Annotated in this window: 40 protein-coding genes, 1 tRNA gene and 2 pseudogenes (1 of these 43 running past the window's edge); 26 read left to right on the forward strand and 17 right to left on the reverse strand. The window is 37.9% G+C overall.

The window, feature by feature from the left end; all coding sequences use genetic code 11:
• Positions 1–15: 15 nt before the first annotated feature.
• Complete coding sequence (locus tag A9996_RS02585) at positions 16–1218, reverse strand: porin (RefSeq protein ID WP_066430559.1); 1203 nt, start codon at positions 1216–1218, stop codon at positions 16–18.
• A 65-nt stretch (positions 1219–1283) separates the two neighbouring features.
• Between A9996_RS02585 and prmA the strand changes: the two genes are divergently transcribed.
• Together prmA and A9996_RS02595 are read left to right on the forward strand one after the other, a co-directional pair.
• Positions 1284–2117: a 50S ribosomal protein L11 methyltransferase gene (gene prmA, locus A9996_RS02590; RefSeq protein WP_066430566.1), complete on the forward strand. Its 834-nt coding sequence runs from the start codon at positions 1284–1286 to the stop codon at positions 2115–2117.
• A 127-nt stretch (positions 2118–2244) separates the two neighbouring features.
• Positions 2245–2520: an ATP-dependent Clp protease adaptor ClpS gene (locus A9996_RS02595; RefSeq protein WP_066430567.1), complete on the forward strand. Its 276-nt coding sequence runs from the start codon at positions 2245–2247 to the stop codon at positions 2518–2520.
• Between the two features lie 91 nt (positions 2521–2611).
• Here the strand turns inward: A9996_RS02595 and A9996_RS02600 are convergent, their stop codons facing one another.
• From A9996_RS02600 to A9996_RS02620, 5 genes are all read right to left on the reverse strand, one after another.
• A complete protein-coding gene (locus A9996_RS02600; RefSeq protein ID WP_066430568.1) occupies positions 2612–4018 on the reverse strand; it encodes an MBL fold metallo-hydrolase in 1407 nt (468 codons plus the stop codon).
• A 103-nt stretch (positions 4019–4121) separates the two neighbouring features.
• Positions 4122–4922, reverse strand: a complete 801-nt coding sequence (locus A9996_RS02605) for a sulfite exporter TauE/SafE family protein (RefSeq protein WP_066430573.1) — start codon at positions 4920–4922, stop codon at positions 4122–4124.
• Positions 4923–5336 (reverse strand): DUF6691 family protein, encoded by a 414-nt coding sequence (locus tag A9996_RS02610; protein WP_066430574.1) that lies wholly within the window; start codon positions 5334–5336, stop codon positions 4923–4925.
• An 89-nt stretch (positions 5337–5425) separates the two neighbouring features.
• Entirely contained in the window at positions 5426–5986 is a 561-nt protein-coding gene (locus A9996_RS02615; RefSeq protein WP_066430578.1) for a YeeE/YedE family protein, read from the reverse strand.
• Between the two features lie 60 nt (positions 5987–6046).
• A complete protein-coding gene (locus A9996_RS02620; RefSeq protein ID WP_066430581.1) occupies positions 6047–6682 on the reverse strand; it encodes a Crp/Fnr family transcriptional regulator in 636 nt (211 codons plus the stop codon).
• An 85-nt stretch (positions 6683–6767) separates the two neighbouring features.
• Here A9996_RS02620 and A9996_RS02625 point away from each other — a divergent pair.
• The 5 genes from A9996_RS02625 to A9996_RS02640 all read left to right on the forward strand — a co-directional run bounded on the left by A9996_RS02625 (position 6768) and on the right by A9996_RS02640 (position 9523).
• Positions 6768–6841: transfer RNA gene (locus tag A9996_RS02625), tRNA-Arg, on the forward strand.
• A 280-nt stretch (positions 6842–7121) separates the two neighbouring features.
• A complete protein-coding gene (locus A9996_RS20380) occupies positions 7122–7277 on the forward strand; it encodes an Arm DNA-binding domain-containing protein (RefSeq protein WP_248912307.1) in 156 nt (51 codons plus the stop codon).
• A gap of 196 nt (positions 7278–7473) precedes the next feature.
• Positions 7474–8439, forward strand: coding sequence for a site-specific integrase (locus A9996_RS02630; protein ID WP_248912311.1), 966 nt, complete (start codon positions 7474–7476; stop codon positions 8437–8439).
• A gap of 146 nt (positions 8440–8585) precedes the next feature.
• On the forward strand, positions 8586–8798 hold the full coding sequence (locus A9996_RS02635) for a helix-turn-helix domain-containing protein (RefSeq protein ID WP_066430584.1): 213 nt from the start codon (positions 8586–8588) through the stop codon (positions 8796–8798).
• Between the two features lie 239 nt (positions 8799–9037).
• Positions 9038–9523, forward strand: coding sequence for a hypothetical protein (locus tag A9996_RS02640; RefSeq protein WP_066430585.1), 486 nt, complete (start codon positions 9038–9040; stop codon positions 9521–9523).
• Between the two features lies 1 nt (position 9524).
• Here the strand turns inward: A9996_RS02640 and A9996_RS02645 are convergent, their stop codons facing one another.
• From A9996_RS02645 to A9996_RS02665, 6 genes are all read right to left on the reverse strand, one after another.
• Entirely contained in the window at positions 9525–10427 is a 903-nt protein-coding gene (locus A9996_RS02645; RefSeq protein WP_066430526.1) for an IS1595-like element ISGal1 family transposase, read from the reverse strand.
• 189 nt (positions 10428–10616) lie between these two features.
• The gene (locus tag A9996_RS02650) at positions 10617–11831 is read right to left on the reverse strand and encodes a site-specific integrase (protein WP_066430586.1); all 1215 of its coding nucleotides are present in this window, start codon (positions 11829–11831) and stop codon (positions 10617–10619) included.
• 337 nt (positions 11832–12168) lie between these two features.
• On the reverse strand, positions 12169–12318 hold the full coding sequence (locus A9996_RS20195; RefSeq protein WP_157487177.1) for a hypothetical protein: 150 nt from the start codon (positions 12316–12318) through the stop codon (positions 12169–12171).
• 170 nt (positions 12319–12488) lie between these two features.
• Positions 12489–13511, reverse strand: coding sequence for a LacI family DNA-binding transcriptional regulator (locus tag A9996_RS02655; RefSeq protein ID WP_066430588.1), 1023 nt, complete (start codon positions 13509–13511; stop codon positions 12489–12491).
• Positions 13512–13581: 70 nt separating this feature from the next.
• Positions 13582–15615 carry a kojibiose hydrolase gene (locus A9996_RS02660; protein ID WP_066430590.1) on the reverse strand — a complete coding sequence of 678 codons (2034 nt, stop codon included), beginning with the start codon at positions 15613–15615 and terminating at the stop codon, positions 13582–13584.
• A gap of 163 nt (positions 15616–15778) precedes the next feature.
• Positions 15779–16819 carry a LacI family DNA-binding transcriptional regulator gene (locus A9996_RS02665; protein WP_066430592.1) on the reverse strand — a complete coding sequence of 347 codons (1041 nt, stop codon included), beginning with the start codon at positions 16817–16819 and terminating at the stop codon, positions 15779–15781.
• A 360-nt stretch (positions 16820–17179) separates the two neighbouring features.
• Here A9996_RS02665 and A9996_RS02670 point away from each other — a divergent pair, with 360 nt between their 5' ends.
• The 15 genes and pseudogenes from A9996_RS02670 (at position 17180) to A9996_RS02730 (ending at position 43563) form a co-directional block, all read left to right on the forward strand.
• The gene (locus tag A9996_RS02670; RefSeq protein ID WP_066430594.1) at positions 17180–20269 is read left to right on the forward strand and encodes a SusC/RagA family TonB-linked outer membrane protein; all 3090 of its coding nucleotides are present in this window, start codon (positions 17180–17182) and stop codon (positions 20267–20269) included.
• 12 nt (positions 20270–20281) lie between these two features.
• Positions 20282–21805, forward strand: coding sequence for a RagB/SusD family nutrient uptake outer membrane protein (locus A9996_RS02675; protein WP_066430597.1), 1524 nt, complete (start codon positions 20282–20284; stop codon positions 21803–21805).
• A gap of 77 nt (positions 21806–21882) precedes the next feature.
• Positions 21883–23244 carry an FG-GAP repeat domain-containing protein gene (locus A9996_RS20385; protein ID WP_248912308.1) on the forward strand — a complete coding sequence of 454 codons (1362 nt, stop codon included), beginning with the start codon at positions 21883–21885 and terminating at the stop codon, positions 23242–23244.
• Positions 23211–23288, forward strand: a pseudogene (locus tag A9996_RS20390) (hypothetical protein); the annotation flags it as partial. The gene A9996_RS20385 and the pseudogene A9996_RS20390, both read left to right, overlap by 34 nt.
• A gap of 27 nt (positions 23289–23315) precedes the next feature.
• Complete coding sequence (locus tag A9996_RS20395) at positions 23316–25172, forward strand: FG-GAP-like repeat-containing protein (RefSeq protein ID WP_248912309.1); 1857 nt, start codon at positions 23316–23318, stop codon at positions 25170–25172.
• On the forward strand, positions 25138–28509 hold the full coding sequence (locus tag A9996_RS02685; protein ID WP_066430600.1) for a VCBS repeat-containing protein: 3372 nt from the start codon (positions 25138–25140) through the stop codon (positions 28507–28509). The genes A9996_RS20395 and A9996_RS02685 overlap by 35 nt, the downstream gene beginning before the upstream one ends.
• Complete coding sequence (locus A9996_RS02690; RefSeq protein ID WP_066430602.1) at positions 28475–31741, forward strand: VCBS repeat-containing protein; 3267 nt, start codon at positions 28475–28477, stop codon at positions 31739–31741. The genes A9996_RS02685 and A9996_RS02690 overlap by 35 nt, the downstream gene beginning before the upstream one ends.
• 6 nt (positions 31742–31747) lie before the next feature.
• Positions 31748–33071: pseudogene (locus A9996_RS02695) on the forward strand (vanadium-dependent haloperoxidase).
• Positions 33064–33978: a GyrI-like domain-containing protein gene (locus A9996_RS02700; RefSeq protein WP_066430604.1), complete on the forward strand. Its 915-nt coding sequence runs from the start codon at positions 33064–33066 to the stop codon at positions 33976–33978. The pseudogene A9996_RS02695 and the gene A9996_RS02700 overlap by 8 nt, the downstream one beginning before the upstream one ends.
• A gap of 156 nt (positions 33979–34134) precedes the next feature.
• The gene (locus A9996_RS02705; RefSeq protein WP_066430606.1) at positions 34135–36267 is read left to right on the forward strand and encodes a glycoside hydrolase family 97 protein; all 2133 of its coding nucleotides are present in this window, start codon (positions 34135–34137) and stop codon (positions 36265–36267) included.
• Positions 36268–36303: 36 nt separating this feature from the next.
• On the forward strand, positions 36304–37647 hold the full coding sequence (locus A9996_RS02710) for an MFS transporter (RefSeq protein ID WP_066430608.1): 1344 nt from the start codon (positions 36304–36306) through the stop codon (positions 37645–37647).
• 10 nt (positions 37648–37657) lie between these two features.
• Entirely contained in the window at positions 37658–38887 is a 1230-nt protein-coding gene (locus A9996_RS02715) for an MFS transporter (RefSeq protein WP_066430613.1), read from the forward strand.
• Positions 38884–40749: an alpha,alpha-trehalase gene (locus tag A9996_RS02720; RefSeq protein WP_066430614.1), complete on the forward strand. Its 1866-nt coding sequence runs from the start codon at positions 38884–38886 to the stop codon at positions 40747–40749. Before A9996_RS02715 ends, A9996_RS02720 begins: the two co-directional genes overlap by 4 nt.
• Before the next feature lie 72 nt (positions 40750–40821).
• A complete protein-coding gene (locus tag A9996_RS02725; protein ID WP_066430616.1) occupies positions 40822–41784 on the forward strand; it encodes a carbohydrate kinase family protein in 963 nt (320 codons plus the stop codon).
• A gap of 9 nt (positions 41785–41793) precedes the next feature.
• Positions 41794–43563 carry an alpha-amylase family protein gene (locus A9996_RS02730; protein ID WP_066430619.1) on the forward strand — a complete coding sequence of 590 codons (1770 nt, stop codon included), beginning with the start codon at positions 41794–41796 and terminating at the stop codon, positions 43561–43563.
• A 315-nt stretch (positions 43564–43878) separates the two neighbouring features.
• Here the strand turns inward: A9996_RS02730 and A9996_RS02735 are convergent, their stop codons facing one another.
• The 4 genes from A9996_RS02735 to A9996_RS02750 all read right to left on the reverse strand — a co-directional run bounded on the left by A9996_RS02735 (position 43879) and on the right by A9996_RS02750 (position 48123).
• Positions 43879–44727, reverse strand: a complete 849-nt coding sequence (locus A9996_RS02735) for an Fpg/Nei family DNA glycosylase (RefSeq protein WP_248912310.1) — start codon at positions 44725–44727, stop codon at positions 43879–43881.
• A 213-nt stretch (positions 44728–44940) separates the two neighbouring features.
• Positions 44941–45837 carry a 3-hydroxyacyl-CoA dehydrogenase gene (locus A9996_RS02740; protein WP_066430621.1) on the reverse strand — a complete coding sequence of 299 codons (897 nt, stop codon included), beginning with the start codon at positions 45835–45837 and terminating at the stop codon, positions 44941–44943.
• A gap of 139 nt (positions 45838–45976) precedes the next feature.
• Positions 45977–46960 (reverse strand): NADP-dependent oxidoreductase, encoded by a 984-nt coding sequence (locus A9996_RS02745; protein WP_066430626.1) that lies wholly within the window; start codon positions 46958–46960, stop codon positions 45977–45979.
• Positions 46961–47136: 176 nt separating this feature from the next.
• Positions 47137–48123 carry an alpha/beta hydrolase gene (locus A9996_RS02750; protein WP_066430627.1) on the reverse strand — a complete coding sequence of 329 codons (987 nt, stop codon included), beginning with the start codon at positions 48121–48123 and terminating at the stop codon, positions 47137–47139.
• 675 nt (positions 48124–48798) lie between these two features.
• Here A9996_RS02750 and nhaA point away from each other — a divergent pair.
• The 4 genes from nhaA to A9996_RS02770 all read left to right on the forward strand — a co-directional run bounded on the left by nhaA (position 48799) and on the right by A9996_RS02770 (position 55647).
• Complete coding sequence (gene nhaA, locus A9996_RS02755; protein WP_066430628.1) at positions 48799–50133, forward strand: Na+/H+ antiporter NhaA; 1335 nt, start codon at positions 48799–48801, stop codon at positions 50131–50133.
• Positions 50134–50610: 477 nt separating this feature from the next.
• Positions 50611–53391, forward strand: a complete 2781-nt coding sequence (gene acnA, locus A9996_RS02760) for an aconitate hydratase AcnA (RefSeq protein ID WP_066430629.1) — start codon at positions 50611–50613, stop codon at positions 53389–53391.
• 72 nt (positions 53392–53463) lie between these two features.
• Complete coding sequence (locus A9996_RS02765) at positions 53464–53808, forward strand: cupin domain-containing protein (protein ID WP_066430630.1); 345 nt, start codon at positions 53464–53466, stop codon at positions 53806–53808.
• Positions 53809–54591: 783 nt separating this feature from the next.
• On the forward strand, positions 54592–55647 hold the full coding sequence (locus tag A9996_RS02770) for a peptidoglycan bridge formation glycyltransferase FemA/FemB family protein (protein ID WP_066430635.1): 1056 nt from the start codon (positions 54592–54594) through the stop codon (positions 55645–55647).
• Positions 55648–55825: 178 nt separating this feature from the next.
• Here the strand turns inward: A9996_RS02770 and A9996_RS02775 are convergent, their stop codons facing one another.
• Positions 55826–57671: the 3' portion of an alpha-amylase family glycosyl hydrolase gene (locus A9996_RS02775; protein WP_066430637.1), read on the reverse strand. It continues 1064 nt past the right edge of the window; 1846 of the gene's 2910 nt are visible here — the last part of the coding sequence; the start codon falls outside the window, past its right edge — the gene reads right to left on this strand; it ends in the stop codon at positions 55826–55828.

Genomic DNA, 57671 nt, shown 5'->3' on the forward strand with positions numbered 1-57671 from the left:
GTCTTTTTTGTTTTATTAGATGCCTATTTCAACCTGAAACCGTAAATACCAATTCTCTTTGTTGGTGTTATCAAAATATTTTAAATCAGTTTTAGTCACTTCAGCCTGAAGTTTTAACGAATGTTCCCAAATGTATTTAGTGACGCCAAGCGTGTATTGGTTGGTTTGAGGTATTAAGTTTTCAATATTCTGATGGGGTGTTTGATGAGAAAACCTGCCAATAAGTTCATAATCGTTTTCAAATAAATAACTTAACTGCGTATCAAATCCGTCGCCTACAAATACAAACTGGGTCTCGGTAATGTCATCAGGATTGACCGTAAGAGGATCATCAGCCATCCGTTTCATATATGCTGTTTGAAAAGCCCATCCATCGTATTTAACAATAGCATCCAATAGGAGCGATTTCATATCGCGTCTTTCAAAAAGCTCATCTCCGAGCGTACCTTGCGTTCTTCGTGCATTTTCGTTGTAATGATAAACACCGGAAACCATGAGCTTAGGTGTATCCTCACGTTTTATATCACCTTCAAATAGGGTGCCATTGCTTTTAAATGATCCAAAAGGGAAAAGTTCCAATCTGCCAGTAAATGCTAAACCGTTGTCAGGATCTTGCGTCCAATTTCGACCTTCACCAGTGCTTATTGCGGTTTTGACGTTATATGAGAATTTATGGTCCAGTTCATTTAAATAATAGACTTGCAATCCAAAATCGCGATCAATATTAAAACGTGCATTGTTGATAGACCGATCTGTTAATTGCAAAGCACCAGAGGAATTGATACGTTGTCTGTTGCCAGGAAGTTTAGTTTGTCCAAAACCAATATTCCAGTGCTCGCTGGGTCTGTAAAAAACTATTGCGTCCCTAATAATATTGATATTATCACCATTTTCTATAATTCCAACATCGTTAGGAGAAAATGACAATTGAATGACATAAATTATTTTAGGGTCTCCAACATAACCATCAAAACGTAAACGCAATCGCCTTATCAAGGCTTCATAAGCAGGATCAGCATCTTCCTTGTTAATGTAAGTTAGTCTGTTTTGCATTCTAAAACGAATGTTCAACTTAAAAATGCTGTCTGGCGATGTTATTCCCAAACCTTTGCCATAACTGTAATAGGGTAGGGCAGACAATTTAATGTCATTGTTATCTTGCCCCAGAAAGGTGCTGCAGTATCCTAGAAACAGAAAAATACATAAGAGGTTTTTCATTATATTTATTTTGGCCCTAAATGTACTAACTAAATTATTGATTTGTAAATTTGCAAAAAAAATAGATGGCAGAGATTTATATTGGTTTCGAATTTAAAGTGCAACCACTTCAACCAGGAACAGAAATTCTTATTGCAGAATTGGGCTATGCAGGTTTTGAAAGTTTTGTAGAAACTGAAACAGGTGTTACTGCTTATATCCAAAAGGAAGAATGGAATGACGCTATTTTAGATGATATCTATATTTTGGGTTCAGATGAATTTGAGATTTCTTATACGTTTGAAGACATTGAACAGACCAATTGGAATGAAGAATGGGAAAAGAATTTCAATCCTATTATTGTTGATGACGTCTGTTCCGTGAGAGCGCCATTTCATCCAAAACCAGAAACAGCATACGATATCATCATAGAACCTAAAATGAGCTTTGGCACTGGGCATCATGAAACCACACATATGATGATTCAACATATTCTGAAAAATGATTTTAAAGAGAAATCAGTATTAGATATGGGATGCGGAACTGGTGTTTTGGCCATTCTTGCAGAAATGAAAGGCGCCAAACCTATTGATGCCATTGATTATGACAATTGGTGTTACTTGAACAGTTTAGAGAATGTTGAACGCAATAATTGCGAACATATCACTGTTTTGGAAGGCGATGCGAGTTTGTTGAACACTCAAAAATACGATACTATTATTGCAAATATCAACCGAAATATTCTATTGAATGATATGGGAGCTTACGCAAAATGTCTGAACGCTAATGGGACGCTTTTCTTAAGCGGATTTTATGTTGATGATATTCCCGCCATTCAAGAAGAATGCAATAAACACGGGTTGACCTACGTTGAAAGATTAGAAAAAAACAAATGGGTTGCTCTAAAATTCGTAAATTAGCTGGAAGCTGGAAGGTAGAGGCTAGAAGCTAGAAGCTAGAAGATAGAAGCTAGAGGCTGGAAGGTGGATGCCCCAATTACTATAATTTTCAACTGCAGATTGATACCTGCACAGACTAAAAAAAAAGATGAGTACGAAAGAGAAAATTCAAGAAGACCTTCTCGTTGATACCCAAGAACAAAACCTGAACGAGATTGTATTGTATAATGATGATGTCAATACGTTTGACTATGTCATCGATACGTTGATCTATGCCTGTGACCATACGCCTGAGCAAGCGGAACAATGTTCAATATTAGTGCATTATAAAGGAAAATGCACTGTGAAAACAGGGTCTTATGATGAGCTTGAACCACGTTGTTCAAAACTTTTACAAGCTGGATTGAGTGCGGAGATTGTTTAAAAATGCATTCACTTAAATAAAAGACCTCACAAATTTTAATTGTGAGGTCTTTTATATTTAATAATTTGCGATTCAGTTTTTGAATAATGCGTTACAATGTTGACGGACAGACAAATTCCGTAGTCAACATATCCGTTTCCTTAATGGCTGCAAATCCGCCAGCTACATCCACCAACTTATCAAAGCCTCTAGCTTTTAAAATGGATGCCGCAATTACAGAGCGATACCCACCAGCACAATGAATATGATAAGTTTTGGTGCTGTCAATATGAGTCATATGTTCATTGATAAAATCTAAAGCAAAATGTTGTGCGTCTTCTAAGTGAGAAGCTATATATTCGCCATCTTTTCTTACATCAAGAATGTTAATGGACTCTGATTTTACTTTCTCTGCAAAAGTTTCCGCAGAAATGGATTCTAAGGTCGCAACGTCCTTACCCGAGGCCTTCCAAGCGTCAATACCACCTTCTAAATAGCCCAAAGTATTATCATAGCCTACACGAGACAAACGTGTCAAGGCCTCTTCACTTTTACCTTCGGGAACCACAAGTATTAAAGGCTGCTTCAAATCAGTGATCAAAGCGCCAACCCAAGGGGCAAATTGACCATTCAGACCAATAAAAATAGAATTAGGAATATGGCCTTCAATAAAATCGCTGTGCGTTCTGACATCCAAAACCAAAGCCTCCTCATAGTTCGCCATTCCTTCAAAATCTTGCGGATTCAACGGCACATTTCCTGTTTCTAAAACCTGATCAAAAGCATCATATCCTGTTTTGTTCAGCATCGCATTTTTAGCAAAATACTGCGGTGGCGGTGGCATGCTGTCTAAAACCTCTTTGACGAATTCGGCCTTAGTCATATCAGCGCGAAGGGCATAATTGGTTTTCTTTTGATCTCCAATGGTACCAACAGTTTCTTTACTCAAATTTTTTCCGCAGGCGGAACCAGCACCATGTGCTGGATACACAATTACTTCATCGGCCAAAGTCATAATTTTGGTACGGAGTGAATCGTATAGCATTCCGGCTAAATCTTCCTTGGTCAAATCTGATTTAATGGCCAAATCAGGTCGGCCCACATCACCTAAAAATAAGGTGTCTCCTGAGAAAATCGCATGATTGTTGCCATGCTCATCGATCAATAAAAAAGTCGTCGATTCTAAGGTATGTCCGGGCGTATGTAGCGCTTTGATAGTGATTTTTCCAATATTGAACTCCTCACCATCTATAGCAGTATGGCTGTAATATGAGGTTTCAGCTCCGGGACCATAAACAATAGTGGCGCCAGTTTTGTTGGCCAAATCAACATGTCCCGAAACAAAATCGGCATGAAAATGGGTTTCAAACACATATTTTATTTTTGCTCCTGCTGCGTTAGCTTTATCGATGTAAGGTTGGATTTCGCGTAAAGGATCAATAATGGCAACTTCGCCTTCAGATTCAATATAGTAAGCACCCTGCGCCAAACAACCTGTATAAATTTGATTTATTATCATGACAATTTATTTTTTTATTCCCTTGAAGACGGGCGACTTATTTTTAAATATTAGTACTTCAAAGATATAACTCTTCAAAGTTAGTTTTATGACACTTGTCACCCTAAACGAACATCTCTCTATAGATAATATAAAGAGCGACCACTAGTGTAAACCATCCAAATCCACGTTTTAATTTGGTGCCACTTATAAATTTTGATGCATACACGCCAATGATAATTCCGACAATGGAGATAGCTGTAAAAATCAGTAAAAAGGACCATTCGATAGCTCTATGTTGTAGGTCGCCAGTAAAACCTACCAAGGAGTTGATTGAAATAATAAATAACGAAGTACCAATGGCATTTTTCATTGGTAATTTGGCCAACAATACCAAAGCGGGAATGATTAAAAATCCGCCTCCTGCACCAACAATTCCAGTAAGCAAACCCACAACGATCCCGATAAGAACCAAGTAGGGAATATTGATCGTGGCCTTGAAGCTTAAGTTTGCACTGTCGTTTTCTGAACGGATCATTGACAAGGAGGCCACAAACATGATAATCGAAAAGAAAATCATAATAAACACATCTTTGGTAATAGGTGATTCGTCAACGAAAAAAACCGGATCAGGAATAGCAGGTACAAGATATCGACGGGTGATATAAACCACCGTAAAGGCAGGAATAGCAAAAATGATTGCCGTTTTTACATCCACCAATTTTTTTCTGAAATTTTGAATGGTGCCGATTACTGAGGTGCTTCCTACCACAAATAATGAATACGCTGTAGCAGTTACAGGATTTATGCCAATAAGATACACCATTATGGGTACTGTAATTATAGAGCCACCACCTCCTGAGAGTCCTAATACCAGACCAACTACGAAAGCGCCAACATAGCCTAAAATTTCAATTAACTCCATTTAATGTGGCAATTTTTCTTTTAGTACCCCATAAACATAGGTACCCAAGACAGCTGCTAAAATAACTATAAGCATCGCGAAAGCACCAGTGCCAACCAAGATATACATGGGGCCAGGACAAGCACCAGACAATGCCCAGCCTAATCCGAAAAGCGTACCTCCTAAAATATAACGTACCAAACCTTTTTCTTTGTCGGGCACGCTCATAAAACCACCTTCAATGTTTTTGAACTTGAATTTTTTTGTACTTAAGAGTAAAAGTATTCCCGTAATAACAGCAGTTCCTATAATGCCATACATATGAAACGATTCAAAACGGAACATTTCATAAATACGATACCATGAAACGGCTTCTGATTTTACGAGAACAATACCAAAGATGACACCGACGACTAAAAATTTTATAAATTTCATCTGTAAATATTAATTATTATTTAAATGTTGGATGCAATGTCCAAGTTTACTGTTTTGTTAATTTACGATTTGCGAATGGACATTTCATGTTATCCAAAAATTAAAGGGAACATTAAATGAACCATGATCAATCCGCCCATAAAAAAACCGATGACGGCAATTAATGATGGCAGTTGCAAACTACTTAATCCTGTAATGGCGTGACCAGAAGTACAGCCTCCGGCATAACGTGTTCCAAAGCCTACAAGAAATCCGCCACTACTTAAAATGGCCAATCCTTTCAAACTAAAAACAGCATTCCAACTAAACAATTCAGCCGGTAATAAGGATTTGCCGGCGTTTTCAAAGCCCAATTGTGAGAGCTGTGCAATTGTGTCAGGATTTAGATCAATATCTATTGGATTGGATAGTAAAAAATGAGCAATAAAACCGCCAATTACCGCGCCTAAAACCACTGTAAGATTCCATTTCTGGGATTTCCAATCGAAGTCAAAGAATTTGGTTTTTTTTCCAGCACCTGCAATGGTGCAAAACGTTTTTAAGTTTGAAGACATTCCAAAGGTTTTCCCAAAATAAATAAGAGCAAACATGATAAATGCTAGCAATGGACCTGAAACGTACCAAGGCCAAGGTTGTAAAATGTATTCCATTATATTCAATTTTTTACAAATGTAAGCGTAGTAAACAAGTTGGTTAGTAATAGTTGTTACTTAAAAATCAAGAACCTCAATTTTATTGCGGCTCAATAAGATTTTGTGTTCATTTTCCAATTGCTTCAGCAATCTAGAAATAACCACTCTCGATGTATTCAAATCTTCAGCAATGTCCTGATGTGTTTTCGAAATCGTGGTGGAAGCATTCAATTTAACCTGATCTGTTAAATATTTAAGGAGGCGTTTGTCCATTTTCATGAACGCCAAAGTGTCAATAGTTTCGAGCATTTCATTAAAACGGATTTGATAGCTGTTTAAAATAAAATTTCGCCAGCTCTCACTGTTATGGAACCATTCCGTCATTTTGTGGTTGGGAATCATGATAACACTAGAATCTTTGTCAGCGACCGCCCTAATCTTGCTTTTGGATTTTGCCATGCAACAGGTTAGTGACATAGAACAAGTGTCGCCAATTTCCAGAACATATAATAATAGTTCGCTACCGTTTTTGTCTTCACGTAGCACTTTGATGTTGCCCTCTAACAGCAATGGCACATGCGTAAGTTCTTGTCCAATATCCGAGATAATATCATCTTTTTTGAAATGTTTGATACTACCATAATGAGCTATGTTCTTGATAAGAGATATATCAAATTGATATTTGAATTGCTCTAGTAAATGTTCTTTAATCATACTTCAAAAATAAACATTTACAAATTTGAAATAAATTGTTTGGTGGTTTTTTAATAAAAGTGTTATATTTGCAGCCACTTTAAAAGGCCTCGTGGCGCAACTGAATAGCGCACTTGATTACGGCTCAAGAGGTTACTGGTTTGAATCCAGTCGAGGTCACTCAAGGCTTTATGAAAAAGCAACAAAACCGCGCAAATCCTAGGATTTGCGCGGTTTCTTGTTTTTTGGGAATTCATATAATTTGATGTTTTATGGTAGCTTATGGTAGCTATTCGGTCAGTTCCGATTATAAATGGTAGCTTTAGCTACCACGAAGGGATTCAACATAAGGTTGAATATTGGTTATTATTTTAAGTTTGATTTGACTTTCGCGATGATTCAAGTTTAATTTAAAACCAAAGTTATGCGTACTTAAAAAACATTTTCCATTCAATTTTGGATGGATACAAAGAAATCCAAGAATGGAGAGGGTCTCATTTATGCCAGAATTAATGTAGATCAAAAAAGATTGAGCATTAGTCTCAAAAGAAAGTTGGCCATGGAGCAATGGGATTTCAAAACCCAAAAAACATCAAGGCACTTCACGGACCGCTAAAGAGTTTAATCGCTATTTAGATTTATCCAAATCCAAGCTCTTTAGGTGTTATCAAGAGCTGCGTGACAACGGAGAGGAAGTAACCAGCAAAGCCATCAAGAATCTCTTTTTAAATGAAAGCTCAAATGGCCATACACTTCAAGAGCTTATAGATTATCATTCAAACAAAATTGAAAACACCCATGCGATTGGGTCTATTAGAAACTTCAAAGTAACTGAAGGTTATATTGATCGTTTTTTAAAGAAGAAACGACTTATGGATATTTCTTTATCAGGTTTGAATTTTGAGTTTCTGTGTGATTTTGAAAACTTTCTCAATGCCTACTACCCAAAAGGCCATCCAAAGGCAATGAGTCATAATACGGTGACCAAACACGTTCAAAGATTCCGAAAAATAGTAACACTTGCATACAATCTTGAATGGATGAAAGATGATCCCTTCCGTAGATGGAAATCATCGTTTGACAAAGTAGATAGAGAGTTTTTGTCTGACAACGAACTTTCTAAATTGGCAAGCCATCATTTTAATATTGACAGCTTGGACCGTGTACGGGATCTTTTTGTTTTCGGCTGCTACACGGGTATTTCGTTTGTTGACATTAAGAATTTGACAAATAAAAATGTTTGGATAGGCGATGATGAAGGCAATAAATGGATAACCACTGTCAGACAAAAAACAAATACTAAAATCAAGATTCCATTATTATTTCGTGCTGAACAGATCCTGAATAAATATGAAAGACATCCAGTTACTCAAGTATCAGGTACACTTTTGCCTTCCATAACCAATGAGAAGGCAAATCTTTATCTTAAAGAAATTGCTACTGAGGTTGGAATTGAAAAAAATCTGACTTTTCACATGGCACGTCACACCTTTGCAACGACGGTCGCACTAAGTAACGGAATGCCCATTGAAACTGTTTCTAAAATATTGGGACATTCAAAAATTACCACCACTCAAATTTATGCTCGTGTAATGGATCATAAAATAAAGTCCGATATGGATGCCGTTCAAAAAAGGCTTAATGAAAAAGCGAGGCAACTTGAAGAGGAAAAAGAACTTATTCATTTACGGGAAAAAATTATAGCGGCAGAAAAGATAAATTATTCCCTTATGACAAAGGAAGAGCTTCTTAAGAGGTTGAATGTGCTTAATGAATAGTCCTAATTGTGATTAATAATTATGCCTCCAAAGAATTCAATCTTTTACTATGTGTAATTGCAGATATAAATAGTAATGGCCTTGTGATTATACGTAATAACATATAATTTGAAGTATCTGTATACCGTTATATTTAATTGCATATAATGAAAGAGTTGTCAGAGTTTGAGAAAGGGCGGAGAAAAGAGGTCGGTCTGACCCAAGAAGAGTTTGCAGATAGAGTAGGAGTGGCATTAACGGTAATCAGAAAAATAGAGCAGAATAACACTAATTTGAACCTTGATAAGGTAAATCAAGTTTTAAAGATGTTTGGACATAAATTGGTGCCTGTCAGTTTAAAAGATAAGAAAGAAGGTTAGACAAGCTAAAATCTTATATGACACTATCTTTTGTGTAATGTAAACGGAACGGACAGTTACAAAGTGTTTTTGGGTAGGCAATTAAGGATCATTAAATTTGGCTTTTTAATATTGATAACAGGTTTTAGACATTAGGTTGTAGAATGTTAATATCTTGTTGCTTAATTTTTAAATAATATTAATAGTATCTCCTCAAAACAGTTAAATTTGTTTTAAAAATAAACTTACAGGTTGATTTAATGAAAATAATTAATACATTTGCAATAGTAAAAGAGAGTTTATATTCAGTTCAATATGATACTGAAGTGTTAAACGAATTTGCAAAATGTTTTGAATTATGGAATGATCCCATCTATTTAAGAGAGTTTTTCGAACAGCATAAGGAGGATTTAGACAATGAGTTTTGGAATGGCTTATCAATTGAAGAAGCTATTAAAAAAACAAAAGAAGACGCTAGACTTTTCGAAGAAGAATTGTTATACATAGCAGAATCAGGAAAAACTGAAAGACTTGAAACATTATCTACGTTATTTGAACCCTTATCAAAAGGAGTTATCAATGAGAATCTGGAAAAAGACAAAGCCAAAGGAATGAAAAGGCATAGTTGGCTTCGGGTTTATGCAATAAGAATTGAAGCCAATCTATTTGTTGTTAGCGGTGGGGCAATTAAACTTACACCCACAATGAATGAAAGAAACCATTTAATTTTAGAATTAAGCAATTGAGTTACACACTTACGTGCTGTTTTATTACTTGTTGATATATCGGTTTTTTGGCGACCATTCTTTCAATGGTTTTGTGAAAAATGGTTTCTTTGAACTGTGACCTGTTTATCCTAAAACAGAACTCATCGAAATATCTCTGTACATGCCATTTGCTTACATGTGTTGGAATTGCCCTCAACCAAGATTTCAGCTGCATTATAACAATATGCATTTCCTTGAAGTTCTTGCCGCCTGCACTGTATTTCTGTTCAATATTATAGTCTTTCATCAACGGTGCATACCCTCGCCATTTATCTGTTACCACTTTGGCGGTCGTACTGATATGCTCTTCGAAGATTGGCGTCAGGGATCTCGCTGAATAATCCTCGATCGATCTTACGTAGACCCTTTTGATTTTGTGCTTTTTGTCTAGCTCCACCGCTATCACTGCCTTTTTCTTCTTGGAGTCATAGCTCCGGCCCTGTTTGCCCTCTTCTTTTCCACCAACCGTGAATTCATCCACATGGACAATTTCCGACAATGGATATTGCTGGCTGCTCTGCATGGCTATCCTCACCTTCTGCATAAAATACCAGGCAGTTCCCTGTCGGACATCGAAGCGCTTCCCCATCTGGACACTTGACACGCTCTTCGTGCTGGTGGCCATCTCGAACACGATGCAGAATGCCTTATGGAGCCCGAACTTAACTTTGTGGAACAATGTATTTGCCGTGGAGCTCTCCACATGCTGACAGTTATAACATTGATAGGTGTATCCCGCTTTTGCACATCCTTTGGTGTGTCCACATTTCATACATTTAAAACCATCCTGCCATTTTATTTTAGCCAAATAAGCCTTGCAGGAATCATCATCCGGCAATTCTTTTACAAAGTTCAGTATATTTTGACCCTTAAACACATCCATAATCATTATATTTATTGGGCGCAAGATACAGAACTTAAATGATTAACTCAATTATTTTAATTAAATGTAATACTGGACGAGAACAAGCTGAATATTTTTTTTTAACGGTTGTTCCATTTTTTTTTTTACCGTAAAGATCTCATTTTTAGAATCTAAATTGCCTCCCCATAAGACTTATGAAATAATTACTTAAAAATTCACCACACTATCCAAAGCATCATCTGCTTCTCTATATATAAAATTTGCTTGATAATTTAGCGTTGTCTTTAAGTCACTGTGCCTGTAAAGCTTTTGCAACATTAGCGGGTGAACTGTGTCCCCGGCGATATTTCCAAATGAATGTCTGGCAATATGCATAGTGAGTTTTTTAGTTATGCTAGCTTTTCTTGCAATGGATTTTAAATTCACATTAAACTTTCTGTTTGCTGTTTTAAGCTTATTGTAAACGTCCTTCGCATCCCTAAGGTTTGCTTTTTTTAGTTCAGGAAACAGGAAATCATTAGTATCCTTTCTATCGTTTCTATATAGGTTTATGATATCTAATGCCTTTACAGGAATTTTCATAGAAATTAACTTGGAGTTTTTATGCATTCTATATTGGAGTCGATTATCATTAATATCAGACCATCGTATCTTAAGAACATCGGAAACTCTCATCCCTGCAAAATTGAAACTAAATAGCCAAACATTACGTGTATGCAGTTCAACAATTGTTAGATTTTTAAGGCCTTCAATATTTTGTATTTCTTGTATATTCAATCCAATTTTATTTGATTCTGGAAACTTGATCCTTATTTTATCACCTCCAAATGGATATAGTTCTCTTACTACTATTTTTAGTTTAATGGCCCTATTATATAGTAATCGCATCAGCACCATAATGTTCATGACAGATGTTTCAGATAATTTATGAGATGATTTTAGATATATAATTAACTTCTTTAAAAATCGTTCATCAATTTCTTGGAAAGTGAGATGTTTGGATTTATAAAATTTTAGAACATATCCTATCCATGCCTTATCACAGGACAGCCTATTCAGTTTTTCTGAGCATTCTAAATCTTCGAGATGCTCCTCTGCCAATTCAAAGAATGTTAAGTTCTTATCAGAATGATAAATATCTTTTTTAATCTGATTTGCAGAGGCATCTTTATGTTCAGATTGAAGAGATATCAATGCTTTATTGACTCCTGAGAGTTGAGTAGATAATAAACTATTGAGATGTTCTGAATTAGGATGGGATTTTTTAACAATGAGGTTTCTCTTGTCCCACTCTTCCAATTCTATATAGTGACCCATATATTGAAAGGTTGAACGACGGTTTTTCGTAATTCGAATGGCAAGTGGATATAAGCCTTCTTTATTAGGCTTTTTGCGCAGAACTATTTTTGCATTTGAAGACATAATTGACCTGTTTTGAGTACGAAAGTCAACTCAGGTACAACATAGGTACAACATTCTATTCTGAATGTATTTTCTGCCTATGAATTACCTCAAAGATACGAATTTATTGGTCTTTACAGGTACAACATAGGTACAACAAATGCTGAAATCAATTGATATTAGATGATATCAAGGAAAATTAAAAATCATGTAAATCATTGAAAATGAGTAACTTTAATACTTTTTAGGCAAATGTACGCTAGACTTAGGATCTAGTGCCGCGAGGTGTGGGAGTTCGAGTCTCCCCACCTGTACAGAAATCAAAGCTTCTCTTTTTAGGGAAGCTTTTTTATTTTATTTAAACATTGTAAAATACATCCCTCTTTGGCATCAAGACAGATTTGTTTATCAAAGTACCACTTCTGCCAAACGTTTCTAAATCCTCTTCTTTTTGAACAAAGATGTTATTTTCCATTTGTCCCTGATTCAATCTAAGATTAAGTTTCATAAACAAACAGTTGTAACTAGAAAGAATGGTAGCGCCAATAGTGCCAATTTAAAGCAATGAAATAGAAATTAATACCATATTTAACTGAGGTCAAAATATAAAATCTGAAATTGAGAAGGTCATTCTAGACTCCATCTTACCTAAAAAAGAATGCTAGTTGATTAGAATTATCAACAAGAATTTCTGATAATTAAATTGGTTTCAATAATAATTTGTTGAGGTTCAATAGGTATGCCTTTGTTTTTGCAATCTATTTCATGAAGTACTATTTGAGCTGATTTACTACCCATCTCAAAACCGTGTTGTTCTATGGAAGACAGTGAAGGGGTAAGTACCGAAGATACAAACCAATTACTAAAACCTATTAGAGCGATTCTTTCGGGAATCTTAATGCCGTTTGCATTAAAATAATCTATGGCGCCTATTGCTAACAAATCATTAACTGTAAATATGGCATCAACATTGTCGCCGTGATCTTGAATCATCTTCTCGGCGTTGTTAAAGCCATCGGTAAAATCTGAGTTGCTATCACACATATAAACCAAAGATGAATCAAATTCAATGTCGTGATCAATTAAGGCCTTTTTATAACCTAAAAAACGATCAACCGAATTCTGCGGAATTAAGCCTCCTCTAAAATGTGCAATCCTTCTATATCCATGGTCAATGAGATAACTTACAGCTTCATAAGCTGCCTTTCTATCATCAACCTTAACTTTTGAGCAATTGATGTTTTTTGCAATTTTATCGAAAAGAACTAACGGAATACCCTGCACTCTTATTTTTTCGAGGTGGTCTAAGCATACTGTGGTGTTTGACAACGAAATCAGAATCCCATCAACCCCCTTGTTTAAAAGTAACTCGACCTGTTTTTTCTCAATTTCATAATCTTCATTTGACTGCATTAAAATGACATTGTATTTCTTTTTATCAGCTTCTTCTAGAATACCTTTTATCACGTAAGAAAAAAAGTGATGAACTGTTTCAGGGATAATAACTCCAATGGTATTTGTTCTTTGAGATCTTAAGCTCACGGCACTACTATTGGGAACATAATTAAGTTCTGTTACTAAATTCCGAACCTTTTCTTTTGTTTTTGCGCTGACATCTGGATAGTCTTTTAATGCTTTGGAAACAGTTGAGATAGATAGCCCTAATTGCTCTGCAATTTTTTTCAATGTAATGGTTTCCATTATTTTTATTCTATTGAAGTTAAACTGATTGCAAGTAGGGACATTAACAAACCCGTTTGAATTTTAAATGTTATCTTTTGATAACGTATTCTTCATTGTCAATGCCAACACCCTTAATTGTTAACGATGTCCATTGTTTGGGTAAAATTGCTCCTTTTTGAATGATGCCATCCTCAGTTAAATGCAAACCTCCAAAACCGAATAAAACAGTTTGCAACATGCCCCCGGCACCGGTCGCAAAATAAGGATCATGCCCTGTCGCGGTTTCTGATAATGCCCCAAAAGGAGGTCTTTTGTTGGGTTCGTAACTTTCTTTGAACAATCTGAAAGCGTTGTCTGCATCCCCTAATCTGGCATAGATGACGGCAAAAACCGATTTACCCATAGCTGGACCTTCTTCTGCAAGTTTCGGCTCGTAATATTTTAAATCCTTCAAAATGGTTGCTTCATCAGAAATAATATCCAAAGGGAACGTCAACAAATTGACATCTGCCTGTTTGATGCGTTCGCCTTTATATTTACTGTGCTCCATGGTTGTGCCGTCAGGAAACCTATAGATTTTTATCTTGCTGGCTACGTCAGCCCACATAGGATTTGCTGCCAATCCCAGTTCTTTTGCTGATTTTTCTGCGTAGTTAAGGGCAGTAATAGCGGCTCCGTTTGTAAAGGCGTTGTCATCTACATTGGGCGCAAATTCATTGGCCCCTACCACATTTTTAATAGAATAGGATCCATCCGCATTTAGTGTTGCTCTACTTACCCAGTAATCGGCAACCTCCTTTAGCATTGGATGGCCGCGCTCTTTAAGCCATGATTTGTCTTTGGTCACCAAGTAATAGTTCCAGAACGCTATGGCAACATCTGAGGTGATGTGGTGCTCAAACGTGCCTGTTAAGGCCCATGCTGGCGTTGCTTCTTCTCCTGTGTCGTCGCTTTCCCAAGGAAACATAGCGCCTTTATATCCAAAGTTAATGGCTTTTTGTTTGGCCTTGTCCAATCTGTCCGAACGGTAATTGACCAGAGATCGTGCAATGTCCTGATTCAATACCAATAACGGAGGAAACATCCATAACTCAGTATCCCAAAAAATATGGCCATTGTAATTTTGTGATGACAAGCCCATCGGTGCAATGCTTAAATTGGAATCGCCTCGGGCAAACGCATACAAATGGTAAAGTGCCAAACGCACATCCAATTGCGATTGTAGGTCGCCCTCTATGATAATATCACCTTCCCATAGCTGTTTCCATAACTCTGTATGTTGATTGATCAGATCGTTTTTTGGAGTGAGTAAATTGAAAATAACAAAACGTTCTGATTCCGATTGTGGGTCGTTGAAATCTTGTGTGGTACATTGTGCCGCTGTCCATGCAAAATCCAAGCTTGTCCCTTTTTTGACCGACTTGACAAAAGATAACTGGTTATTGTATTCAGAAATTTTTTCATGTACCAGGGGTGGTCTTTGGTGCTCATCGCCACTATTTAGTTGGTGCCAAACAAATGTAGCCGAGGTGCCGACCACATGTCTGCCCAATCTGCTTTTAGCAACTGTTTGAAGAATGGGCATGGTCACTTCATTGTCTTTTAAAACGCGATAGGTACTCAATGGTTCAAGGTATTCTTCGGGGGTTTCTATGATGCCGGTCACTTTAACTAAAATGTCTTTTTTTGCGGTAATTGTAAAATCGAAGTAACCTGAGTAAGGCACATTCCTTAAGGCATAAATTTTATAAGATATATCGGCCTTGTCCATGTATGTGAACGAGGTTTCAAAATAGGCCTCTTTCATATGAAGGGTTTGAGACCAATTTTTGATATTTTCAGCGGTGAGTTTTTCATTGTCAATCTCCATCTCCAAATTCCCGAAATTCATCCCTTTAAGAATCCGACTCACCCCTAAAGGGGACTCTTTGTCATACACATTGTTCAGAATAATCTGTTCCGTTTCAAAAAGTCTATCGGAGGGCAAAATACCGATACGACCATTGGCCATGGCGACACCTGTATAATTCGAATTTGTTGTGGTCTTAATGTTCCATCCCTCATTTTGTGCATGGGTGGAAATGGAGATTAAACATATTAAAAGGGATAGCGCTGTTTTCATTTTTCTGATATTTATTAGATAATTACACTAATATCATTTTTTTCTTTTCAATTAAGGGAGTAAACGGGAATTTTAGCCCGAAATACCAACGAAAACGATTTAGTAGCCTGTAGATTCTAATTTTTATAGTGTTAACATTTTTTACATAAAGTTACTGTCGCGGTCAAATTACAGGAGCCATTATTGCCCTGGTCGATTGTCTAATAATAACACTTGTTGGTATTTCAACTGTTTCTGAAGTGAACGGCTTTCCCTCTCTTTTGTGATTTAAATTTTTTAGTAAAAGTTGGAATGCGTTTCTGCCAATTTGATAACCAGGCTGATCTATAGTTGTCAAGGCGGGGGAGGTGGTTCTTGACATAAACCAGTTACTAAAGCCGATGATGGAAACTTGCTTGGGTACTTTTATTTTATCTTCCTTTAAGCGTTTTAATACACCTATTGCAACAGGATCAATAAATGCAAAAATCCCGTCAATATCGGGATGTTCGGCCATTATTTGGCCTGCAAGATTATAGCCGTCTTCAAAGGAAAGATTTTCACTGGTATAAATCAATGTTTTATTGAACGGCATATTATAGGTTTCGAGGGCGATTTTATAACCCATAAAACGGTCAATGGTAGTTTTGGGTTTTAGAGGCCCTGTGATATGGGCTATTTTTTTACAACCGGTTTTTATGAGATGCTCTGTGGCACTAAAAGCGGCTTTCCTATCATCTATAATCACCTTTGGGCAATCAATCAAATGGGTTATTTTATCAAATAGAACTACAGGCATCCCTTCATTAATGATGGTCCTAATATGATCATATTTTACAGTCTTATCCGAAAGAGAGAGCATGATGCCATCAATATTTTTATCAACAAGTAATTTTAATTGCTTAATCTCATCTTCGTAGGATTCATGAGATTGAAGTACAATAACAAGATAACCATGTTTTTCAGCTTCATTAATGGCGCCATCAATAATGCTTGAAAAAAAATGATGTACCAATTCTGGCACCAAAATTCCAATTATTTTTGTTTCACGGCTTCTCAAACTTTGGGCAAAGGCGTTGGGTGTATAATTGTGTTTTTTAGCTAATTCTTGCACCCTTATTTTAGTGTCGACATTGATGTCGGAATAATTTTTTAAAGCTTTTGAAACCGTAGAGGTTGAAATTCCTAAAATTTTCGAAATCTCTTTTAAAGTGATTTTGGACATGACGATGTGTTGAAGTTTAGTTGGGTAAAATGGCTACTACTCAAATGAAATATCTGGTACAGCTAACTGCCATTATTAACTGAGTGACGCTACGTTTGGAAACCGTTTGTGCCACCAATACAATTAACAATTGGATTTCTGATTTAGTAAACTTTAACGTGAATATATGGGATATTCTTAAATTATTAGGTTAAAACATACAAAATCACATTTACCGAAAACGTTTTCGGTAAGTTTTTAAGTTTTTTTTAACTTGTTTGTTTGCAGAGTCATAAAATATTACTGAAATTGGTTGAACTATAACGAGATAAGATCCATTATTTTACGATATCATGATTTTACAACTAAACCAATTATAAGATGAAACAAGATTTACTAAAAAAAGTCACCTGTGGCTTTTTCTTTCTTTTAGCGGGAATACTTCATTCTCAAACAATCAGTGGTATTGTATCAGATAATATGGGACCATTACCAGGGGTAAACGTACTTGTTAAAGGAACGACCAATGGGGCACAAACTAACTTTGACGGAGAATATGAATTAAACAATGTGTCTTCAGACGCCGTGTTGGTGTTTAGCTTTGTTGGTTTTAAAACGCAAGAAGTTAATGTTGAAGGACGAAGTACTATCGACGTTACTTTAGCGGAAGATGCCGCTGTGCTTGATGAGATTGTATTGATTGGTTATGGTACGACCACAATTAAGGATGCCACTGGCGCGGTGAATACTGTGACTGCTGAAGATTTCAATGGAGGGGTTATCTCTTCTCCTGAACAATTGATACAAGGTAAATCGGCTGGAGTACAAATTACTCAATCCAGTGGTGAGCCAGGTGCAGGAATTGCAGTCCGTATTCGTGGTACGTCATCTGTTAGATCTAACAATAACCCATTATTTGTTGTGGATGGAATTCCACTTTCCGATGGTGGAACTCCCGGAGGTGGCGATTTAGGAGGTGGTGGAGGATCTGCCAGAAATCCATTGAGCTTTCTCAATCCCAATGATATTGAAAGTATGACCATTTTAAAGGACGCCTCTGCTACCGCAATTTATGGTTCCAGAGGTGCAAATGGGGTCGTTATTATTACTACAAAATCTGGTAAAAAGGGAGCTGGTGGTGTTTTTGAATTTACATCAAGTCAAAGCCATTCGTCAGTGGCTAACACCTATGACTTATTGGATCGTGACCAGTATTTAGGGGCCATTGATCAATTTGGAGGTGATGCAGCGGCTGTGGATTTTGGCTCCAATACTAATTGGCAAAATGTTATTTTTAGGGAGGTGCTCAGTACTGACAACTCTTTGTCTTATGCCAATAATTATGGTCCGGGGTATGTTAGGGCTTCATTTGGTTATGTAAATCAACAAGGGGTTTTAGAAAACTCATCCCAAGAGAGAATTACCGGAAGGGTGAACGCGTCGCATAAATTTTTCGATGAAAAATTAAAAATAGATGCGAACTTATCCTATTCAAGAGTCAATGACGAATCGCCATTTGTTACAAGTACTTCTGGGTCACAAGGGGATTTGCTGGGCGCAACCTATTTTGCGAATCCTACATGGCCTAACAGTATTGGCTTTACAAGTGGTGATGGAAAACTGAATCCAGCCCAACTATTGGAATATTATCAGGATTTAGCAAAGACAAATAGAGCTTTATTGAACGTATCTGCTGAATATTCTATCTTGGATAACCTACAAGCTAAAGTTAATCTAGGCTATGACGAATCTAAGAGCGATCGAACTCAAATTTTAACTGCTGATGTGGATGGTTTCAATAATGGTACACCGGGCAATGGTAGGGGCATATTACAAGCGGTCAATGTGGAAAATAAATTAATGGATCTTACCTTAAATTATACCAAGGACTTTGAGAATTCAAATCTTGAAGTATTAGTCGGGTACTCCTTCCAAAGTTTTCAAAACTATGGATCGACGATTAATGGATTTGGATTAAACTCTCGGGATTTTAATCGAGCTGTATCGAATCTACAAAATTCGGCTAAAATTATCGGAAATTCCATCGATGTGCCATACCAACAATTTGGATTCAGCTCCAATGGACTTTTCATCAACCAGATCGTTCCAGAGATCAATAGCAATGTGTCTCTCTCAGCACCCGGTGGAATAACTGTTAACTCGATAACTGGAGATTTATACGACAATACTGATGAGTTGCAATCTTTGTTTACAAGATTAAATTATAAAATTGCAGACAAATATTTGTTCACGTTTACCTTGCGTGCTGATGGCTCTACCCGTTTTGGGCCTAACAATCAATATGGTTTCTTCCCCTCTGGTGCGTTCGCTTGGAAATTGCAGGAAGAAGATTTTATTCCGGAGGCATTTTCAACACTTAAATTACGTTTGGGTTATGGAATCGTGGGTAATCAAGATGGTCTTGGATATGGAAATTTTGTAAGAAGACAACGTTTTGGTGGCGCTGGTATCGGCAATGGCGGTGAGGTCAATCCAAGCGGTTTTTCTTTGGTAGCTTTTGCCAATCCAGATTTGAAATGGGAATCAACAGCACAAGCGGGCATAGGTTTTGATTTTGGTTTTTTCAATGAACGATTGAATGGGTCCATTGATGTCTACCACAAAACTACTACCGATCTTTTATTGCAACAGGAAGCGGCCCAACCAACTCCTCAACCTTTTGTGTTTGGAAATCTTGACGCTAAAGTGATCAACAAAGGAATTGAATTTGCCATAAATTATGATGTGATTCAACAGGAGGATATGACTTGGAATGTTGGCTTTAATATCGCTTACAATAAAAATGAAGTTCAGGATTTTGACGGCTTGATTCAGACTGGTGCAATCAATGGAAATGGATTGACTGGCGCCTATGCGCAATTATTGGCAGAAGGTCAACCCTTATTTTCCTATTACTTAAGAGAATTTGGAGGCTATGATGCCAATGGAATTTCCATTTATCCAAATGGTGATAGACAGCAGTTTGTAGGTAAAAGTGCACTACCTGATTATACATTGGGCATCTCTACAAGCTTTACATATAAAAGATTTAACTTCAACGCCTTTTTGACAGGACAGTATGGGCAATATATTTATAATAATACCGCCAACGCGTTTTTTACGGCGGGTATTATCAATTCTGGACAGAATGTGACTACCGATGTGTTGACAAATGGAGAATCTCCTTTAAATGCACCTGATGTGTCTACACGGTTTTTAGAAAAAGGTGATTTTTTAAGATTACAGAATGCATCTTTAGGTTATAATGTGCCAATTACGGGAACTGGTTTCTTTAAAACCTTTCGTTTGTCGTTAACCGGCCAGAATCTTTTTGTGATTACTCCTTATTCAGGATTGGATCCAGAGGTAGATACACCAAAATCACTTAATAACATTCCGTCTTCAGGAATTGATTATACAAGTTATCCAAGAGCGAAAACCTATACTTTCGGAATTAATGCAACTTTTTAAAAATATATGAAAATGAAAAACACAATTAAATGGCTATTCGTATCGGTGCTCTTTGCTGGGTTAAGCTGTACAAATTTAGAAATCGAACCCACGGATTCATTTTTTGATCCGTCTTTATCTAGCGAATTTTCAGGGGTAAACCCAGCAGCGTCATTGGATGGGTTATATAGTGCCATGAGAGGGCAAATTGAAGATCAGGCAAATTTTTACGCCTTGGCAGAAGTTTCATCTGATGAATTGTTGGTCCCTACAAGAGGAATCGATTGGGGAGACAATGGGGTGTGGCGTAACCTACATGACCATAACTGGGATGCGGTACATTCTTACGTTAAAAATACCTGGAACAATTTAAACCAAAATATATTCAATGCAACGTTGATTATTGATTCTAGAAGTGGTGGTTCTCCACAGCAGGTTGCTGAAGCGAAATTTTTGAGAGCTTTCAATACCTACTGGCTTACGGATTTTTACGGTCAGGCGCCATTTAGAACTCCTGATGAAGGACCAGATGTCAATCCTTCTGTGAAAACTAGGGCGGAAGCTTTTGAGTTTGCGGTGCAGGATTTAATGGAAGCACTTCCTGATTTGCCCGCTTCTGGTCCAGGTGCCTCACTCAATCGAGCATCCAAAGCATCTGCGCATTATTTATTGGCAAAATTATACCTTAACAAATTTATATTTTTAGGGACTTCTCCTGATGCCGCAGATATGAATAAGGTGATTGAATATGTTGATGCTATCTCCGCACAAGGATTTGCTTTAGAAGGTGGTTATTTTGACTTGTTTACAGAAGCAGTAGATTCAGAAACTATATTTTTTACAACCTCAAGTGTTGGAAATAGAATATGGAATACTTTGCATTACAAACAAAATGCCCCAGGGAATGATGGTGGCGGCTGGAATGGATTTACGACGTTATCAGAATTTTACGATTTATTTGAAGGAGACCCTAATTCTAACGAACTAGGATCTGGACAAGAGGAGCGTCGAGGTTTTGTTCCAACAGACGGGTCGCATTTCGGAATCGGATATGGTTTTTTAGTTGGTCAACAATACGACGAAACAGGTACTGCCATGACAGATAGAACTGGTAATCCGTTGGTGTTTACAAAGGAGTTACCGGGTCTTTTAGGGAATAATGAACGTACGGGAATCAGGGTCATTAAATACCACCCAGAAAATGGTTCTTTTGCAAACCATGAAGTTGTTTTTAGATATGCAGATGCACACTTGATGAAAGCTGAAGCTATTTTGAGAGGTGGTGCTTCAGGAAGTACACCATTGCAACTAGTAAATCAGCTAAGAACTTTAAGACTTGCTTCGCCAATGACAACCGTCACTGAACAGTCATTATTAGATGAAAGAGGGCGTGAGCTGTATGGTGAATTCTGGAGACGGAATGATCAAATCAGATTTGGAAAGTTTTCTGAACCTTGGCAGTATAAAACCAATACAGATGCTTTCAGGGTATTATATCCAATTCCTTCAACCGCGTTGATTTCAAATCCTAATTTAGTGCAAAACCCCGGATATTGATTTTATATTTGTTAATTTGATTTTAGTCAGAAGGGGGGATATCCCCCCTTTTTTTATTAGAATTTCTCGTTAAAGGTATGTTTAGAGCCCTTGTTTATGTAAGTTGTTTTTTAGTTTTTGGGTGTTCCCAAAAAAAGGAGGTACTTTTTTTTAAAACACTTGATTCTAATAGTACAGGTATCGATTTTAAGAACCAAATCAGTAATACTCCAAAGTTAAACATCCTTAACTATTTGTACTTCTACAACGGTGGAGGGGTCTGCGCTGGAGATTTTAATAACGATGGGTTCGTGGACATTTACTTTACATCAAACCAGCAAGCGGATAAATTATATCTAAATCAAGGCCACCTTAAATTTAAGGATATCACCGCCATATCTGGTATAGATAATTCTGATGGTTGGACAAATGGGGTCACTTCCGTGGATATAAATAATGATGGACTTTTAGATATTTATATAAGTAAAACTTCTAATTATTTAAATATTAAAGGCAAAAACTTGTTATTCGTCAATAAAGGAAATATAGATGGTTTTCCTTCGTTTAAAGAAGAATCCCAAATGTATGGATTGGATATTTCAGGATTTTCAACCCAAGCGGTCTTTTTTGATTATGATCTCGACGGCGATTTGGACATGTTTCTGTTAAACCATTCAGTACATCCCAATCGAACTTACGGCAATGGAAAAATCAGGGAATCTATTGATGCACAATCTGGAGATCGACTTTTTGAAAACAGGGAAGGGACTTTTGTGGATGTTTCTGCTGAATCTAAAATTTTCCAAGGCAAGATTGGTTATGGACTGGGATTGTCTGTTGGAGATTTGAATGATGATAATTATCCTGATCTATACATTGGAAACGACTTTTTTGAAAATGATTATGTGTACATCAACCAAAAAAACGGCTCTTTTAAGGATATTATTTCATCTCAATCTGACAAAATCGGACACACCACACATTACTCCATGGGCAATGCCATAAGCGATTTAAACAATGATGGGTTGTCAGATATTTTGTCATTGGACATGCTTCCAGAGGATTTAATCACCTATCGAACATCAGGGCAAGAGTATCCATACCAAATTTACAATCAATATTTGAGTAATGGTTATAGTCCACAATATATGCAAAACACCTTGCAATTGAATATGGGAAACGAAGCCTTTAGCGAAGTAGCGTTCTTAAGCGGTATTGCGGCCACAGAGTGGTCGTGGAGTCCATTGATTGCCGATTTTGATAACGACGGAAATAAAGACCTATACATTACAAATGGGATCTTAGGTGCTACGAACGATATGGACTTTATCAATTTCATATCCAACGATAAAATTCAAAAGCATTTAGATAAAGGCGTCAGGGAAGCGGATATGGCTTTCATCAAAGAGATTCCACAAAAAAAACAATTAATTATTTTTATAGGAACAATGGTAATTTAACTTTTGAAAATGTCACTAAACAATGGGTAAAATCAATTCCATCTTTCAGCAATGGAGCAGTTTATGCCGATTTGGACAACGATGGTGATTTGGATATTGTCGTGAATAATGTTAATGATAACGCTTTTGTTCTTGAAAACACCATCCAAAACAAACTACCATCAAGTTATTTAAAAATCAGCTTTATCGGGTCAGAAAAAAATCTGTTTGGGATTGGCGCTAAAGTAAAATTATTTGTTAAAGGTCAAATTCAAATCCAAGAAAATTATACCACAAACGGATATCTCTCTGCTAAAGAACCAAAACTGTATTTTGGTTTGGGGACTACAACGCTAATTGACTCGTTGGAAGTATACTGGCCACAAGGAAGCGTTCAAAAGCTTAAAAACGTGAAAAGTAATCAAGAGTTGGTCATTAATATAAAAGACACGACGACTTTTAATTCTTCCAATCCTATAAAAAATCCTTTTCTTAAAAAGGAATCTGATTTAATACCCTTTAAACACAAAGAACAAAATGCTTTTGATTACAACATCAACCCGCTTATTCCTTATGCCAAAAGTAATGAAGGGCCATCTATATCCGTTATAGATATTAATAAGGATGGTCTTGAGGATGTTTTTATTGGCGGTGGAAAAGGCCAACAGAGCGGGTTGTTTTTTCAAACAAAAGATGGCCGTTTTCAAATCGCTCCTAAAGACATATTTGAGGATAACCACACCATCAACGAAAACACATCAAGCGCTTTCTTTGATGCCAATAATGATGGTCTTCAAGATTTGATAGTTGTCAATGGTGGCAACGAATTTGAAAACGGGAAACCCTTGACACCTATTTTATACATCAACAACGAAGGTCGTTTGATTGAAGATGCCGTTCAATTTAAATCGATTGAGACCAACGCTTCAAAAGTGACCGTAGTCGATTTTAACAATGATGGCAATTTGGATATTTGCATTACTTCAAACGTGGTGCCCAAGCATTTTGGAGCTTTACCCAAGCAATATTTATTTCTAAATGATGGTTTGGGAAATTTCAAAGATATCACGAGATCATTTTCAATTGACTTTCAGACTATTGGTAATGTAGAAGATATTGTGTGGGTAGATCTCAATAATGACCAATTTATGGACGCCATAGTGGTAGGATATTGGATGCCAATAACTATCTTTATAAATCAAAAAGGGAGGAAGCTTATTCGGGAAAAACGAGATGAATTGTCAAAAACCAATGGCTTCTGGAACACCGTAAAGGTGGAAGATTTTGACAATGATGGCGATATGGATTTAATGGTCGGTAATTGGGGGTTGAATACAAGATTAACGGCATCGAAAGAACATCCAATAAGCCTCTACCTCAATGACTTCGATGATAATGGTAGCCCGGAGACCATTATTACCTATTATTATCAGGGGAAGGAAACACTCTTTGCAAATAAGGATGAATTGGTAAAAAAATTACCTTATTTGAATAAAAATTTTTTGTCTTACAAAGCTTTTGCTGAAGCGAAGCTTACAGATTTGATTCCAAAGGAAAAATTAAAACACGCACGAAAAACACAAGTTTTTGAACTGGCATCGTGTTATTTTGAGAATACCAACGGAACATTCAAAAAACGTAACTTACCCTTATTGACACAAATATCCACCGTCAATGATATCATGGTTGATGACGTCAATCAAGATGGCTTTTTGGATTTAATATTAGTGGGTAACAATATCCATATCAACACACAACTGGGACGATTGGATGCATCCTATGGACAGTTGCTATTGAACAATAAAAATGGGTTTTTTTATATGGAAAACCCAAATTTGGAGATCTCTGGGCAATCAGAACATATTGCCAAAGTAAAAATTAAAAACAAAAACTATTATATCATTTCAAGAAATAATGACACGCCAATTTTTTTATCAAAAAATATGTAAACTAGGATTGGTAATTCTTACAGGTTTTACAATCTATACTTGTAATTCAGATAAGGAAGAAGCCAGTAAAAAAGAAGTTGTAAAACAGGAGACACTTTTTACAAGTATGATGCCAGAGCAAACAGGTATTGACTTTGTGAACACGGTGGTGAATCAAAAAAACTTCAACATATTTAAATACAGAAATTTTTATAACGGTGGTGGCGTGGCCATTGGCGATATTAACAATGATGGCCTTCCTGACATCTATTTTACCGCTAACATGGGCCCAAATAAGTTGTTTTTAAATAAGGGAAACTTTGTTTTTGAAGACATTTCTGGAACCGCAGGCGTTGTAGGCAATAAACCTTGGTCTACTGGTGTGACGATGGTGGATATCAACCAAGATGGGTTTTTGGATATCTATGTCAGTAACGCAGGTAATATGGAAGGGAATAACCATGATAATGACCTTTACATCAACAACGGCGATTTGACCTTTACCGAAAAAGCGAAGGATTATAATTTGGCAACCTCCGGCTTTACAACCCAAACAACCTTTTTTGATTATGATAAAGATGGTGATCTGGACGCCTATATTCTCAACAATAGTAATATTCCTGTGAGCAGCCTTGGCTATGCACACCAAAGGGAAAAACGCGCACAAGACTGGGAAAATGTTCCTGATATATTTAGAGGTGTGGGCGATATGCTCTTGCGAAATGACAACGGTAAATTTACAGATGTAAGCGAAGCAGCAGGAATTTATGGAAGCCTGATAGGATTCGGATTGGGCGTTATGGTTACGGATATCAACAACGATTTATACCCTGATATCTACATCTCAAATGATTTTTATGAACGTGATTATTTGTATATAAACAATCAGGACGGCACTTTTAAGGAAGATATAGAAAATTGGACATCGCATCTTTGTTTGTCCGCCATGGGTGTGGATATTGCTGATGTCAATAATGATGGTTTGGCAGATATATTTGTGACAGACATGCTTCCCGAAGGCGATCAAAGAACAAAATCTGTTATGGAATTTGAGGGCTATAATGTTTTTAAACTAAAACAGGGAAAGGACTTTTTTCAACAGTACATTCAAAACACCCTGCAGATAAATAACGGCAATAATACCTTTTCAGAAATAGCAAATTTTAGCGGTGTTGCAAAAACAGATTGGAGTTGGGCAGGACTTCTTTTTGATATGGATAATGACGGCTTCAGGGATATTTTCATAACCAATGGCATCAACCACGATCTTACCGATCTGGATTTCGTGGATTTCTTTGCCAATGAGATCATCCAAAAAATGGCTTTAACAGGAAAGAAACAAGCCATTGATTCCATTATCAATAAAATGCCCCAAAGACCGCAACCCAATTATGCCTACAAGAACAACAAAGATTTAACCTTTACAGACGAAACCAACAATTGGGGTTTTGAAAAACCAAGCTTTTCAAATGGTGCCGCGTATGCAGATTTGGATAATGATGGCGACTTGGACTTGGTGGTCAACAACGTTAATATGCAATCATTTGTTTATAGAAACAATTCAGAGAAGATGTCTAAGAATAATTACATCAAACTGAATCTGGAGGGCATTCCATCCAATAAATTTGCCATCGGTAGTACGGTAAACATCTATCATAAAGATAAAATCATGGTTCAGGAACAGATGCCAACAAGAGGGTTTCAATCGTCTATGGACCATGTGATGACTATTGGTTTAGGAGATGAAACGCTAATTGATTCCATTAGGGTTATATGGCCAAATGATCAAACCCAAAAATTGACAAATGTTAAAGTCAATCAATTATTGAACATCAAGCAGAGCGAAGCCACTTCTGTCTACAAACTTTCAACTGTAAAAAAGGCCAAGCCATTTTTCGAAGAGGTTCCAACTGATTTTGTAAGTCATACAGAAAATAACTATTCTGATTTTGATCATGAAGGGCTTATTAATAAAATGCTGTCACAGGAAGGCCCCGCTTTGGCGATAGCTGATATTAACAATGATGGTCATGAGGATATTTTCATAGGTGGCGCAAAAGGCACAGCAGGAAACCTATACCTCAACAAATCCAACGGAAAGCTTCTGATGTCAAAAGTAAAAGCCTTGATTGATGACGCAGATATGGAAGATACTGCGGCCTCCTTTTTTGACGTTGATAATGATGGTGATATGGATTTGATGGTCGGCACTGGTGGGAATGAAGTTGGTCAGCAATCCACTTATAAAGTTCGGCTGTACCTTAATGACGGAAAAGGCAATTTCACGAAAGATACCAGACCAATACCGTTTACCCAAAATAACATTTCTGTAATAAAACCTTATGATTTTGACGCCGATGGTGATGTGGATGTTTTTATCGGTTCTAGAAGTGTTGTTGGCACCTATGGCATCAACCCTGAACATTTGCTTCTAGAAAATTTAGGGGATGGCACATTTAGAGACGCCACTCAAAAATTTGCTTATGATTTGAAAGATGCTGGGATGATCACAGATGCTGAGTGGGTGGATATTGACAGCGATGGTAAAAAAGATCTTATTACAGTGTCTGATTGGGGAACCCCGAATATTTATAAAAACACTGGCCGCCGTTTGATGAAACTAAACTCCAATTTGGATGATCTTAAAGGGTTATGGAATGCAGTGGAGGCTTCAGATCTGGACAATGATGGCGACTTGGACCTTATTTTAGGGAATCAAGGAAATAATACGGCCTATAAGTTCAATGCCGAAGAACCTATGAAAATGTTCATCAATGATTACGATAACAACGGAACCATTGAACAAATTTTTACAACACATCTCAATGGTGGCGATTATCCTTTGCACATGAAAAAAGAGTTGACGTCACAAATTGTTTCCTTAAAAAAAGAAAATCTTAAAGCTTCTGATTATGCAAAACGCAGCATCAATGAATTGTTCCCCAAAATTGATATGAACAATACCATTGTAAAACAATCAAACACACCTGAATCTGTCATTGCCATCAATGAAGGCAACGGTAAATTTACCATCAAAAAATTACCAACCATGGTGCAATTGTCTTGTGTGTGTGGCATTACTTGTATGGATGTGAACGGGGATGGGTTAATGGATATCATATTAGGTGGAAATAATTTTGAATTTAAACCGCAATTTTCACGCTTGGATGCCAATTATGGTTCGTTATTGTTGAATAAAGGAAACAATGAATTTGAATGGGAAGACTATTCCAAAAGTGGATTTTTCGTTAGAAATGAAATAAAGCACATCGCACAATTTGAAGATAAAAGCGGTGCTACGTATATAATAACAGCAATAAACAATGACATTCCAAAAGTTTTCAAAATCAGTAAATAACATAGTAGCCTTTGGGTTGTTAGTTTTTCTTTTTGGCTGTGGAAAAAAGGAACCAGCTGTATTTTTAAAGATAGAAGCTGCAACCTCCAATATCGATTTCACGAATACATTGACTGAAACTAAAGACCTCAGCATACTCGACTATCTCTATTTTTATAATGGTGGTGGCGTTGCTATTGGCGACATCAATGGTGATGGTTTAGCTGATATTTTCTTTTCAGGAAATCAGGTCAAGAACAAATTATATCTCAACAAAGGAGGGATGCAGTTTGAGGATATTTCCCAAAAGGCGGGCATCGCAGGCAATAGCTCATGGAATACTGGTGTTGCTATGGGAGATGTCAATGGCGACGGGTTATTGGATATTTATGTGTGTGCTGTAGTAGGTGTCAATGGATTTTACGGACACAATGAACTGTTTATAAATAATGGGGACAATACGTTTAAGGAATCCGCTTCAGAATATGGGTTAGATTTTGACACCTATAGCTCTTCTGTCGCTTTTTTTGATTATGACCTGGATGGAGATTTAGACATGTACTTGCTCAATCATGCGGTGCATACCCAACAATCTTTCGGAAAGTCAGATTTAAGATATCAACGAAATTATCAATCGGGTGACCGGCTAATGCGAAATGATACTGGCAAGTTTACTGACGTCAGTGAAGAAGCTGGCATTTTTGGTGGTTCCAATGGCTATGGTTTGGGTTTGGCCGTCGCCGATTTTAATCAAGATGGCTATCCAGATATTTATGTTGGCAATGATTTTCACGAAGATGATTATTACTATTTAAACAATGGCGATGGCACCTTTACAGACCACATGCGAACGTATTTTGGACATACCTCAAAATTCTCAATGGGTAATGACGTTGCAGATATTAATCATGATGGTTTACCAGATATAATTACTTTAGATATGAATGCTGAAGACGAGACAGTTTTAAAATCTTCAGAAGGAGATGAGGATATCCAAATACAGAGATTGCGTACCGGCCAATACGGCTATTATCATCAATTCATGCGCAATATGATGCAAGTGAATCAGCCAGATGGCAGCTTTCAGGAAACTGCTTTATTAAGTGGTGTGGCATCCACAGACTGGAGTTGGAGTGCTTTATTTGGCGATTATAATCAAGATGGCGAACAGGATTTATTTATATCCAATGGCATTGAGAGACGACCAAATGATCTCGATTATATCAAATATGTGTCCAATGATCAAATCATAGAAAAAATTGACAAAACCAATTTGGTCGATCAAGAAGCTTTGTTAAAAATGCCTTCAGGTAAAGTGCCAAACTATATTTTTATGGGAGAAGGCAATTTGATCTTCAAAAATAGATCAAAAACATGGTTCAATGACAATCCACCTAGCGTTTCCAACGCATCGGCAGTTGGCGATTTGGACAATGATGGCGATTTGGATTTGGTGGTCAGTAATCTAAACGATGCAGTCTCCATTTATGAAAACCAAACTGATAAAACTGCAAATAGTTACCTCAAAATAAAATTCAATTATGTAGCACCCAACACGTTTGGGATTGGCACGAAGGTTTACGCCTATACAAACGGGAAGCTACAATTCAAGGAATTGCACACCACGCGCGGATTTCAATCGACATCAGAACCTATAATTCATTTTGGTTTTGGAGAGACTACGCGTATAGATTCTGTAAAAGTGATCTGGCCAAATAAAACCGTCCAAGTCTTAAAAAATGTCAAAGTCAACCAAACGCTTGTCATAAAGCCAGAAAACACCAAATCACTGAAACAGAACGATCTTCACAACAACAAAATGTTCGAAAAAGTTGAAGGCAATCTTGGCATTGGTTTTACCCATGAAGAAGATAATTATACTGATTTTTTAAAGCAAAAGCTGATCCCTTATCAAATATCTGATAAAGGACCTGCAGTTGCCATAGGTGATTTGAATGGCGATGGTAAGGAAGACATTTTCTTTGGCGGCTCAAAATTCAAAACCTCCAAAGTGTACTTGCAGACCGATTCGAGTTATGTAGAAGCGACCTATCCAGTTTTTACAAAAGATTCCATTAAGGAGGATGTGTCAGCCTTGATAGCAGATTTGAACAATGATAAAAAAAACGATGTATTTATTGCTACTGGTGGTGGTCATTTTAGAGCTAAGATGAAACCCTTACAAGACAGCTATTTTACACAAAATAAGGATAATGGCTACACGTCACAACAATTACCTGAATATTTTGAAAATGCCTCCGTGGTAAAAGCATGTGATTTTGATAATGATGGCGATTTGGATCTCTTTGTGGGTGGGTATGCCGTTACGAATGATTTTGGTAAACTCCCTAACTCCTATGTTTTGGTCAATAACAATGGAACATTTTCAATTGCAGATGGCGTCTACCAAATGGGAATGGTCACTGATGCCGTGTGGGACGATTTTGATGGTGATGGCTTGAAGGATTTAATTGTTGTAGGTGAGTGGATGTCCCCTAAATTTTATAAAAATACGAATGGAAAATTTATTGAAATAGATAAAATAGACAATCTCAATGGTCTTTGGCAAGCCATAGAACCCTTTGATATTGATAATGATGGGGATACAGATTACTTGCTTGGCAATTGGGGGACGAATACAAAGTTTAAGGCTTCACAAGACTACCCAATGCTCATGTATTATAGTGATTTTGACGGGAATGGGCAGACGGAAACCATTGTTTGTACAGCAAAAGATGACAATTATTATCCGATTTTAGGGCTGGATGAGCTATCGAGCCAATTGGTGTTTTTAAAGAAAAAATTCAATTCGTATCAAACGTTTGCTGGGCAACCGATCACTTCAGTTTTGGATCAAAAAATGATTAAAAACGCCAAAAAGTTACAAGTGCATACCCTTCAATCTGGATATCTGGAAAATGATAAGGGCAATTATAAGTTCGTTCCGTTCATCAATACATTGCAAGTAGCACCAATCACCTCATTTTTAAAATATGATTTTGATGGCGACAATAAGGATGAGGTATTTGCTTCAGGAAATTACTTTGGGGTCACACCATACCACGGCCGTCTGGATGCTTTTTCGGGAGCACTCATCAAAAACTCGAAATCAATCACCCTAGGAACACAACTAGGAATGAATTTAAGTAACAAAGCAGTTAAGAAAATAAGCGTCATTCATTTAAAAAACAAACCATATCTTTTAATGACCTTCAATAACAGGAAAGCAGAAGTTTATAGCATATTAAATTAAGTCCTCATGAAATTTTACAAAATAATGATAGCATTGCTGCTTTTGTCTTCGTGCAAAAAGTCAGAGCCTATAGTAATCACGCCAAACGATTATCATAATGCCATAGATAAAGTGGTAAATATCATGATCCACGATATTTTTTCGCCACCTGTGGCAAGTCGTATCTTCGTCTATCCAAATATTGCAGCGTATGAAATTATTGCCATGCAAAACCCGCGTTACAACTCATTGAGTGGGCAAGTATCAGAATTGACCCAGATTCCTAAGCCTAAAGCGCCTGACCAAATCAACTTTCAATTGGCAGCCTTGATCGCCCACATGGATTTGAGCAGACAACTGGTGTTTTCCGAAGATCAGATCACGTCCTACCGAGATAGTCTATATGACATTTGGGAGCACAAGAATCCGGAAGTTTTTAAGAACTCCCAAGATTATGCATTGGAAGTTACCAAACATATTGTTCAATGGATGAATGCTGACAATTACAAGCAAACCAGAACCATGTCAAAATTCAACATCAATTCTGATGACATTTCCAGATGGGAGCCTACACCACCGTCCTACATGGATGGGCTGGAACCTCACTGGAATAAAATTAGAACATTTGTTTTAGATTCGGCATCACAATTTAAACCTAATCCACCTCCAGAATTTTCCATGGAGCCCGGCAGCAAATTTCATAACGAGTTAATGGAAGTTTATGATATCAGTAATAAAATCACAGAACTGGGCGATACTTCGGAAGAGATGCAAATTGCGCAGTTCTGGGACTGTAATCCTTACGTGACCGTAACAAGGGGACATTTGATGTTCGCAACAAAAAAAATCACACCCGGTGCGCATTGGATAGGGATTGCCAAGATCGCTTACCAAAAAAAGCAATATGAATTTTGAGGATACGGTGTATGCATATACCAAAACATCCATTGTCATTTTTGAGGCATTTATAAGCTGTTGGGATGAAAAATACCGAAGCAACTTGGTACGGCCTGAAACCCTTATCAATAAATATGTCAATGACAATTGGAAACCCATTCTACAAACGCCACCATTCCCTGAATATCCAAGTGGTCATTCTGTAGCTTCGGGAGCCGCCTCAACGGCCCTAAACTCAATATTTGGGAATGATTTTCAATTTGATGATACTACCGAGCTGCAATTTGGATTGCCCATAAGGAGCTTTAAATCCTTTGACCATGCAGCCAACGAGGCTGCCATTAGTAGAATGTATGGGGGCATTCATTATAGGGCGGCGGTTGATGAAGGTGTGAAGCAAGGCCGAGATTTGGGCATGTTTGTAGTTAACTCATTAAATATGGTCAATGAATAATTTTAGTCTAAAAAAGGGAATATTGTTTGTAGTGATCGGTGGTTTTATAGTCGCTACGGGATGGTATGTCCTAAAACCATACGACTATACAGTGGCGTTCAAGTCTAAGGCTTTGGTAGGGACTATCAATCAGACCTTAAAATTATGGAACACTAATTTAGACCATAGCAATCCCATCAATCAAGTTGCTATGGATGAATTAATTCAAAATCTTAAATTCGATGGTACTGATTATGACTTTCATTGGCAGTTATCGAGAATTGACGATTCCACCACACAGGTCAACATCGGCATAAAGGATCGTCATAACAGTTTGAGCAATAAAATTGATATTCTATTTAATGATACTGACTTTGAAAAAAAAGTAAAGCAGACAGTTTCTGATTTTCTTTTGGTTTTAAGCACCCATTTGGAAAAATTTGAAGTTAAAATTGAAGGCGAATCAACGTCGCCATCGACCTATTGCGCATACATTCCAGTAACCACAAAGCAATTTTTGAAAGCAAAAGGCATGATGGAAAACTATGGCATATTGAGCAACTTTTTATTAGAAAATGGTGTTGAGTTGAATGGCAAACCCATGGTTGAAGTGACATCTTGGGATACAGAAACCGATAGCATCTCTTTTAACTTTTGCTATCCAATAGTAAAAAAAGAAGGACTGCCAATTCATCCAACCGTAAAATACAAGGAGATAAAAGGCGGAAAAGCCATTAAAGCGATCTATAACGGAAACTATATTACGTCAGATAGAGCCTGGTATGCGCTTATTGATTATGCTAAAAACAAAGCCATACCACTAAGGCAAACACCAATTGAGGTATTCAACAATAACCCCAATATGGGCGGTGATGAACTCAATTGGCAAGCTGAAATCTATTTACCAATTAAAAATAAAACACCATGAATAGAAGGTTTGTCCTACACTTATTTTTGGTGGCGTTTGCCTTTTCTTGTCGGTCAAAAGTGAGAAGTAATTATCAGCATTAATGAAGAAAGCGCAAAGATTACTCTAAAACCCTATCAAGGATCATTTGTAAATTAAGTAAAAAAAATAATTATCATGAAAAAAATCATCAACCCATATTACTGGATAGTGCTTTTAATCATATCAGTCTCATGCGACACGCCAAAAGAAGACTTAACTGCCAATTCTCCAGACAGCAACATTCACGTTGAATTCGGATTGTCAAAAACAGGGCAACCGTTCTATTTGGTTTCCCATAAGGACAATACGGTCATCGACACCTCCTATATGGGTTTTGATTTTAAGGATGTGCCATCCCTGAAGGACAATTTCAAGGTGGTTTCCTCTAGCAAAGCAACCAAGGATGAAACATGGCAACTGCCGTGGGGTGAGGTTTTGGATGTCCGCGATAATTACAATGAATTGGTGGTTTATCTAGAAGAGCAATCAGACTTGAAAAGACAAATGACCATTCATTTTAAGGTTTACAATGATGGCGTTGGTTTTCGCTATGAAGTTCCGGCGCAGGATAATTTGAAAGACGTTTTAATTACGGATGAAAACACGGAATTCAATTTAACCGGCGACCACAACGTATGGTGGATTCCTGGAGATTGGGACATTTATGAGCATCTATATAACGAAACAAAATTCTCCAAGATTGATGCCATTTCAAAACGTGACCATCCCAACCTGAATGCCTCGTACATTCCAGAAAATGCAGTGAACACCCCTGTAACCATGAAAACTGATGATGGATTGTATTTGAGTTTTCATGAAGCCGATTTGACCAATTACGCCGGAATGACCCTTAAGGTTGATCCTCAAAATCTAAACATGGTCAGTGAACTTGTGGGCTCTGAGCGCTTAGGCGGTAAAGCAAAACTGACCGTACCTTTTGAGACCCCATGGCGAACCATTCAAATTGCAGAGAAAGCCGGTGATTTATTGGAATCCAACATGCTGTTGAATCTTAACGACCCGAACGCTATTGGCGATGTCAGTTATGTTACACCTATGAAATACGTCGGTATTTGGTGGGAGATGCACATCGGCAAATCCACATGGGATATGGAAGGCAGTCAGGATATGAATACCTACACCCTTGGAAAAGCGGGTACATCAAAGCATGGCGCAACCACGGAAAATGCAAAAACATATATCGATTTTGCGTCACAGAATGGTATCAAAGGATTGCTGGTTGAAGGTTGGAACACGGGTTGGGACAAATGGATCAATACCGATGATAGAGAAGGCGTGTTCGATTTTATGACCCCTTATCCAGATTATGATTTTGATGAAGTGATGCGTTATGCCAAGGAAAAAGGTGTTGAAGTCATTATGCACCATGAAACATCCGCAGCTCCAAGAACCTATGAAAAACAGATGGATGAGGCCTATGATTTTATGAAGAAAAATGATATCAATTCCGTAAAAACAGGCTATGTAGGTAAAATAATTCCCAGCGGAGAATACCATCACGGGCAATGGATGGTCAACCATTATCAAAAAGTGATTGAAGAGGCCGCTAAAAAGAAAATAGCAGTCAATGCCCATGAACCCATTAAAGACACTGGCAAGCGAAGAACCTATCCCAATGAAATCTCAAGGGAAGGTGCGCGAGGGCAAGAATTCAATGCTTGGGCGACAGACGGCGGGAATCCACCAAACCATTTGCCTACAGTTGCCTTTACGCGAATGCTCTCTGGCCCTTTCGATTTTACACCTGGGGTTTTCAACATCAAATTTGACGACTATAAAAAAGACAATCAGGTCAACACCACCTTGGCGCATCAATTGGCCTTGTATGTCGTCATTTACAGTCCGATCCAAATGGCAAGCGACTTACCTGAACATTATTTGGTGGACGGTAAAATCCATCCTGCATTCCAATTTATTACCGATGTGGGCGTCGATTGGCAACAAACCAAAGTTCTGGATGGCGAAGTAGGCGATTTTGTAACCATTGCAAGGCAGGAACGCGGCACAGACAATTGGTTTGTTGGAGGCATAACAGATGAAAACGGACGCACTGAAACCCTGACGTTTGACTTTCTTGAAGAGGGAACAACCTATACCGCTCGCATATATAAAGATGGCCCCGATGCCCATTGGGATACAAATCCTCAAGATTATGCCATAGAAGAAATGGAATTGACCAAGGCGTCTAAATTGGATATTCCTTTGGCTCCCGGTGGCGGATTTGCCATTAGTATCCTTAAAAAATGAACCATGTAACTCTTTGATTAACTAATTCATAAGCAAATGAAATTCACTAAACCAAGCCTTTCTTTTTGGCAGATTTTTAATATGAATGTTGGATTTTTAGGAATTCAATACAGTTTTGGTTTGCAACAAACAGCCATCAATCCTATTTTTTTGTATTTGGGAGCGCCAGAGGATATGTTGCCAATTTTAAATATCGCCGGTCCTGTAACAGGATTGATTGTCCAGCCAATCATCGGTGCCATGTCAGATAAAACATGGTCCCCACGTTGGGGACGACGAAAACCTTATTTTTTGATAGGCGCGCTGTTGGGTAGTTTGAGTTTATTTGTATTCCCGCATAGTCCTGTGCTTTGGTTTGCCGTTGGATTATTATGGATTTTAGATGTGGGAAATAACATGGCCATGGAACCCTATCGCGCATTTGTAGGCGATAAATTACCAGATAAACAATTGAGTTTAGGCTACCAAATGCAAAGTTTATTTGTTGGGGCAGGAATTCTATTGGCAAATGGATCCATCGTCTTGTTTCAATATTGGTTCGGTGGCGATCCTGCTGAGGAATCAAGTGGCATTCCACATTGGCTCTATTATTCTTTTATTATTGGTGCTTTTCTATCGCTCGCCACTATTCTGTGGTCTGTATTGAAAACACCTGAAATCCCACCTACCGATGAAGAATTGGTGGAAATCAATAAAATCAAAGGCCTTCCCGTTGGCAAACAGATTTCACAACCCTTTTTGGAAATTGCTAAATCCATTAAGGAAATGCCAAAATTCATGTGGAAAATTGGTGCGGTCTATCTATTTCAATGGTATGCGCTTTTCATTTATTGGCAATTCACTACGCCATTGTTCAAGTTGACTTTAGGATTTTCAACGTCAGAGGCGGCTTCCCAAGCGGCTAAAATGAGTTTAACTTATAATATTGTAACAATGTTGGTGGCCCTGGCCTTAGTGCCTTTGACGGTCAAATATGGCGGAAAAATAGTATATGCCTTAAGTTTGATAGGTACGGCAATCGCCTTGTTTACGATACCGTACATTTCTGACCCAACCTTAGTGCTTTTGCCAATGGTTTTATTCGGAATCGGTTGGGCGGCTATGATGGGAATTCCATATACCATGGTTTCGAAAATTGTTCCCCAAGAGCGACGAGGTGTTTATATGGGCATCTTGAATATGATGATTGTCATCCCGATGTTTATCCAAACCTTGACCTTTGGTCCTATTTATAAATATCTGTTGGGAGGCAATGCCATCAATGCCATGTTATTTGCAGGCGTGTTTTTCACGATTGCCGCCTTACTTGCCTTCCGATTGAATGAGTCAAAAATGAATCGTGAAATCGTGGGACATCAATTAACTAAAAGCGGGCATTAACACAGCAACCATGAAAAATCTACCCATCAAAATATCAATTTACCTCAATTATTTTGTCTTCGCCATCTTATTGAATAGCGTTGGTATTGTCATTGCCAAATCCATTAATGTGTACCATGTAAGTGAGTCACAGGCCTCGCTGTTGGAAGCGTTCAAAGATTTGCCTATCGCCATCGTCTCGTTTTTAGTGGCTTCGTTTCTGCCCAGATTTGGGTACAAAAACGCAATGTTGACAGGTTTGGCAATTGTATTCTTTGGGTGTTTATTAATGGTTTACGGCAACACATTTGCCTATACAAAAATTCTATTTATGTCCATCGGCGTGAGTTTTGCATTGATTAAATTATCAGTGTATTCCCTTATCGGCATCATTACTGAATCAAAAAGTGAACACGCGTCCTTGATGAGTTCCATTGAAGGCTTTTTTATGGTAGGCATTGCGTTCGCTTATATCTTATTTCCTTTCTTTTATTCAGAAGATGAAAACTCATGGCTTAATGTCTATTATGTTTTATGTGGACTTATTCTATTGTCTTTCCTCTTCCTTCTTTTTTCAAAAATTGAATATCAGGTGGAAGCGATTGGTTCCAGCTTAAAGGAAGATTTAAAAGCATCGGCTAAATTGATGGTCGTGCCATTGGTGTTGGTGTTTATCATATCAGCCTTTTTGTTCGTGATGATAGAGCAGGGTATTATGACTTGGTTGCCAAGGTTCAATGAGAAAATTTTCTTATTTTCTGAAAAATTAAGCGTTCAGATGGCCATCATCTTTGCCTTGTCATTAGCGCTCGGAAGGTTCGTGGCCGGGTATCTGACAAAACGAATGTCTTGGGTGTATTTAGTCATCGTTTGCATCGTGATTTCTGGAGGAATTCTGCTGGTCGTTTTACCACAATTGGAAGGAAACTCTGAATCGATGGGTGAAATTACAAGCTTATCTGGAGTGCCATTATTAGGATTTATTCTGCCATTGATTGGCTTGTTCATTGCTCCAATTTATCCGCTTTTAAATTCAACAGTTTTGAGTTCCTTGCCAAAAAGTCTGCATTCGCCCATGTCTGGATTGATTATTATATTTTCTGCTCTAGGTGGTACAATTGGCTCAAGGATTGTGGGCGAATTGTTCGAAAGTATTGGTGGAGCAAATGCGTTTTATTTCCTTTTGATTCCTATGGGATTATTGATTGCTTCGGTGTTTTTAATAGATAGAATGTCAAAACAAAAACAATTGAAATCATGATATTCTCATTAAACATAGAGTTCACTTTAAAAGCATTGTTATCTCAAGAAGATACCGATAACGACAAAAGAATTACCATTGAAGATGCTGGCCCAAAATCTTTCAAGATAATTTCCAATTCCAATATTGCCCATACTATAGAAGGAACGTATCACTTATCAAATTTGATGCAAGAACTTGTGTATGCCAAAAATAAGGGACTTACTGTTGCCGAGATACCACTTTCAAAAATTGAAGAATTGCCAGCAACACGAATTTCAAGAATCATTACCAATTATTTATGGGCAGGTCTTACGAGAACTATTGATGAAAACGGCATTGAACACCTTATTCTGGATTCAAAAAACGAGTCGCTGGTGGCACAAAAACTTCGGATTTATGTGCCGTTCAAAGACACTTTAGCCTATAACTATTACAGCAAACTTGAGAAAAGACTTCCTGTTGAGGTCATTTATCTGCCGGAAAACATCACACCTGAATTTGTCAAATCCATCAATGAGCAGCCTGGTATTTTATCCTTAAAATTAGTAGAAGAAAATAACGCGTGCAAAGGCGTGCCGTTCGTAGTTCCAGGTGGACGTTTTAATGAAATGTATGGTTGGGACAGTTATTTTGAGTCCGTTGGACTCATTGTCGATGGTAAAGTAGAATTGGCTAAAGCGATGACCGATAATTTTCAATATGAAATAAACCATTACGGAAAAATACTAAATGCTAACCGTACCTATTATCTCACCCGTACCCAACCGCCCTTCTATTCCAGTTTGATTCTGGAAGTGTATGAGGTCACCAAAGATAAGGAATGGCTACAAAGCCATCTCAAAACAGCCATTAAGGAATACGAGACCGTTTGGATGGTACAGGGAAAACGCTTGGTGGATACTTGTTTAAACCGCTATTTGGCAGAAGGTATTGGGATGCCGCCAGAAACTGAACAGGGTCATTTCGACGCCGTGGTTAAACCGTATGCAGAAAAGGCAGGGCTCTCCATTGACGATTATTTGGCCCACTATACTTCAGGCGCTATCAAAAACCCTGAACTGGACGCCTATTTTATCCAAGACCGCAGTGTCCGGGAATCGGGACATGATACCTCTTACCGCATTGAGGGCAATTGCGCCGATTTGAATTTGGTGGAATTAAATGCAATGCTTTATAAATACGAGACTGATTTTGCCCAACTCATAAAAGATGAATTCAATGATGACTTTAAACTTGATTTGAACTCTTATTCGAGTGAATATTGGTTAAAAAAGGCTCATGAAAGACAGGAATTGGCCAATAAATTTCTTTGGAATGACGATAAAGGACTGTATCTCGATTATAATTTCAAAACAAAAACACAATCCGATTATGTGGCCGCGACCACTTTAGTGCCGCTATGGTCTAAAATGGCATCCGAACAACAGGCAAAACGTTTGGTAGAAACAGCCTTGCCATTACTTAAAGAGCGTGGTGGAATAGCTGCTTCCACGGAAGAAAGCAGGGGTGAAATTTCAGATAACCGACCAGCACGGCAATGGGATTACCCAAATGGATGGGCGCCACACCAAATGATGATTTGGAAGGGCTTATTGAACTATGGATATAAGGACGAAGCCCAAGAACTGATGTATCGATGGCTCTACATGATTACCAAGAACGCTGTGGATTACAATGGCACCATCCCAGAAAAATACGATGTCGTAGCAGCAACCCACAAAGTATTTGCCGAGTACGGCAATGTAGGCACCAATTTCGAATACATCACGAATGAGGGATTTGGCTGGATGAATGCCTCCTACCAGTATGGATTATCCTTATTGGGAGACAGCTACATTAAAGACCTGAATCATCTGAAAGACCCAGAATTGGTTTTTTAGAGTTTATTATGAAACTGCTTTGGTAAAAAAGGCATAGCAACACATTGAATGTTTGACAGGAAATCTAAATAAATGAAGGATTTGAAAATAAACAGGAACAAACTTGATGCAAGAACGATAGATATACTATGCGTTGGGGAAGTGCTCATTGATTTTATAGGGCATCAATCGGCCGTTGGTATTGATGAAACAAGGGATTACCACCGATATCTGGGAGGCTCTCCTACAAACGTCGCCATGAATTCAGAACGATTGGGTTTAAAGGCGCTGATGGTGGCAGCGGTAGGCAATGATGGCTTTGGAGACTATATTTTTAAAAGGTTTTCCGAAATCAGTATTACTACAGATTATATTGTCAGGCATGAAGACAAAGCTACCAGTGTTATTTTTGTGTCCAAATCTGAAGGCACGCCCGATTTCATTCCTTATCGCGATGCGGATTACTGTATCGATGAAACACAAATACCACAGGACATCCTTTCCGACACTAAAATATTCCACACCACCTGTTTCGCATTGAGTAAAAAACCTGCGCAATCCACCATTCTGAAAAAAGCAGCGGAAGCCTTTCATCTGGGTTGTCAATTGAGTATTGATGTCAACTACGCCAAAAAGTTATGGGACAGCAAGAAGGAGGCGCTTGATGTTATCAAGGCCTACTGTAAATTCAATCCGTTGGTCAAAATCAGCGAGGATGATATGGAACGTCTTTTTGAACGTCATTTGCCCCACACCGACATTTTCGAATTTTTTCATGCTGAAGGCGTGGACACCGTATGTCTGACCCTTGGAAGCAAAGGCGTTAAACTCTCACAAAAAGGCCAACCGCTGATTGAATTGCCTGCCATCAAAGTTGAAAAAGTTTTGGACACCACAGGCGCTGGAGATGCATTCTGGTCTGGATTTTTATTCGCCTTTATCAAACAAAAACCTATCGATGAATGTTTGAAAGTCGCCTTGCAACTGGCGGCCCTAAAGCTTCAGAATGTTGGAAGGCTGCCTGATAACATCACCATTCTTTCAAAACTTTTATAATTTATTCGTATGGATGACAACACCCAAAACACGGTCAATACCCCCGAAAACACTCAGGTGTTTAACGGTGTCATGCTCAACGCCTATCCTGATAGTATTGGCAAAAATTTGAGTGATGCAATAGAGATGCTCAAAATGGCTGAAATGAAGGACGTTTTTTCATTATTTTATGTCTTGCCCACCTTTTTCAACAGCGATTTGGACAGGGGGTTTTCAATCGTGGATTATGACCTCAATGAAGCCTTGGTGTCACCCGAAGATTTGTCTGCTTTGGAGGACCTCCATATCATGTTGAAATTGGATATTGTTTTAAACCATCTATCGGTGGCGTCCCCTCAATTTAAAGATTTGTTGCAACATGGCGAGGCATCAATATATAAGGACTTTTTTATCAATTGGAACGAATTTTGGGACGGCCATGGTACGATGTCAGCAGATGGCGCCATGATTCCTGATGTTGAATTTCTGAACAAACTGTTCATGAGAAAACCCGGACTTCCAGTGTTGAAGGTGCTTTTTCCTGACGGAAACGAAAAACCATTTTGGAATACCTTTTACCAAAGCATACACTATCATGAGATTGCTATTGAAGATTTAAAAGGGCTAAAAATTTCCAGTACTGATGAAATGCGTGTGATATGCGAAAAAGTAAATAGCGCAATCGTTAAAAACGAAGATTTCAAAAGCATTGATTTTGGCTTAAACAACCACTTTAAAAGTGACATCATACAAATCGTCGAAAAAAAGCGAACCTATTTAGGTCAAATGGATGTGAATGCCAAATCTGATTTGGTTTGGGAATTTTATGAAGAAACGCTTTCAAAATTAAACCATTTTGGATGCAAAATTCTGCGCTTGGATGCCTTTGCCTATTTACACAAGCAAGTTGGACAAACCAATTTTTTCAACAAACCCGGCACTTGGGAGTATCTGGAACGCATCAAACAGATGGCAGAACGCAATAAGCTGATGGTCTTGCCCGAAATCCATGCCGAATATGGACTTGGCTTACATGATGAGGTCGCCAAAAAGGGGTATCCCATTTATGATTTTTTCTTACCGGGCTTAATGATTCACACCCTTGAAAATGGCAGCAGCAAAGCCCTTATAAGTTGGGTAACCGAAATTATTGCGGAAGATTACAAAACCGTTAATATGCTCGGTTGCCATGACGGCATCCCTGTTTTGGATTTAAAGGGTAAGGAAGTGGATGGCACTTATAACAAAGGTTTGCTAGAAGATGCCGACATTGAAGCCATCATGGAAACCATCATGGCGCGTGGTGGTCGCGTTAAAAATCTGTATGATCCGGCGGGAAGAAAAATTTCATATTATCAGGTAAACGCTACTTTTTTCAGTGCTTTGGGTGAAGACGAGCGCAAATTGCTGTTGGCGAGAGCCATTCAAATGTTTATGCCAGGAATTCCACAGGTCTGGTATTTGGACCTATTTGCCGGGAAGAACAACTACGCAGCTGCCGATCAAGGCGGAAGTGCGGGACACAAGGAAATCAATCGCACCACACTCACAATGGATGCCATTGAAAAGGGGCTGAAAACGCCCATTGTACTCAACCAATTAAAACTGATGCGATTGCGAAACACGTCGAAAGCCTTTCTGGGGAAGGTATCCATCAACAACACGCCTGACCATGAATTGGATATGACATGGACCTTAGGGAAAGATAGTGTACGGTTAAAGGCAAACTTAAAGAGCTACGATTTCACAATAGAGCAGACCACTTTGGGGATAGCGGAAAGAATTATTTTTCAGGATTAAACCTAGTGTTATGGGTTTAACACCACCACTAGGCCACGAAGCGAAAAGTTACTATGGATATACAATGTGAGAAGTTTTAGAAAATAGAAATTGGTACTTTGGAACATACAAATGACGAGATTTTCAAAATAGCAAATTTGGAATACACCCAAACCGAATCTCGATGAAATTTCATCAAAACGATACTTCAAAAAGGCACGTTGGATGAAAAAACAAAATTACTTATGGCAGCAGCTGTAGCATATGTCGCCGACAAGAAGCCAGCAAAGAGAAAAAAATTGTGGAGGCTATTCGGGTTGCACCTGCTGGAGATCTTTAGACTATAACTTGCCATTTGGTAGAGAAATAAGTTGACCGCCCTCCAAGTTTTATTTTTTTTATAGTACCGCCGGTATGATAACAGGTAGCACCTTCTTTTCTAAAATGGATTAAAAAATCTTCGGGAAAATCACTATAATGCGCGTCATTTTCAATAGCCACTTCTATAACCTTTTTCATTGCGTCGAATATCGTTTCGATATGTTTTTCGCTCATATCATCTACTCTTTTTTCTGGATGGATTTTAGATTGGTATAAAATTTCATCCGCCATCCAGTTGCCCACACCAGCAGCAACACTTTGGTCCATCAGCACTGTTTTGATGGATGTCTTTCGATTGCTCAAGGAAGTCTTGAAATCTGCCAAACTTAAGTCCCGCGCATCATCGCTTAATTTATGATCTGCTTTATAATCAGGGATGGAGTCAATTAAATCCCACCATCCAAATTTACGCTTATTCTCAAATGCGAAATGAAAACCATTTTCAAAGGTGAGCACAATATGCCCATATTTGGGGCGGTCTTCTTCCTCTTTATAATAGTTGGGACGCCCGGTCATCCCGAAATGGATCACAAGTATTTTTTTGCCTGTAGTTTTTATAAACAAGTACTTTCCGATGCGTTCTGTTGCCTTAAGCTCACTGTCAATAAGGTGCTTTTCAAAATCTGCTTTTGAGGCCTTAAGCAATCGGGGGTCGCGGCATTCAAATGCGGTGATTTTTTTATGCAGGGAGGTGCTATCTATATAAATTTTATAACCCTCAACTTCTGGCAATTCTGGCATTCTGTTTTTAGTTTTTTTAATGTCATCAAAAATCACGACTGACGATAGCGAAGGGATTTTCAATAACGATTGCACTTTATCTTTTTCTATTGAAACTTCTGTGTTAGAAATAGCTTTTATAGCATTCCATTTTAGAATTTGAACAGTTTTTTTGAATTCAAATAGATCATCGGAATATGTCTTGTGAGATGATCACCTTGCAAGTTGTTGACACATTTCTATATCGTTATCTAAAATATTTTAGAAAAATATTCATCTTCTAATAACACCCTGATTTTATTTTAAAAAGTCATCGTCTTTGAAAGAAGGATTAGGATAGGTATAAAAACCTTCGCCGGTAGCGACACCCAATTTTCCTTTATCAATGAAATTCTCTTTTAGGTATTCAACTACCTTTTGTTTATCTGAGTCTCCTGTTTTTTCAGCCTCCATTTTATTAATGTTATAAGCAGTGGTAATACCAACCACATCTAAAATCGCAAAGGGACCCGTGGGAGCACCAGTTGCCACCATCCATGTTTTATCGATTGTTGGAACATCTGCCACACCGCTTACCAACAGGTCCAGTCCTGCACTCAATAAGGGTACAAGCAGTGAATTGACGATATAGCCTGGCTGTTCTTTTTTTAATGGCAGAGCCACCATGCCTATAGATTTGGCAAACGCAACAAGGGTGTCAAATACGTCTGGATCAGTCCCGGGATGTCCCATAATTTCAGCTGTGTTGTGTTTCCATATCTCATTGGCAAAATGCAATGCTGCAAATTGAGCTGGTCTACCTGTTGATTGGGCAAATGTGCTAGGCAGCATTGTAGATGAATTACTAGCGAAAATCGTTTTTTCAGGAGCTACAGCGGCTAGCTTTTTATAAAACTCTTTTTTAATGGAGGGATCTTCAGGCACGGATTCTATAACCAGATCAACATTGGCAACAGCCTTTTCCAAATCTGAAGAAAAGCTCAACCGGTCTATAGTTTCATCGATCTGTTTTTGTGAGGCATTCAAATCAGCCTTGTAAGACTCTCCCAATTTCTTAAAGGTAGTTTTTGATTTTTCTAGTATGTCATCACTAATATCATAAACCATTACAGCATATCCGTGAAAGGCGGTTTGGAATGCAATTTGCGATCCTAATACGCCGCTGCCAGCTAAAGTTACTTTTTCAATTTTCATAGTGTTATGTCTTTAATTACTTGTTACAGTTATTTTTCTTCAATGTTGCCGCGAGAAGCTTTGTAATGCCGTCTTTCACTAAAACGTTTATTTTATTTCGTAACAGATAGTAAAGGTATGAGCTCGGTTTTTACACTGTTTAGGACAAGCTTATGATCACTTTTCCTTGTGCTCTTCTTGTAGCAAGGTATTCATAGGCATCTATTGCATCTTCGAAAGGATAAATAAGATCTACTATTGGCTTGATATCTCCATGTTCAACCATGGCTGTGATGGTTTTTAACTGTTCAGCATCGGGCTGCATCCAGGTTAATTTGTATATCGCTGATTTTTTATCGATCAGTTTTGATAATTTTTCAGGCAATTTATAATCTGTCATTCCCATGTGCTTTGCGGTGTCTTCGTCTGGTGGGCCTACTATGGTGGTTACTCTTCCGCCTTCCTTAATAATTTCAAAGGCATCAAATGTGTAATCGTCCCCTAAAGTGTCAAAAACGATGTCCAAATTATTAGCAACCTCTTTATAATCTTCCGTTTTATAATCGATCACGCGGTCAGCACCCAAGGCCTTGACCCAATCTACATTTTTGCTACTGGTAGTCGTATAAACAATAGCTCCTTTAGCTTTGGCATATTGAATGGCAAAGCTACCTACACCCCCAGAGCCTGCATGAATAAGAATTCTATCATTCTCTTTGATATCGACACTTTCTAAAGCTTGTATTGCTGTGAGTCCGGTTAACGGCAATCCGGATGCTTCTTCGAAAGAACTATTTTCTGGCTTTTTAGCAACCAAATCGCTAGTAACAGCTACAAATTGCGCTATGGTACCCATTTGTTCTTGGGGTACTCTGGAATACACCTCATCACCAATTTCAAAATCGCTAACATCAGCTCCCTTTTCAACGACCACGCCGCTCACGTCATAACCAATTGTACTCGGAAGGTTTAAGGACACCTTATCTTTTAGATGTCCTTCAACCAATTTATAATCTATAGGATTGATTGACGCAGCTTTGACTTCAACTAAAATGTCGTTAGCTTTAATAGTCGGTTTGTCTATCTCATTGATGGATAGACTGTCTTTAATTGCGCCGTATTTTGTTATTTGTAATGCTTTCATAATAAGTTTTATTTATTTTTTAGAATTTTTACAGGTTTGCCAAACGCCAGATGGACTCAACCGCCCATACAACAAGCACTGGCCAAAAAAAAGCCTGATTAAACAAGAGTTATCATTACATAAAGTGGCTATACTTTTAATGCGCGACCTGTCCCTTGTCTTTTTTAATAAGTACGTTATTTTGAAACCGATTTTTGGCTTTTATTGAAATTATTATTGATCCAATCGAACATATGTTTATAAACCTGTTCCCTTACAGTTTTTTTTGAGAGCACTAAATCGTGCATGCCACATTCAATCACTTGCACCTTTACATCGCCATTAATTTTTTTGGCGTATGTATTAATGTCATGCACGTTTAAAACAGCATCCGCTTCCTTGAACTTCTCTGACCAATGATGTTCAGAAATTGACGTACTACTATACATTATTAGTGTGGGGACAGTTATGGTAGAATTCTGTCTCATATTTTTTTGTGCATTATGAATAGCCCTTATAAAACCTAAATTCACCTTGGGGATATCGTGTGGTTTCCAAGCCAAGGAATAGTCCCACTCTCCATACTTCTCCTTATGAAGGCTATACCCGTAACATTTTGTAAATCCTCCTGTTACCGGAATATTAGGAAAGTAGTTACCTATAAATGATAGTATTGGGATACCTACAGTTTTTGCGAGGTCATTTAAATTAAAATCATAAAATGGACTGTTACAGATCAAGCCTTGAAATAGGTTGCTTTGTAAATGATTGATGGCGTAATTGGTGAGGATAAGTCCTCCGGTTGAATGCCCCATCAAAATGACTTTGTGGTTGTTTTCAGCTTTTATGATTTTTAAGGAAAGGTCCAATTCCTCATCATATTCCAATAGGGAAAGGACGTTGTTGAATTTTTGATGATTTAAGTATGACCTTCCATACTTTCTTAAATCTAACGCATAAAAATTATAACCATGTTCATTAAATTTTATAGCCAACTCTTTCTGAAAGAAATAATCGTTGAAACCGTGGACATATAGGATCGCCCTCTCTGATATATTAGTGGTATTCCTACGTATTAAGGTCGCAATTACATCACCTTCATAGTCATCTGTAAGCTTCAAGTTCAATTTCTTAAATCCATCACCCAGAATATCAGGATGGTAATCCTCCGTTTTATTGTCCATAGGTTTGTGTTCTTACATTTTCATTGCGCCTTTAAAACTTTTAGTGGTTCTTTTTAATAATTACAGTTGCTATACAGTTCGAACGGAAGCATTAACACCATAGCTTTAAAGATAGCTATTACACGAGCAATAACATATCGAATTTAAGTTTTATAAAAGATGATTTTCATTTAGGATGAGGAGAACGACGGTAGATTTGTCCTATGAATTGAACGTAGAAAAGGTTGTCAAACGGTTTTAAGGATGGCTACTTTGTTATTCGGGTTAATTCTAATACTTCAAGTCACACATTCTGCAGAGTGTTAGTGAAACCTTTACAATGGATACCGTATTTACAAGAAAAGACAATGGCGTTGCACCAATTAATGATTTTCACAATTGGAATCAAAAATTAATTATTTATTTGAGTTGGTGTAATCATAACAACACCCCGAAAATCATAAATTTTGGATGTTTTCTGTTTAAACTTACGGTAGTTGATTGATAGTTTGCAAAATACCACCCTTTACTTTAGGGGATATAGGCATAAACTTAAGACCCAACAGCGAAAACTACCGTCTCTATTAAATGCTCAGCTCCCCTCTCAAATTTCTTTTTTTTAATAAAACCTCAGTTTTTATTGATATAGAAATTTTTTAATCCGAAATTGTACATTGAATGTAATAGTGTCCAAACATGAGTAAAGTTATCCAGAGTGTAAGTGCGTTTTTTAAAAAAGATTCCGCCACCGGTATATTATTGATTGTAGCTACGGTATCAGCCTTGATTGTTGCAAATACACCCATGAGAGGTTTCTACGAGCATATGATGGAGCTAAAATTTGGAATGGGATTTAAAGATGTCTATATTTCTAAGACAATGCACCACTGGGTTAATGACGGCTTGATGGCGCTGTTTTTTTTAGCGGTGGGTCTCGAAATTAAGAGCGAACTGAAATTTGGTAGTTTGACATCTTTTAAATCTGCCATATTTCCTGTGGCTGCAGCAGTTAGCGGGGCGCTATTTCCGGCACTTATATATTTTGCGTTCAATCAAGGCACTGACTATGTAAAGGGTTGGGCAATACCGATGGCTACAGATATTGCTTTTGTTATTGGAATCATAGCCATACTTGGCTCCAGAATGCCGTCATGGGCAAAAGTTTTTATCACTACCATTGCCGTGGTAGACGATCTTATTGCCGTGTTGGTCATCGCATTTTTTTATACTGAAGAAATACACTGGAATGCACTGGGGTTAGCGGGTGGTTGCACACTCGTACTGCTTGTTTTTAATCGTGCAAGAGTGAACAGATTGACACCCTACCTTGTTGTTGGTTTTATAATGTGGTGGGCTGTATTGGCCTCTGGTATTCATGCCACGATTGCCGGTGTTATCTTGGCGTTGACGGTGCCTTTGCGCCGGGAATGGAAGATTGGAAAAATAAAGAGATTTGCGCTACGCGGTTACCATCTCTTTAAACAAGCAAAAGACCACAAACTTGCAATGACCAGTCCAGAAGTCCATCGCTATCTCGAAAACACACAACGTGAGATGGAGTCGCCGTTGAAGCGATTGGAACGGAAACTGCATGCGCCAGTGTACTTTTTCATCATGCCACTCTTCGCATTCGTCAATGCAGGCATTGTATTTAATTCTGAGATTTTGAATCAAGCCTTCCATTTGCCCATCACGTGGGGAACAATTTTCGGTCTCGTATTGGGGAAACCCATAGGGATTATGCTAGCCATCTGGATCCTCTTGAAGTTTTTCTATAAACACATGCCTCAAACTCCTGAAATATGGCGACTTCTTTTTGGGATTTCCCTTCTTTGTGGCATCGGTTTTACAATGTCACTTTTTATTGTAACCCTTTCTTTTGACGACCAAGTTATTCAGGAAGAGGCTAAAATTGGAATTCTTGTCGCTTCTATTTTGAGTGGATTATTGGGCTATCTGATTTTACATTACGCCACAAGAAAACCAGAAGCAATTACGAGAGATAAGATCAGCATCACCGGACATTATTAAACCTAGTCTACATTACCATATTTGAGTGGTTAGTCCCTTTCTTTTTAAATCAAGTGATGTGTTGATTTTGGGTAGTCAGAGGGTGTCCAATTGTATTTACAACTAACTTTTTAAGCTTTAGAAATGGTCTTAGGTAAAAGCACCTGAGAAAGCTGCCACCTGCCTTCAACTGGTTTAAATACTTAAATTGAATTGGAAAACAAATTCCATTTGTCAACTTTGATGAGGTCAATCAGTATGGATGTGGTTCATTTTTATACGGATATGATTAACAATGAGCGATAATATACCTAACTTTATAGACCTCAGATTTGATCCTGCAATTCTAAAAGAGTATCCGAACATCAAAATTTAATAAACTACTTAAATCGTATGCTTATTAAATGTTCGTTACGCCTTCTCGTTTTGAAGGTAATTGAATGTTTTAAAACTACTCATAGAACCACCACTGTTCACTAATATTTAAATCCTAATTCTATGGAAAAAGATATATTTAAAACTAAAAAGCAATTGGATATTGACGGCATAAGCTATGACTATTACAGTCTTGAAGAACTCGCCAGTCAAGGTCATGACATTGACAAACTACCATTTTCCATTCGTATTCTTTTGGAAAACGTATTGCGTAACTTTGACGATTTTTCGGTAACTAAAGAGAATATCGAAACGCTTCTCAACTGGAAACCAAAGGGGTCAGATAAAGATATTCCTTTTAAACCTGCCCGTGTATTGATGCAGGATTTTACAGGAGTTCCAGCGGTTGTAGATATTGCTGCCCTGAGGGCGGAGGTGGCACGTAAGGGCAAAGATCCCAATACGATCAATCCGCTAGTACCCGTAGATTTGGTGGTTGACCATTCTGTACAGGTCGATTATTTTGGTACGGAGTATTCCTATCAGCGGAACATGGAAGAAGAATATAAACGCAATAAAGAACGCTATCAGTTTTTAAAATGGGCGCAGCAATCCTTTGATAATTTTAGCGTGGTTCCACCCGGAATGGGGATATGCCATCAAATTAATTTGGAATATTTCTCTAAAGGTGTGATTGAGCGTAACGGGGAATTGTTTCCAGACACTTTGGTGGGTACAGATAGCCATACACCAATGGTCAATGGCATTGGCGTTGTGGCTTGGGGTGTTGGTGGTATTGAAGCCGAAGCTGCCATTTTAGGCCAACCGCTCTATTTTATCATGCCAGAAGTCATCGGTCTGAAATTGACAGGGAAATTGCCCTTGGGTTCTACGGCGACCGATTTGGTATTGACTATTGCAAACATCTTAAGAAAGCAAGGTGTCGTAGGTAAATTTGTTGAGGTTTTTGGCCCAGGACTAGATTATTTGTCAGTGCCAGATAGAGCGACAATTGGTAATATGTCTCCAGAATTTGGATGTACAATTACCTATTTCCCAATTGATGACAAAACCTTGAAGTATATGCGAGAAAGCAATCGCTCAGAAAAACAGATCAAATTGGTTGAGACCTATTGTAAGGCTAATATGCTATGGCGAAAAGATGAAGACCGCATCAACTATACTGAAGTTGTGGAGTTGGATGTCTCAACAATTGAGCCTACGGTTGCAGGTCCAAAACGTCCTCAGGATAAAATACTTTTGAAGGATTTTAAACCGAAATTTATTGATTTGTTGAGCTCCTCTTTTGAACGTGAATATATAGAACATGAAGAGCGGGAATCTGTGATCCGATGGAAAAATGAAGGAGGAAATCAACCGGTGGCGGCACCTAAGGAAATGCCAGAAGAAACTAAAATTGAGACTGAAGAACAGAACGGACTTAAAACGGTATGGATTGATAAAGGAGAGCAAAAATTTTCATTGTCAGACGGTTCCGTAGTTATCGCTGCTATTACCTCTTGTACCAATACTTCCAATCCGTTTGTGATGATTGGGGCTGGTTTGGTGGCAAAAAAAGCAAGGGAACATGGAATTGACGTCAAACCTTGGGTAAAGACATCATTGGCACCAGGTTCTAAGGTGGTTACGGATTATTTGATACGAGCCGATTTGTTAAAAGATTTGGAAGCCTTACAATTCCATTTGGTGGGCTACGGATGTACCTCCTGTATTGGTAATTCAGGACCGTTACCGCCCGCTATTGCCAAAGCTGTAGATGCAAATCAATTGGTGGTGTGCTCAGTGCTTTCGGGAAATCGAAATTTTGAGGCGCGCGTCCATCCGCAGGTAAAGATGAATTACCTCATGTCACCCATGTTAGTGGTTGCTTTTGCAATTGCAGGGCGTGTAGATATTGACTTGATCAACGATCCCATCAGTCATGATAAAAATCAATTGCCTGTGTATCTAAAAGATATTTGGCCAACCGATGATGAAATTAATGCGGTACTCAAGGAAGTCCTCACGCCTAAGGATTTTGATAAGAACTATTCAGAGATTTTTGATGGGAATGAGATTTGGAGAAACTTGGAGATCCCAACGGGCAAATTATATGAATGGGACATAGAATCCACTTATATTAAGGAAATTCCATTCTTTAAAGATATTTCAGATGTACCTCCGAAACTTCAAAATATTGAAAATGCGCGGGCACTTTTAGTGTTGGGAGATAGTATTACCACAGATCATATTTCTCCAGCGGGCTCCTTCAATGAGCATTCTGCCGCTGGACAGTATTTAATTGAAAAAGGCGTCAAGAAAGAAGCGTTTAACTCTTACGGAAGCCGCAGAGGTAATGATGAAGTCATGGTGCGCGGTACCTTCGCAAATGTACGGATCAACAATAAACTTTCTGAAAAGGAAGGTGGCTACACCACGCATTTACCATCTGGCAATGAAATGACCGTTTATGAAGCGGCGGTTAAGTACCGGGAAGATGCAACGCCTTTGGTAGTGCTTGCCGGAAAGGAATATGGAAGTGGATCATCTCGAGATTGGGCTGCAAAAGGCACATTCTTGTTGGGAATTAAAGCGATATTGACAGAGAGTTATGAGCGCATCCATAGAAGTAATTTAGTAGGTCTCGGCGTTTTACCATTGCAATATGAAGCAGGCGAATCGGCTGAAAAATTAGGATTGACAGGAACAGAGACATTTACAATCACCGGAATTTCCGAAGGATTATCGCCATCAAAGTTGGTGGATATCATCGCAAAAAATGAAAAAGGTGAAACGATAAAATTTAAGGCCATTGCCAGATTGGATTCTTTAATAGAAATTGAATATTACCGAAACGGGGGGATCCTTCAGTATGTACTCCGTCAGTTTTTGGAGAAGGAGTAGGAGTTTAGCCAAATAGTAATGAATTTCGAATAAGGGATAACACTAACAAATAAAGAATTATAATTGAAGTATATGAAAACAGCATCGCTCACACAAAATATAGAATATCATGAAAGCAAACCGACCATAAAAGTCTTAATGGAAACCGAAACCGGAAAAGAAATTAGGATTGCTTTTAAAACGGGACAGGTTATGAAAAAACACCAAACACCGTTCCCTATCGTAGTTGAAATCTTTGAAGGTCAAATTGACTTTGGTGTCGATGACAAAATACTTGCGTTGGCCAAAGGTGATTTAGTGGCTTTGGATGGGGATGTGCCACATGATTTGACTGCCGTAAAGGACAGTATTGTAAGATTAAGCCTGAATAAGGCAGATTCATCGCAACGCGTGGAAGATGTTGCCAATAAGGCGTAGCATTCTTTAAATATCCTACGTTAAGCAGATATTACACCTTAAAACGTTAGACAAATTTCAGGAAAAATACATGTATGAAAGACCAGGTCGTATAAGCAAAATCAATCAGTCACGCCACACACGTTGTGTTGCATATTAGAACCGAATAACCCGAGGGGCTGGAATTAAAACCTTTGCCTATGCTGAAGAAGACACATTTATAGCTGGTGGTGCAGGTGTGACTCCTTTATTGCAATTTTGAGATATTTGAAATCACATGACTATTTTATCACAAGAAACTGTTGAGGGCATGGGGAAGGGAGACATCATGAAAAATTTCTTGAAAAACTCCCAACTAGCCTATGACCAACCATTTTACATGTGCGGTCTACCACTTATGATGGAAGCATTGAAGAGCAACTGTCTAACTTAAAGGTTAAGAAAGGTCAAATCGTTTATAATGCGCCTTCATAAACTGATGCGTATCCTGTTTTAGCCTTTAGTATTTGCTATGTTGATGTCGCTTAACGGGATGTCTAATTGGATCCCTAAAATACTCGGAACTGATTTATATAACACATGGTTTAGCACATCATTAACCTCCTATTTTGTTAACTATAAAGTAAATAGAACTGCTTTGCGGGATTGATTTAAATTTCTAAAATCTAAATTTAAAATTTTTCAAAAAAATTCAATTGAATAGAACTATAAACGTTAATTTTAACTGCCATGTTTGCTTAAGAGGAATATGATTTTTTTGCCCTGAACTGACTTTAAAATAAATAAACTAACTAAATTGAACAGATGATTGAGGTTATTAAAGATAAGAATCAGTGGATTGAACAATTATCGCTGATTGAAAATCTAGATTTTCATCATACTTATGATTATCACGATCTTTCTAAAAAGGAGGATGAGTTGCCGATACTTATAAAATATACAGAAGGACTTACCTCTTTAGCATTACCGTTACTTATAAGAAGTATTAAAAACTCTGACTATAAGGATGCTACCTCAGTATATGGGTATGCCGGAATATTGACTTTAAATTTAGATCAACATTTTAATAGAGACGATTTTTATAAAGAACTCAATGTGTTTTTCAATGATCATAAAATCGTATCGGTTTTTTCAAGACTGCATCCTTATTTAGAATATCAAGAAGCGCTACTTGGAGGATTGGGAACTATTACCACGCTAGGCAAGGTGGTGTACATTGATTTGAAAGATAGTTTAGAAAATCAGAGAAATATGTTTAACCGAAGAATGAAAACATATTTAAACAAATCTCGTAAGACTTGTAAGGTCATAGAAAGTAAGTTGCCAAATCATCTGGAATCATTTATTCATTTGTATCATGATAATATGAGGCGTGTAGATGCTGATGACAGCTATTACTTTGATAAAAATTACTTTGATCGGCTGATGTCAAGCAAAGAATTTAAATCAAGGTTGATGTTGTGTCTCCATATTGAAACAGAAACGGTTATCGGAGGTGCTTTATTTATAGAAAAAGGAAAGATGGTGCAATACCATTTATCAGGTCTTGATGATGATTACTTTGACCTCAACCCAATTAAGCTCATTATAGATGAAATGCGTATCCAATCCACACAACAGCAATTTGAATTTTTAAATCTAGGTGGCGGCAGAGGTAGCAAAGAGGATTCACTTTTTACATTTAAGACGAGTTTTTCAAAACACTTTAAAGAATTTAAAATATGGAAGTACGTTGTTAATGAAAAGGTGTACAGAACTCTTGTAGAAAAACATTTAGGAACACGTTCAGAAACTGAGGTTTCAAACGATGATTTTTTTCCAGCTTATCGTTTGGAAAATGAACATCAAAAATTTGAGTAGTGTGGTTATGGATGCTCTTTGAGAATTCTTATAAACAGTTGTCAAAAGTAAAAAATAGTTAATCTTATACGGCCTGGTTTTTGAAAATGGGTTTTGAAATGGACTCATGACGGTTTTACATATATGAAAAAGCTTCCCTTTTTAAGAGAAGCTTTTCTTTTTTTAACCTAAAATCAAATTACATCTTGATCAATTTTGAGGTTGACACCTGACCGTTGCTGTGCGCTATTTTAACAACATACATACTTTGGTCCAAATCAGAAACGTCAAAATTATCTGAGGTTGTAAATGCACCCTTAAATGATCTGATAAGTTTGCCTGTGATGTCATAAATGTCAAGCACATTGAAGTCCTTGTTTATTCTGAACGTATCGTTTACAGGGTTTGGATAAATTGTGAAACTGTTTTCCGCATTAAAGGAAGTTGAGCTTAAGGTGGCAGCTTGGTTTCCAAAAATCCTAAACTGTCCTGCAGGAATGGTTATTGGCGCAGCTGTATTTGTAACAGTAATCACTGTGTTTCCCGTCTCGTCCATAAGGTCAAACCAACTACCTGTGTAAGGAAAATCTGGAACAATAGTTAAGTCCCCCACCGAAAAATTGGCCAATACAACCACATTCTTTAAAGCGGTATTCGGTAGTGCATCATTGAACACATAAATACGCTGTCTAATGTTACTACCGTTGGGGCTGATGGTATAATCTCCCTCAAATACGGGTTCATTAACTTTTAGGGCATTTAAACGGGCATAATCCTTATAGACTTGAGATCTGTTGGCAACGTTGGTCCAGTTTTCTGTCCATTGGGGTTGTGGTTTTGTGTCTAATTTGCAATCGCCTTGTCCATCCACATCACCCGGAAGGTTGACCTTACCATTTTTACATGTGAAGATGGAATTATTCATCCCCAATGCTCCAAAGTGCCAAATCATTTTTGGTCCAGGAACCGTAATTAAGGTGGCAGCGACCGACGAAGCCCTGATCAAAGCAGAAGGCAATAAACGTGCGTTTTGGAGTGCGGTGTTCCCTTCGGTTTGTGTGCGATACATCACACGTTCCTCGTCATGACTTTCGGCGTAGCCTACCAGACGTTTAGCATTGAAATTACGACTTTTATGACCAACGCCAGCAAGATTTCCCTGTGCTGCGAAACCTTTCGAGAGTTCAGTATAAGGATCTGTCATTTTGCCCCAAAGCATGATTCCTTTTGCAATACCATCGACCTCACCTGTAAATCGGTAATCTGCCCATGGCTTTTCTTCGGAGTTACTTCCCAAATGCTCGAAAATCACGTAATGAGTAGGATCTAAACTCCAGGAGTAATCAGCGTATTCCGTCAAGATTCCGAAACGATCGGATGGTGTCCCATTGGTGCAGGGGTCATCATTTGAGTTACATAATTGTGTAAACCCTTTGGTCAAGTCCCAACGGAAACCATCAATTTTAAATTCCTTAATCCAATGTTCCAAAACACGTTTCGTATAATATTTTGTGAGAGCACTAGAATGATCAAAGTCATAACCTACGCTGTAACTATGTCTGGCTTCTTGGTTTAGAAATGGATTTTCGTTGCTGGGTTCTCCCCAACCGTCCACATCAGGATCGTTCATCCACATACGCACCAAAGGATTTCTTCCGAAGGCATGATTTAATGCCACATCAAGGATTACGGCAATGCCATTTTGGTGACACAAATCTATAAATTCCTTAAACTTTTCCTCGGTGCCATAAAATTTATCAAGTGCCATGTGAAAAGAGGTATTGTAGCCCCAACTTTCATTGCCTTCAAATTCCATGATAGGCATCAACTGAATGGCATTGATGTTCAGATTTTTGAAATAATCTATTTTATCGATCAAATCTTGGATATTTCTGTCAGTATCAAAATCCCTGATCAAGACTTCGTAGATGATCAAATCTTCCTTCTTCGGCTTACTGAAATCAGTAACTTGCCAGTTATAAGGTGTCTTTCCTGTTTCCAAAACGCTAACTTCACGCTCTTGCCCTGCAGGATAAGCGGGTAAA

The sequence above is a fragment of the Gelidibacter algens genome (assembly GCF_001678675.1).
GTDB classification, from domain to species: Bacteria; Bacteroidota; Bacteroidia; order Flavobacteriales; family Flavobacteriaceae; genus Gelidibacter; species Gelidibacter algens.

What these genes read in the sequence shown, in the direction of transcription:
- A9996_RS02700 (WP_066430604.1), top strand. Translation starts at nt 33,064, where the DNA reads ATGAATAATTTTAGTCTAAAAAAGGGAATATTGTTTGTAGTGATCGGT.
- A9996_RS02665 (WP_066430592.1), bottom strand. Translation starts at nt 16,819, where the DNA reads ATGTCCAAAATCACTTTAAAAGAGATTTCGAAAATTTTAGGAATTTCA.
- A9996_RS02650 (WP_066430586.1), bottom strand. Translation starts at nt 11,831, where the DNA reads ATGTCTTCAAATGCAAAAATAGTTCTGCGCAAAAAGCCTAATAAAGAA.
- A9996_RS02745 (WP_066430626.1), bottom strand. Translation starts at nt 46,960, where the DNA reads ATGAAAGCATTACAAATAACAAAATACGGCGCAATTAAAGACAGTCTA.
- A9996_RS02600 (WP_066430568.1), bottom strand. Translation starts at nt 4,018, where the DNA reads ATGATAATAAATCAAATTTATACAGGTTGTTTGGCGCAGGGTGCTTAC.
- A9996_RS02720 (WP_066430614.1), top strand. Translation starts at nt 38,884, where the DNA reads ATGATATTCTCATTAAACATAGAGTTCACTTTAAAAGCATTGTTATCT.
- A9996_RS02620 (WP_066430581.1), bottom strand. Translation starts at nt 6,682, where the DNA reads ATGATTAAAGAACATTTACTAGAGCAATTCAAATATCAATTTGATATA.
- A9996_RS02725 (WP_066430616.1), top strand. Translation starts at nt 40,822, where the DNA reads ATGAAGGATTTGAAAATAAACAGGAACAAACTTGATGCAAGAACGATA.
- A9996_RS02730 (WP_066430619.1), top strand. Translation starts at nt 41,794, where the DNA reads ATGGATGACAACACCCAAAACACGGTCAATACCCCCGAAAACACTCAG.
- acnA (WP_066430629.1), top strand. Translation starts at nt 50,611, where the DNA reads ATGGAAAAAGATATATTTAAAACTAAAAAGCAATTGGATATTGACGGC.
- A9996_RS02715 (WP_066430613.1), top strand. Translation starts at nt 37,658, where the DNA reads ATGAAAAATCTACCCATCAAAATATCAATTTACCTCAATTATTTTGTC.
- A9996_RS02690 (WP_066430602.1), top strand. Translation starts at nt 28,475, where the DNA reads ATGACATTCCAAAAGTTTTCAAAATCAGTAAATAACATAGTAGCCTTT.
- A9996_RS02765 (WP_066430630.1), top strand. Translation starts at nt 53,464, where the DNA reads ATGAAAACAGCATCGCTCACACAAAATATAGAATATCATGAAAGCAAA.
- A9996_RS02655 (WP_066430588.1), bottom strand. Translation starts at nt 13,511, where the DNA reads ATGGAAACCATTACATTGAAAAAAATTGCAGAGCAATTAGGGCTATCT.
- A9996_RS02595 (WP_066430567.1), top strand. Translation starts at nt 2,245, where the DNA reads ATGAGTACGAAAGAGAAAATTCAAGAAGACCTTCTCGTTGATACCCAA.
- A9996_RS02635 (WP_066430584.1), top strand. Translation starts at nt 8,586, where the DNA reads ATGAAAGAGTTGTCAGAGTTTGAGAAAGGGCGGAGAAAAGAGGTCGGT.
- A9996_RS20385 (WP_248912308.1), top strand. Translation starts at nt 21,883, where the DNA reads ATGTTTAGAGCCCTTGTTTATGTAAGTTGTTTTTTAGTTTTTGGGTGT.
- A9996_RS02740 (WP_066430621.1), bottom strand. Translation starts at nt 45,837, where the DNA reads ATGAAAATTGAAAAAGTAACTTTAGCTGGCAGCGGCGTATTAGGATCG.
- A9996_RS02615 (WP_066430578.1), bottom strand. Translation starts at nt 5,986, where the DNA reads ATGGAATACATTTTACAACCTTGGCCTTGGTACGTTTCAGGTCCATTG.
- A9996_RS02640 (WP_066430585.1), top strand. Translation starts at nt 9,038, where the DNA reads ATGAAAATAATTAATACATTTGCAATAGTAAAAGAGAGTTTATATTCA.
- A9996_RS02710 (WP_066430608.1), top strand. Translation starts at nt 36,304, where the DNA reads ATGAAATTCACTAAACCAAGCCTTTCTTTTTGGCAGATTTTTAATATG.
- A9996_RS20380 (WP_248912307.1), top strand. Translation starts at nt 7,122, where the DNA reads ATGGATACAAAGAAATCCAAGAATGGAGAGGGTCTCATTTATGCCAGA.
- A9996_RS02675 (WP_066430597.1), top strand. Translation starts at nt 20,282, where the DNA reads ATGAAAAACACAATTAAATGGCTATTCGTATCGGTGCTCTTTGCTGGG.
- A9996_RS02685 (WP_066430600.1), top strand. Translation starts at nt 25,138, where the DNA reads ATGACACGCCAATTTTTTTATCAAAAAATATGTAAACTAGGATTGGTA.
- A9996_RS02605 (WP_066430573.1), bottom strand. Translation starts at nt 4,922, where the DNA reads ATGGAGTTAATTGAAATTTTAGGCTATGTTGGCGCTTTCGTAGTTGGT.
- nhaA (WP_066430628.1), top strand. Translation starts at nt 48,799, where the DNA reads ATGAGTAAAGTTATCCAGAGTGTAAGTGCGTTTTTTAAAAAAGATTCC.
- A9996_RS02645 (WP_066430526.1), bottom strand. Translation starts at nt 10,427, where the DNA reads ATGGATGTGTTTAAGGGTCAAAATATACTGAACTTTGTAAAAGAATTG.
- A9996_RS02670 (WP_066430594.1), top strand. Translation starts at nt 17,180, where the DNA reads ATGAAACAAGATTTACTAAAAAAAGTCACCTGTGGCTTTTTCTTTCTT.
- A9996_RS02660 (WP_066430590.1), bottom strand. Translation starts at nt 15,615, where the DNA reads ATGAAAACAGCGCTATCCCTTTTAATATGTTTAATCTCCATTTCCACC.
- A9996_RS02585 (WP_066430559.1), bottom strand. Translation starts at nt 1,218, where the DNA reads ATGAAAAACCTCTTATGTATTTTTCTGTTTCTAGGATACTGCAGCACC.
- A9996_RS02770 (WP_066430635.1), top strand. Translation starts at nt 54,592, where the DNA reads ATGATTGAGGTTATTAAAGATAAGAATCAGTGGATTGAACAATTATCG.
- A9996_RS20195 (WP_157487177.1), bottom strand. Translation starts at nt 12,318, where the DNA reads ATGAAACTTAATCTTAGATTGAATCAGGGACAAATGGAAAATAACATC.
- A9996_RS02705 (WP_066430606.1), top strand. Translation starts at nt 34,135, where the DNA reads ATGAAAAAAATCATCAACCCATATTACTGGATAGTGCTTTTAATCATA.
- prmA (WP_066430566.1), top strand. Translation starts at nt 1,284, where the DNA reads ATGGCAGAGATTTATATTGGTTTCGAATTTAAAGTGCAACCACTTCAA.
- A9996_RS02610 (WP_066430574.1), bottom strand. Translation starts at nt 5,336, where the DNA reads ATGAAATTTATAAAATTTTTAGTCGTCGGTGTCATCTTTGGTATTGTT.
- A9996_RS02750 (WP_066430627.1), bottom strand. Translation starts at nt 48,123, where the DNA reads ATGGACAATAAAACGGAGGATTACCATCCTGATATTCTGGGTGATGGA.